Source organism: Streptomyces sp. 7R007, from assembly GCF_054850255.1.
In genome coordinates, this window is the sequence record NZ_JBTWMV010000003.1 from 280032 (window position 1) to 337026 (window position 56995).

General features: G+C 72.7%; 46 protein-coding genes (2 of these 46 only partly in view). 17 read left to right on the forward strand and 29 right to left on the reverse strand.

Annotated features, from left to right (window positions below; all coding sequences use genetic code 11):
• Positions 1-202: the start of an oxidoreductase gene (locus ACYF6T_RS06320; RefSeq protein WP_461694074.1), read on the reverse strand. The gene continues 647 nt to the left of window position 1, outside the view; 202 of the gene's 849 nt are visible here — the first part of the coding sequence; the start codon lies at positions 200-202; the stop codon falls past the left edge of the window.
• A 172-nt stretch (positions 203-374) separates the two neighbouring features.
• Between ACYF6T_RS06320 and ACYF6T_RS06325 the strand changes: the two genes are divergently transcribed.
• Positions 375-917, forward strand: coding sequence for an MOSC domain-containing protein (locus tag ACYF6T_RS06325; protein ID WP_461694076.1), 543 nt, complete (start codon positions 375-377; stop codon positions 915-917).
• 41 nt (positions 918-958) lie between these two features.
• Here ACYF6T_RS06325 and ACYF6T_RS06330 read toward each other — a convergent pair whose 3' ends face one another.
• Positions 959-1312 (reverse strand): hypothetical protein, encoded by a 354-nt coding sequence (locus tag ACYF6T_RS06330; RefSeq protein WP_461694077.1) that lies wholly within the window; start codon positions 1310-1312, stop codon positions 959-961.
• 416 nt (positions 1313-1728) lie between these two features.
• On the opposite strand from ACYF6T_RS06330, the gene ACYF6T_RS06335 reads away from it, so the two are divergent.
• A complete protein-coding gene (locus tag ACYF6T_RS06335; protein ID WP_461694079.1) occupies positions 1729-2790 on the forward strand; it encodes a C40 family peptidase in 1062 nt (353 codons plus the stop codon).
• Between the two features lie 25 nt (positions 2791-2815).
• On the opposite strand, the gene ACYF6T_RS06340 is transcribed toward ACYF6T_RS06335, so the two are convergent.
• Both ACYF6T_RS06340 and ACYF6T_RS06345 read right to left on the reverse strand, forming a co-directional pair.
• Positions 2816-3538 (reverse strand): LuxR C-terminal-related transcriptional regulator, encoded by a 723-nt coding sequence (locus ACYF6T_RS06340; protein WP_461694080.1) that lies wholly within the window; start codon positions 3536-3538, stop codon positions 2816-2818.
• Complete coding sequence (locus tag ACYF6T_RS06345; protein ID WP_461694081.1) at positions 3535-4863, reverse strand: ATP-binding protein; 1329 nt, start codon at positions 4861-4863, stop codon at positions 3535-3537. The genes ACYF6T_RS06340 and ACYF6T_RS06345 overlap by 4 nt, the downstream gene beginning before the upstream one ends.
• A gap of 141 nt (positions 4864-5004) precedes the next feature.
• Here ACYF6T_RS06345 and ACYF6T_RS06350 point away from each other — a divergent pair, with 141 nt between their 5' ends.
• Both ACYF6T_RS06350 and ACYF6T_RS06355 read left to right on the forward strand, forming a co-directional pair.
• On the forward strand, positions 5005-6414 hold the full coding sequence (locus ACYF6T_RS06350; RefSeq protein ID WP_461694082.1) for a PspC domain-containing protein: 1410 nt from the start codon (positions 5005-5007) through the stop codon (positions 6412-6414).
• Positions 6401-6622, forward strand: a complete 222-nt coding sequence (locus tag ACYF6T_RS06355) for a hypothetical protein (protein ID WP_461694083.1) — start codon at positions 6401-6403, stop codon at positions 6620-6622. Before ACYF6T_RS06350 ends, ACYF6T_RS06355 begins: the two co-directional genes overlap by 14 nt.
• Before the next feature lie 19 nt (positions 6623-6641).
• Here the strand turns inward: ACYF6T_RS06355 and ACYF6T_RS06360 are convergent, their stop codons facing one another.
• Both ACYF6T_RS06360 and ACYF6T_RS06365 read right to left on the reverse strand, forming a co-directional pair.
• Positions 6642-7172, reverse strand: coding sequence for a DoxX family protein (locus ACYF6T_RS06360; RefSeq protein ID WP_461694084.1), 531 nt, complete (start codon positions 7170-7172; stop codon positions 6642-6644).
• Positions 7173-7716: 544 nt separating this feature from the next.
• Positions 7717-9066 carry a hypothetical protein gene (locus ACYF6T_RS06365; protein ID WP_461694085.1) on the reverse strand — a complete coding sequence of 450 codons (1350 nt, stop codon included), beginning with the start codon at positions 9064-9066 and terminating at the stop codon, positions 7717-7719.
• 188 nt (positions 9067-9254) lie between these two features.
• On the opposite strand from ACYF6T_RS06365, the gene ACYF6T_RS06370 reads away from it, so the two are divergent.
• On the forward strand, positions 9255-10142 hold the full coding sequence (locus tag ACYF6T_RS06370; protein ID WP_461694087.1) for a DUF4429 domain-containing protein: 888 nt from the start codon (positions 9255-9257) through the stop codon (positions 10140-10142).
• Positions 10143-10227: 85 nt separating this feature from the next.
• Here the strand turns inward: ACYF6T_RS06370 and ACYF6T_RS06375 are convergent, their stop codons facing one another.
• On the reverse strand, positions 10228-11037 hold the full coding sequence (locus tag ACYF6T_RS06375; RefSeq protein WP_461694089.1) for a class II aldolase/adducin family protein: 810 nt from the start codon (positions 11035-11037) through the stop codon (positions 10228-10230).
• Between the two features lie 81 nt (positions 11038-11118).
• Between ACYF6T_RS06375 and ACYF6T_RS06380 the strand changes: the two genes are divergently transcribed.
• Both ACYF6T_RS06380 and ACYF6T_RS06385 read left to right on the forward strand, forming a co-directional pair.
• Positions 11119-11784 carry a hypothetical protein gene (locus tag ACYF6T_RS06380; protein ID WP_461694090.1) on the forward strand — a complete coding sequence of 222 codons (666 nt, stop codon included), beginning with the start codon at positions 11119-11121 and terminating at the stop codon, positions 11782-11784.
• 59 nt (positions 11785-11843) lie between these two features.
• A complete protein-coding gene (locus ACYF6T_RS06385; RefSeq protein ID WP_461694092.1) occupies positions 11844-12329 on the forward strand; it encodes a pyridoxamine 5'-phosphate oxidase family protein in 486 nt (161 codons plus the stop codon).
• Between the two features lie 59 nt (positions 12330-12388).
• On the opposite strand, the gene guaA is transcribed toward ACYF6T_RS06385, so the two are convergent.
• A complete protein-coding gene (gene guaA / locus ACYF6T_RS06390) occupies positions 12389-13969 on the reverse strand; it encodes a glutamine-hydrolyzing GMP synthase (protein WP_461694093.1) in 1581 nt (526 codons plus the stop codon).
• A gap of 270 nt (positions 13970-14239) precedes the next feature.
• Between guaA and ACYF6T_RS06395 the strand changes: the two genes are divergently transcribed.
• Complete coding sequence (locus ACYF6T_RS06395) at positions 14240-14524, forward strand: chorismate mutase (RefSeq protein WP_461694094.1); 285 nt, start codon at positions 14240-14242, stop codon at positions 14522-14524.
• A gap of 696 nt (positions 14525-15220) precedes the next feature.
• Positions 15221-16240: an LAETG motif-containing sortase-dependent surface protein gene (locus ACYF6T_RS06400; RefSeq protein WP_461694095.1), complete on the forward strand. Its 1020-nt coding sequence runs from the start codon at positions 15221-15223 to the stop codon at positions 16238-16240.
• 100 nt (positions 16241-16340) lie between these two features.
• Here the strand turns inward: ACYF6T_RS06400 and ACYF6T_RS06405 are convergent, their stop codons facing one another.
• From ACYF6T_RS06405 to ACYF6T_RS06420, 4 genes are all read right to left on the reverse strand, one after another.
• Entirely contained in the window at positions 16341-18113 is a 1773-nt protein-coding gene (locus ACYF6T_RS06405) for a GMC family oxidoreductase N-terminal domain-containing protein (RefSeq protein ID WP_461694096.1), read from the reverse strand.
• Between the two features lie 57 nt (positions 18114-18170).
• Positions 18171-19784 carry a succinic semialdehyde dehydrogenase gene (locus ACYF6T_RS06410; RefSeq protein ID WP_461694097.1) on the reverse strand — a complete coding sequence of 538 codons (1614 nt, stop codon included), beginning with the start codon at positions 19782-19784 and terminating at the stop codon, positions 18171-18173.
• A 134-nt stretch (positions 19785-19918) separates the two neighbouring features.
• Positions 19919-22234, reverse strand: coding sequence for a serine/threonine-protein kinase (locus ACYF6T_RS06415; protein WP_461694098.1), 2316 nt, complete (start codon positions 22232-22234; stop codon positions 19919-19921).
• 48 nt (positions 22235-22282) lie between these two features.
• A complete protein-coding gene (locus tag ACYF6T_RS06420; RefSeq protein WP_461694099.1) occupies positions 22283-23188 on the reverse strand; it encodes an MBL fold metallo-hydrolase in 906 nt (301 codons plus the stop codon).
• 72 nt (positions 23189-23260) lie between these two features.
• Between ACYF6T_RS06420 and ACYF6T_RS06425 the strand changes: the two genes are divergently transcribed.
• Positions 23261-24199, forward strand: coding sequence for an AraC family transcriptional regulator (locus tag ACYF6T_RS06425; protein ID WP_461694101.1), 939 nt, complete (start codon positions 23261-23263; stop codon positions 24197-24199).
• Here ACYF6T_RS06425 and ACYF6T_RS06430 read toward each other — a convergent pair.
• The 5 genes from ACYF6T_RS06430 to ACYF6T_RS06450 all read right to left on the reverse strand — a co-directional run bounded on the left by ACYF6T_RS06430 (position 24135) and on the right by ACYF6T_RS06450 (position 34896).
• Positions 24135-25694, reverse strand: coding sequence for a serine/threonine-protein kinase (locus ACYF6T_RS06430; protein WP_461694103.1), 1560 nt, complete (start codon positions 25692-25694; stop codon positions 24135-24137). The two genes, ACYF6T_RS06425 and ACYF6T_RS06430, sit on opposite strands and share 65 nt — an antisense overlap.
• An 88-nt stretch (positions 25695-25782) precedes the next feature.
• Positions 25783-27372: a serine/threonine-protein kinase gene (locus tag ACYF6T_RS06435; protein ID WP_461694104.1), complete on the reverse strand. Its 1590-nt coding sequence runs from the start codon at positions 27370-27372 to the stop codon at positions 25783-25785.
• 64 nt (positions 27373-27436) lie between these two features.
• The gene (locus tag ACYF6T_RS06440) at positions 27437-29113 is read right to left on the reverse strand and encodes a serine/threonine-protein kinase (protein WP_461694105.1); all 1677 of its coding nucleotides are present in this window, start codon (positions 29111-29113) and stop codon (positions 27437-27439) included.
• A 162-nt stretch (positions 29114-29275) separates the two neighbouring features.
• Entirely contained in the window at positions 29276-32440 is a 3165-nt protein-coding gene (locus tag ACYF6T_RS06445; RefSeq protein WP_461694107.1) for a protein kinase, read from the reverse strand.
• 164 nt (positions 32441-32604) lie between these two features.
• Positions 32605-34896 carry a serine/threonine-protein kinase gene (locus tag ACYF6T_RS06450; protein ID WP_461694109.1) on the reverse strand — a complete coding sequence of 764 codons (2292 nt, stop codon included), beginning with the start codon at positions 34894-34896 and terminating at the stop codon, positions 32605-32607.
• A 193-nt stretch (positions 34897-35089) separates the two neighbouring features.
• Here ACYF6T_RS06450 and ACYF6T_RS06455 point away from each other — a divergent pair, with 193 nt between their 5' ends.
• Positions 35090-36133, forward strand: a complete 1044-nt coding sequence (locus ACYF6T_RS06455) for a serine hydrolase domain-containing protein (protein ID WP_461694111.1) — start codon at positions 35090-35092, stop codon at positions 36131-36133.
• 81 nt (positions 36134-36214) lie between these two features.
• On the opposite strand, the gene ACYF6T_RS06460 is transcribed toward ACYF6T_RS06455, so the two are convergent.
• The gene (locus ACYF6T_RS06460) at positions 36215-37921 is read right to left on the reverse strand and encodes a glycerol-3-phosphate dehydrogenase/oxidase (protein WP_461694112.1); all 1707 of its coding nucleotides are present in this window, start codon (positions 37919-37921) and stop codon (positions 36215-36217) included.
• Positions 37922-38214: 293 nt separating this feature from the next.
• On the opposite strand from ACYF6T_RS06460, the gene ACYF6T_RS06465 reads away from it, so the two are divergent.
• Positions 38215-39423, forward strand: coding sequence for a nucleotide sugar dehydrogenase (locus tag ACYF6T_RS06465; RefSeq protein ID WP_461694114.1), 1209 nt, complete (start codon positions 38215-38217; stop codon positions 39421-39423).
• A 540-nt stretch (positions 39424-39963) separates the two neighbouring features.
• Here the strand turns inward: ACYF6T_RS06465 and ACYF6T_RS06470 are convergent.
• The 4 genes from ACYF6T_RS06470 to ACYF6T_RS06485 all read right to left on the reverse strand — a co-directional run bounded on the left by ACYF6T_RS06470 (position 39964) and on the right by ACYF6T_RS06485 (position 44372).
• Positions 39964-41088, reverse strand: coding sequence for a GuaB3 family IMP dehydrogenase-related protein (locus ACYF6T_RS06470; RefSeq protein WP_461694116.1), 1125 nt, complete (start codon positions 41086-41088; stop codon positions 39964-39966).
• A gap of 106 nt (positions 41089-41194) precedes the next feature.
• Positions 41195-42697 (reverse strand): IMP dehydrogenase, encoded by a 1503-nt coding sequence (guaB, locus tag ACYF6T_RS06475; RefSeq protein ID WP_461694117.1) that lies wholly within the window; start codon positions 42695-42697, stop codon positions 41195-41197.
• A 154-nt stretch (positions 42698-42851) separates the two neighbouring features.
• Entirely contained in the window at positions 42852-43439 is a 588-nt protein-coding gene (locus ACYF6T_RS06480; protein ID WP_356342397.1) for a sigma-70 family RNA polymerase sigma factor, read from the reverse strand.
• Between the two features lie 321 nt (positions 43440-43760).
• Positions 43761-44372, reverse strand: coding sequence for a response regulator transcription factor (locus tag ACYF6T_RS06485; protein WP_003948568.1), 612 nt, complete (start codon positions 44370-44372; stop codon positions 43761-43763).
• A gap of 381 nt (positions 44373-44753) precedes the next feature.
• Between ACYF6T_RS06485 and ACYF6T_RS06490 the strand changes: the two genes are divergently transcribed.
• Positions 44754-45083 carry a WhiB family transcriptional regulator gene (locus tag ACYF6T_RS06490; protein ID WP_461694120.1) on the forward strand — a complete coding sequence of 110 codons (330 nt, stop codon included), beginning with the start codon at positions 44754-44756 and terminating at the stop codon, positions 45081-45083.
• Positions 45084-45149: 66 nt separating this feature from the next.
• Here ACYF6T_RS06490 and ACYF6T_RS06495 read toward each other — a convergent pair whose 3' ends face one another.
• Positions 45150-46049, reverse strand: a complete 900-nt coding sequence (locus tag ACYF6T_RS06495) for a LysR family transcriptional regulator (protein ID WP_461694122.1) — start codon at positions 46047-46049, stop codon at positions 45150-45152.
• 102 nt (positions 46050-46151) lie between these two features.
• On the opposite strand from ACYF6T_RS06495, the gene ACYF6T_RS06500 reads away from it, so the two are divergent.
• Both ACYF6T_RS06500 and ACYF6T_RS06505 read left to right on the forward strand, forming a co-directional pair.
• A complete protein-coding gene (locus ACYF6T_RS06500) occupies positions 46152-46868 on the forward strand; it encodes an MOSC domain-containing protein (protein ID WP_461694124.1) in 717 nt (238 codons plus the stop codon).
• 13 nt (positions 46869-46881) lie between these two features.
• The gene (locus ACYF6T_RS06505) at positions 46882-47655 is read left to right on the forward strand and encodes an SDR family NAD(P)-dependent oxidoreductase (RefSeq protein WP_461694125.1); all 774 of its coding nucleotides are present in this window, start codon (positions 46882-46884) and stop codon (positions 47653-47655) included.
• Here the strand turns inward: ACYF6T_RS06505 and ACYF6T_RS06510 are convergent.
• Positions 47618-51238, reverse strand: a complete 3621-nt coding sequence (locus ACYF6T_RS06510; protein WP_461694127.1) for a hypothetical protein — start codon at positions 51236-51238, stop codon at positions 47618-47620. The genes ACYF6T_RS06505 and ACYF6T_RS06510 overlap by 38 nt on opposite strands.
• 77 nt (positions 51239-51315) lie before the next feature.
• On the opposite strand from ACYF6T_RS06510, the gene ACYF6T_RS06515 reads away from it, so the two are divergent.
• A complete protein-coding gene (locus ACYF6T_RS06515) occupies positions 51316-52014 on the forward strand; it encodes an ester cyclase (protein WP_461694129.1) in 699 nt (232 codons plus the stop codon).
• A gap of 62 nt (positions 52015-52076) precedes the next feature.
• Here ACYF6T_RS06515 and groL read toward each other — a convergent pair whose 3' ends face one another.
• The 4 genes from groL to ACYF6T_RS06535 all read right to left on the reverse strand — a co-directional run bounded on the left by groL (position 52077) and on the right by ACYF6T_RS06535 (position 55457).
• Complete coding sequence (gene groL / locus ACYF6T_RS06520) at positions 52077-53702, reverse strand: chaperonin GroEL (RefSeq protein WP_461694130.1); 1626 nt, start codon at positions 53700-53702, stop codon at positions 52077-52079.
• Between the two features lie 125 nt (positions 53703-53827).
• Positions 53828-54136, reverse strand: a complete 309-nt coding sequence (groES, locus tag ACYF6T_RS06525; RefSeq protein ID WP_055493212.1) for a co-chaperone GroES — start codon at positions 54134-54136, stop codon at positions 53828-53830.
• Between the two features lie 146 nt (positions 54137-54282).
• A complete protein-coding gene (locus ACYF6T_RS06530; RefSeq protein WP_461694132.1) occupies positions 54283-54492 on the reverse strand; it encodes a hypothetical protein in 210 nt (69 codons plus the stop codon).
• 8 nt (positions 54493-54500) lie between these two features.
• Positions 54501-55457 carry a polysaccharide deacetylase family protein gene (locus ACYF6T_RS06535; protein ID WP_461694134.1) on the reverse strand — a complete coding sequence of 319 codons (957 nt, stop codon included), beginning with the start codon at positions 55455-55457 and terminating at the stop codon, positions 54501-54503.
• Between the two features lie 90 nt (positions 55458-55547).
• On the opposite strand from ACYF6T_RS06535, the gene ACYF6T_RS06540 reads away from it, so the two are divergent.
• Positions 55548-56741: a class I SAM-dependent methyltransferase gene (locus tag ACYF6T_RS06540; protein ID WP_461694136.1), complete on the forward strand. Its 1194-nt coding sequence runs from the start codon at positions 55548-55550 to the stop codon at positions 56739-56741.
• On the opposite strand, the gene ACYF6T_RS06545 is transcribed toward ACYF6T_RS06540, so the two are convergent.
• Positions 56719-56995 carry the 3' portion of a cell wall-binding repeat-containing protein gene (locus ACYF6T_RS06545; RefSeq protein WP_461694138.1) on the reverse strand. Its footprint extends 1757 nt past the window's final position, so 277 of the gene's 2034 nt are visible here — the last part of the coding sequence; its start codon lies off the right edge, out of view; its stop codon occupies positions 56719-56721. The genes ACYF6T_RS06540 and ACYF6T_RS06545 overlap by 23 nt on opposite strands.

Sequence of the window (56995 nt, forward strand, 5' to 3'; positions counted from 1 at the left end):
CCACGTCACGGACGGCGTCGTCGTCGGTCACGTCCAGGAGGCGTCCGTGAGCGTGTCCGGGGGCGAGCTCTTCGAAGGCCAGCCGGTCCTTCTCCGAGCGGACGGTGCCCACGACGGTGTGCCCGGCGGCGAGGGCGGCCTGGGCGAAGGCGCGTCCGAGGCCCGTGCTGACGCCGGTGATGAGCCAGTTCCGCTTCTCCACTGCTCCTCCTGAACGGTGTCGCGGGGAGCCAGAGTGCCCCCACGACAGAAAGTCTACACGGCGTCGATTTTTATCATCGTCCCGTTGATTTTTCGGCGCACCACGGGGGTCCAGGCCGGGCCGGTGGTTAGGATCGAGGCGGATCTTGGCTGCGAGGAGGGGGTTTCCGCACATGGGCGGGGTTGTGACGGCGGTCAGCAGCAACAGGGAGTACTCGTTCACCAAGCCGAACCGGGAGAGCATCACCCTGCTCGCCGGCCTGGGTGTCGAGGGGGACGTGCACGCCGGTGTGACGGTCAAGCACCGCTCGCGCGTCGCACAGGACCCCACCCAGCCGAACCTGCGCCAGGTGCACCTCATCCACGAGGAGCTCTTCGGCGAGGTCGGCGAGGCGGGTTTCCGGGTGGCCCCCGGCGAACTCGGAGAGAACATCACCACCCGCGGCATCGACCTGCTGGGGCTTCCGGTGGGCACGCTGCTGCGCATCGGCGCCGAGGCCGTGGTCGAGGTGACCGGCCTGCGCAACCCCTGCCGGCAGATCGACGCCTTCCAGGACGGACTGCTCAAGCAGGTCGTCGGCCGTGACGACCGCGGCGCCGTCGTGCGCAAGGCGGGAATCATGAGCATCGTGACGCAGGGCGGCCCGGTGCGCCCCGGGGACACGATCAAGGTGGAGCTGCCGGACGAGCCGCACCGGCCGCTGGACCGGGTCTGACGGACGGGCCTACCGGACCGCGGCCGGGGTCACGGGCACGGTCACGTCCACAGCACCGCGATGAAGACGTTGACCGTGGTGAGCAGGCCCACCAGGCCGAACACGCCCTTGTCCACCTTCTCCTCGTCCCGCTTCACGTAGACCAGACCGAGGATCACGACCAGCAGCGCCAGCTTGATGCCGATCTTGACGTTGTTGACGTGGTGGTCGTCGGCCTGGTTGAGACCGACCAGGACGGCGCCGGTGACCAGCATGGTCAGCGCGCCGTGCAGCATGCCGGGCACGAACCGCGCCGTGCCCTGGCCCATCGCCTTCATCTGCGTGAGGAAGCCGCCGAGGAGCGCGGCGATGCCGATGATGTGCAGGCCGACGAAGAGATGGATGAGTACGTCCATGAGGCCGGAGCTTAGACAGAGGCGTACGGGACGCCCGACACCGCCCCACCGCAGAAGTGCGGATCTTGCATATATGCGGTCCATAGCATCCGGTCTCCCGGACGCGCCCGGAAATCGCCGCTTCGGTCAGCGCGCCGACCGAAGTCGACGGACCCGGGGCCGGATCACGGTCGTATGCGGTCATCCGCCGGTCCGCTCGCGGCACTTCCGCACAAGGCGTTACCGAGCCGACACCGTGAGGTTTAGCGTCCTCCACCAGGTGACCGGCTCCCCACCGCCGCCCGGGCCAGGGGCGGCAGTCGGACACCACCGCCGAGAAGGTCCGGCGGCGGCCTGCTCCCCCTGTGCGGGCCGCCGCCGGACGCGCACACCGCCCCCGGGACGGGGCGGTCGTACGAAAGGACGTGCAAGTCCAGGTGGCAGCGCACCGCAGGCCCAGCTCCCGCTCGCTGGGCGGCACCACGGCCCGTACCGCCTTCACGATCGCCCTGGCGGGCGCGGCGACCGCGACGGCCTTCGACGGGACCGGACAGGCGACACCGGACCTGACCCCGGCACAGGTCAAGGCGCGGGTGGACAAGCTGTACGAGGAGGCGGAGGTCGCCACCGAGAAGTACGACGGCGCGAAGGAGAAGGCGGACGCGGCCGAGGAGCGGCTGCGGGGCCTGCGGGACGAGGCGGCACGCAAGACGGACAAGCTCAACTCGGCGCGGGACGCGCTGGGCTCGGTGGCGGCGGCGCAGTACCGCGCCGGGGGTCTCGACCCCTCGCTGCAGCTCGCGCTCTCCGACGATCCCGACGCCTATCTGGAGGGCGCCGAGTTCGTCGAGCGGACGGGCACCAGGCAGGCGGCTGCCGTCGCCCTCGTACGCACGCGGCTGCGCGAGATCGAGCAGCTGCGTGGCGCCGCGCGCGTGGAGCTCACGTCCCTGAAGGCGCGCCAGGCAGAGCTGCGGCGGACCAAGAAGACGATCACCGGGAAGCTGGACGAGGCGCGCCGGCTGCTGTCCCGGCTGTCGGCGGCGGAGCGCGCGCGGCTCGGCGAGGGCACGGGCCGCGCGTCCCGCTCCTCGGCCACCGGGCGCGACGGCTTGCAGGCACCGGGCACCGCCACGGCCGAGGCGCCCAACTCCCGCGCCGCGGCCGCCATCTCCTACGCCTACGCCAAGCTCGGCAGCCCCTATGTGTGGGGCGCGACCGGCCCGAACGCCTTCGACTGCTCGGGCCTCGTCCAGGCCGCCTACCGCTCAGCGGGCGTCTCCCTGCCCCGCACCACGTACGCCCAGATCGACGCCGGCCGCCGCGTCTCCCGCTCCGAACTGCGCCCGGGCGACCTGGTGTTCTTCTACTCCGGCATCAGCCACGTGGGCCTGTACATCGGCAACGGCCAGATGATCCACGCCCCGAACCCGCTGGAGCCGGTGAAGATCGCCCCCATCGACGAGATGCCGTTCGCGGGGGCGACGCGGGTGGTGTGACCGGCTTGCGCGAAACCCCCGCCCGTCACACCAGCCGGCGCGCCGTGGCCCAGCGCGTCAGCTCGTGCCGGTTGGACAGCTGCAACTTCCGCAGCACCGCCGAGACATGGGACTCGACCGTCTTCACCGAGATGAACAGCTGCTTGGCGATCTCCTTGTAGGCGTACCCCCGGGCGATCAGGCGCAGCACCTCGCGCTCGCGCTGGGTGAGGCGGTCGAGGTCCTCGTCGACCGGCGGGGCGTCGGTGGAGGCGAAGGCGTCGAGGACGAAGCCGGCCAGCCGCGGCGAGAAGACCGCGTCGCCCTCCTGCACACGGAAGATGGAGTCCACGAGATCCGTACCGGTGATCGTCTTGGTGACGTAGCCGCGCGCGCCGCCGCGGATCACGCCGATCACGTCCTCCGCGGCGTCCGACACGGACAGGGCGAGGAAGCGGACCGGCTGCTCGGTGTCGGCCATCAACGCGGCGCAGCGGCGCAGGACTTCGACGCCGCCGCCGCCCGGCAGGTGCACGTCGAGGAGGACGACCTCGGGGCGGGTCGCGGTGATGACCGTGACCGCCTGGTCGACGTCGGCGGCCTCGCCGACGACCTCGACGCCGGTCTCCTCGGTGCGGCCGATCTCGGCCTGTACGCCCGTACGGAACATGCGGTGGTCGTCGACGAGGACCACGCGCACATGGCGCCTGCCCGTGCCGCCGCCGACCGGCTCCGCGGGCTCCCTGTTCGCCTCGGTGGGGTCGCTCATGACGTCTTCTCCGCCCTCTCCATCTCCAGCTCGACCTCCGTGCCGCCGCCCGGCACCGCGCGCAGCCGCGCCGTGCCGCCGTTGCGCTCCATGCGGCCGATGATCGATTCTCTGACGCCCATCCGGTCGGCGGGTATCGAGTCGAGGTCGAAGCCGGGCCCACGGTCCCGCACCGACACGAAGACCTTCTTCCCCTCGACTTCGGCGTAGACCTGCACCGCGCCGCCCTCGCCACCGTACTTGGCGGCGTTCACCATCGCCTCGCGCGCGGCCTGCATCTGTGCGCCGATCCGCTCGTCGAGCGGGCAGTCGCCGACGATCACGACCTCTATGGGGACGCCGTGCTTGTCCTCCACCTCCGCCGCGTTGCGCCGGACCGCGTCGGCGAGGTTGGCCGGCTCGTCGGCCTCGTCCTTGCCGGTGCCCTCGGGTTTGTAGAGCCAGGTGCGCAGGTCGCGCTCCTGGGCGCGGGCGAGACGGCGCACCTCGTTCGCGTTCTCCGCGTTGCGCTGGATCAGGGTCAGGGTGTGCAGTACCGAGTCGTGGACGTGGGCGGCGACCTCGGCCCGCTCCTGGGCGCGGATGCGCATCAGGCGCTCCTCGGACAGGTCCTGGGTCATGCGGACGAGGTAGGGCCCCGCCAGGAGCGTTATCCCGACCAGCACCGCGAGGGCCGCCTGCAGGACGGAACCCAGGTGGGCGGCGGAGCCCTGCAGGACGAAGATGCCGGTGACGCCGGCGGTGACGAGGAGGACGCCGCCCGCGGCCCGCAGCAGACTGAGCGTGCGCCGGCGCCGGCCGACCTCCATCCAGCGCGCCCGGCGGGCGTTGTCCGCCTGGCGCCAGACCAGGGCGACGCCCGCGCCGACGAGGACGGCGGGCCACAGGTACGCCTTGGCGCCGCCGCTCAGATTGACGTTGCTCACGAACACCATGGCCACCACGACCATGAGGAGCAGCGCGACGATCTGGCCCTTGTCCGGCCGGCGGGCGACCAGCCTGCGTCGCCCGTCCGGCGAGGTCTCGGTGCTGACGAGGGAAGGCGGCCGCTGGCCGCCCACCCCGCCCACGCCGAGCGGGACGAAGAACCAGAAGGCGGCGTACAGCAACGCGCCCAGCCCGTCCGCCATGAACAGCCCGACGAAGACGAGCCGCACCCAGATCACGGGCAGCCCGAGGTGCCCGGCGAGCCCCCGCGCCACACCACCGAGCCAGCGTCCGTCACCGCTGCGGTAGAGCTTGCGCGGCGGCCGCGGTTCGGCGAGGGGCGCTGCTGCGGCTTCCGGCATGCCAACGATGGTCACACGACGGGCGGTCCCGGGCATCAGGGTCGGCCCCCGAGACTCCCCTGATCTTCATCATCACGCCGTCGAACACTCCCCGGGCCCCGCCTCGGGGCCGATATCAGGGTCCGCCCAGGGTCGTTCCGACTGCCGCCGAGCGCTCGCGCCCGTCACCATGGACCCATGACCGATCACGAGCACGCCGCGACGGGTCCGGGACCCGGCCCCGGCCCACGCCCCGCAGCGGGCGCCGGGCCGCAGGATGCCGCGCCCGCCGCGGATGCCGTACCGCCCACGACCACCGACGCCGACACCTCCCCCTCCCCCGTCAAGTTCCGCCGCGACCGGCGCTACAAGATGCTCGGGGGCGTGTGCGCGGGCCTGGGCAGGCAGTGCGACATGGACCCGGTGATCTTCCGGATCACCCTCGTCGTCCTCTCCGCGACCGGCGGCCTGGGCCTGATCTTCTACGGCTTCGCCTGGCTCTTCGTCCCGTACGACGACGAGGAGGAGAACGAGGTCCGCAAGCTCCTGACCGGCCGGGTCGACGGCCAGGCCCTGACGGCCGTGCTGTTCGCCCTGGTCGGCTGCGGTGTGTTCCTCTCCATGCTGAAGAACGGCGGAGTGCTGGCCTTCGCCGTCGTGCTCTCCCTGCTCCTCGCGGGCGCCGGTTACTGGTCGCGCCAGCGCGGCACCCCCGACCCCGACCCGCTGGCCGCCCAGGCCGTCGCCGACGCCCCGCCGGAGGCCCAGGCGCCCCCGGTTCCCGCCGCCTACCCCTCCTGGTGGCGCGACCCGATCGTCAAGGACGGCACGCACGTCGGCGGCACCGGCTACCTCTGGGGCCCCCGGGACTCCCGCGACCGTGACATAGCGGCCGCGGTCAACATCAGCCTGGGCACCTCCTGGAGCGACCGCGCCGGCTCACGCACCCCGCGCCCTCCGGCGCCCCGGCCGCGCGGCCCCCGCTGGATCGGCGGCTGGCTCTTCCTGCTCGCCCTGCTCGCGGGCGGCCTCGGCACGGGCCTGACGTGGCACGACCACACGCTCGCCACCAGCCTGCAGACCGGCCTGGCCTGCGCGCTCGTCGTCCTCGGCCTGGGCATCGCGGTCAGCGCCTTCCTCGGCCGCACCGGCGCCGGCTCGGTCTTCCTGGCGATCGTCACGGCGGCCCTGCTCGCCGGGTCGGCCGCCCTGCCCAAGGACATCAGCACGCACTGGTCCCGCACGACCTGGACCCCGACGGCGGCCGCCGACGTACGCCCGCACTACCAGCTCGGCAGCGGCGTCGGCACCCTCGACCTGACCAAGGCGCGCCCGGACAAGGGAGAGACGGTGAGCACGCGGGCGGAGGTCGGAGCCGGCCGCCTGGAGGTGATCGTCCCCAACGACGTGACCGTGCGGCTGAACATCGAGGTGGGGGTGGGCGACATCCAGTTGCCGGGTGACGACAAGAAGGACGTGGACGTGGAGCCCGGCAAGCAGAAGGACCTGACCCTGCCACCGGTCACGGGCGGCAAGAACACCGGCACGCTCGACCTCGACCTCGAAGTCGGCCTGGGACAGGCGGAGGTGACCCGTGCTACGTCATGAGTTCCAGCCCGGCAAGCTGGTCGCCGGCGCGTTCCTCACCCTGGCCGGAGTGATGTACGCCGGCGACGCGGGCGGCCTCTGGGAGACCCCGTGGTTCGCGGTGATCCCGGTCGTCACGCTGGGCCTGTTCCTGGCCGGCCTGACCGGCCTGACGGCCCGGGCGATACGCCGACGCAGAAGGACACACAGCGAGAGCGCACAAACCTGAAGCCGCCCGCCCCTGCTCGCTACCTGTAACCCCCGGCCCGCTGCCTGCGCCGCGCACGCAGTGCCGCGTCCAGCGAGAGCATCGGCGCCCCGGCGAGGACGAGCGGAATCCACGCCATCAGATACGCGAGGTCGTTGCCGTAGTAGTAGGGATCGGAGGCCCAGCTCACCGTCAGCCACAGACTCAGCGAGATCAGCGCACCGCCCAGAGCCGCCAGCCGCGCGAGCAGACCGACCAGCGTCCCGATCCCGACGGCCAACTCGCCGAAGGCGATGGCGTACCCGAACCCCGCGGGGTTCTTCAGAGCCAGGTCGACCATCGCCGGAATGGCGGCGGAGCCCCGCACGGAGTGCATCAGGTCCCCCACCGACCCGGAACCGGAACTCTTGAAGAAGGCGCTGTCAGTGAGCTTGTCCAGACCGGCGTAGATGAAGGTCACCCCCAGAAAAACCCGCAGGGGAAGGAGGGCGTACCGCACACCCGCATCCCGCCAGTCGGGCCCGCCGTCGACATAGGGAGCATGCGTATCCGTACGAGTTCCGTGAGCCATCACTGCCACCTCTCGCCCGCGATGCCGGACCCTTTCAAGACGATACGTACGTAAGGGGCGACCCACTCAATCCCCAACCGAAGACGGCCCGCACCCGCACACGGCGGCAAAGCACCACGCCGCAGACGGCCCGCACCCGCGCACGGCGGCAAAGCACCACGCACCGCAGACGGCCCGCACCCGCACACGACGTCAAAGCACCACGCACCGCAGACGGCCCGCACCCGCACACGACGTCAAAGCACCACGCACCGCAGACGGCCCGCACCCGCGCACGGCGGCAAGGGACCACGCACCGGAGACGGCCCGCAGCCGCCCGCGGCGGTGAGGGACCACGCACCGGAGACGGCCCGCAGCCGCCCGCGGCGGTGAGGGGACGGGGTGGGGGGTGTCCGCCCGCAGCGGCCGGCGTCCATCACCGCTCACCCCCCGACCGACAGCACCGCCGGACCGAGGACGGACACCCCCCACCCCGGCCCCGACCCCACCCCACACCGCAGGCGCTACGCGCACCCCCACCCAACCCGCACAGGCGCCGCAGGCATCAGTCCGTCACGTCGATCGCATACCGATTGGTCTCCACCCCCGCCGCGGTGACGACCTGCACCTCCACCCGCCCAGGCTCCACATCCGCCGGCACCGGAACCGTCAGCACCGCGTCCGTCGGATTGCTGAAGCCCCCGGTCACCGGCACCAGCGGCACATGGACATGCACGGCACCGATCCGGACCACCATCCGGGAGAGCCGGTCCGCGGTACCGGCGCCGGCCGGGACGAACCCCGCGCCGCGGATCTCGATGTCGTCGCCGGTACGAATGGGCGCGTCGAGGTCACCGGCCTCCCGGGACCGCACCACGGAAAGGATCACCGGCCGCCCACCCTCCGCGTACTTCGCGGCGACATACGTCGCGGCCGACACCAGCACCACCACACCGAGCCCCCACGGCAGATCCGGCAGCTGATCCGGCCGCCGGGCCAGCCGCACCATCCCGAACAGCACGGCGACCGCGCTGATCACGACATACTGGATGTCGGCGAAGGCACCCCGCCCCGAGTCGTCCGTCAGCAGATCCGCCGCCCTCGGCCGGTCCGCCCGCACCTTCTGCAGCCGCTGCCCGAGAATCCGCAGCCCCACGACCCGCCGCACCAGCACCGCGATCGCGCAGACCACGGCGAGGACGGTCACCACGCCCGCGCCCCGGGCCAGCTCCAGGCCGGAGATCAGGGCGTCGCGCTCGGCGTGGCCGGACGCCGACGCCAGCCGGCCGACCAGGACGAGCACGGCGTACACGACGAACAGCACCCACACCGCCGCCACCGTGCGCGAGGTGGACAGACGGTTGTCCTCACCGATGACCGGGGCGAGCGCCCCGCCCCGGGCCCGGTGGAGCCACGACGCGGCCGTCAGCGCGGCGGCCACCACCAGGGCCGCCAGCAGACCGGCCGTGCGGGCGGCCGTCCAGCCCGCGCCGATGGCCGTGAGGGCCTGCACCAGGAGCAGCAGGACCACCAGGGCCCAGACCGCGCCGGCGGTCCAGCGCCACAGGCCGGACAGCCAGGCCTCGCCCTCCGCCCGGCGGCGCTCGGCGACGACTCCCGCGGACTGGGTGAGCTCCTCGGAGATCCACTGGCGCGAGGCCGACGCGGAGTGGGCGACGGCGGCGGGCAGCCCCTGCCCCGCCGCGAACTCGTCCCGCTTGAGCAGAAACGCGGCCACCGCCTGCCGATGCCCCTCGCGCGCCCCGTGCGGACAGTCCCCGCACGTGCAGCCACCTCCGTGGCCACCACCCCCGAAATCCTCAGGCGCACCCCCGCGCACATCCCCACGGGCACCCCCACGGGCACCTCCGCGCGCACCCCCGTCCGCGCCGCCTCTCGCCTCCTGCACCGCCACCGCCCGACGCCCGCCTTCCCCAGGTCCCCGACACCCGGCGGCCGCCTCTCGGCAACGGTCCGCCGTCCTGCAACTGCCGTGTGATGAGAGCGAATTGTGCCCTACCCGACACCGGCCGCGTCCGCCAGGTCTGGTCATGGCGGGTGAAGCGGGCACCGCCGTGTTGACCGGGCTGCGAGAATTTCCCTATGGCCGAGATCATCCAGCGGGACGGGACCTGGGCCTTCGACGGGACCACGGTCAGGATCACGCCGGGCCTCCACCGCTCCGTGCCGCTCTTCCGGCAGACGTACGGGGAGATCGCCGTGCCCCTGGAGGCCGTGGCGGGCGTCGTCTTCGAGCCCGAACGCAAGCGCGGGCGGCTGCGGATGCGGCTGCGCGAGGGCGCCGATCCGCTGCTCCAGGCGACCGGGGGCAGACTGCCCGAGCCGGCCGATCCCTACCGGCTGCTGGTGGACGTCGACCGGGCGGGGGTCGCCGAGTACGTGGCCGAGGAGATCCGGCACGCGCTGCTGCTGGACCAGATACCGAAGGAGCCGACGAAGGCGTACCTGCTGCCGGGGCCGCCGGTGCCGGTGTCGGTCCGCTCCTCCGACGGAACCGTGTCCTTCGACGGTACGCAGGTGCGGATCGACTGGGCCGACACGTCCGACCGGGTCAAGCGGGCGACGGGGCCGCGGATCATCAACGTCGGCGATCTCGTGCAGGTGGAATGGCTGCCCAACTCCGGTTACGAGGACGGTTTCCTGCGGTTCGTGACGCGCGAGACGGTGTTCTCGAAGCTGCCGCCGGAGAAGGACCCGTACGCCCTGGACCTGTGGGGCAGCGCGCGCCGCGACCTGCTCACCGCGCTGGTCGCGACCGCGGTGACCGCGCGGCTGCCGCACCCGTCCACCCGCACGGGCGGGGAACTCGCCGACCGGCCGCAGCTCACGGCGGCGGCCGTGCCCCCGCCGGCCGACCACCACGACGTACTGCTGCGCAGGCTGCGGGAGTTGGGCGAGCTGCACCGGGACGGGGTGCTGACGGACGAGGAGTTCGCGATGACGAAGGCGGCCGTACTGCGGGGTTTCTGAGACCACCGCCGGACCACGCACCGCCCGACCACTCACCGCCCACCCACTCACCCACTCACCCCCTCACCCCCTCACCCCCTCACCGTCAGCTGAGCAGATCCGGCTCGCTGCGGCTGATGTCCTGCCACAGGGGCTGGTAGTTGATCCACGCCACCAGGTCCCCGCCCAGCTGCTCCCGCGTCGCCGCCGCGAGTTTGTGGTCGATGAGGACCGGCCGGCCGGCCGCTCTGGCGGTGAGCTGGACCTGGCAGGAGCGTTCCATGGAGACGAACCACCAGGCCGCCGCGTCCACCGAGTCCCCGACGGTCAGCAGACCGTGGTTGCGCAGCACGAGCGCCTTGCGCGACCCGAGCGCGGCGGCGATCCGGCGCCCCTCCTCGGCGTCGACGGCGACGCCGGTGTAGGCGTCGTACAGGGCGTGGTCCTCGTAGAACGCACAGCTCTCCTGTGTGATCGGGTCGAGCAGGTCGCCGAGCGCGGACAGGGCGCGGCCGTGCACGGAGTGGCAGTGGGCGACGGCGACGACGTCGGGCCGGGCGGCGTGCACCTGGGAGTGCACGGTGAACGCGGCCTGGTTGACGTGGTAGCGACCCTCGATGACCTGCCCGTCCGAGTTGGCCAGCACCAGGTCGCTCACCGTGACGTGCCGGAACGGCATCCCGAACGGGTTGACCCAGAAGCAGTTGCTGTACTCGGGGTCACGCGCGGTGATGTGCCCCGAGACCCCGTCCTCGAATCCGAGCCGCCCGAAGAGCCGCAGCGCGCCCGCGAGCCGCTCCTTGCGGTGCCGGCGTTCGTCGTCGACCGATTCGTGCATGGGCGGCATCGCGAACTGAAGCCGGTCGGTCGGGAGGGCGGGGGGCGGCGTCGGACCGGCCCCTGGGGTCCCGTGCATGTTCGTCCTCCAGCACTGGGTGGGTGTACGGGGCGGAAGTTACCGTCGGTCAGCTCAGGAGAACAGAGATGTTCTGTAAAGATGAAAGATGACGAGTTGAAGACCGAACCGGAGTCCTCTTTGAGCCAGGCCGAACGACACCTCAGCAGCCTCATGCGGCAGCTCACCACCCGCGATCACGCCGAGTTGGTGCACCCCTTCACCGAGATCAAGACCGTCGCCGCGCTCGTGTACGTGGCCGAGTGCTTCGGTTTCCGCTACTCGGGGGTCCGCCTGGTCGGCCGCCACAAGATCCAGCACGTGCAGCTTGTCCGCGACCCCGAGCCCTGGGCCCAGCAGCGCGCCGCCGCCAACTTCGCCGCGTTCCCGCAGGTCGGCGCGGGCGGTCCGGTGCCCGGCATGTACCTGAACTCGCTCACGCCGGTGCCCGAGGCGCAGGCGGACGTCGACCTGATCGCGTCGGTCCTCAAGTACGACTTCCTCGTCGAGGCCGGCAACCGCAAGCAGCTGCTGACCTACGGCTGGGGCGGCTGCGCCGTGTTCCTGCTGCTGGCGCTGGTCACGCAGGTGTACGCCGTCACGCTGCCGCTCGCCGTACTGATCCCCGCGCTGATGTACGGCGCCCTCCGCGTCAACGCCGTCCGCCGCGCCAAGCTGGGCGCCCGGCTGACGGCCGCGGGGTGCGCGCAGGTGCAGGACGACCGGGGACGGCCGCGCTACGTACGCCCGGTTCCGCACACCGCCTGAGGACGCGTCCGGCGGGAATACCGACAGAGGATGTCGGGTATCGGCGCCACACTCGCCGTATGACCGCGAACCCCGCAGCGAACTGGGCTGCCTTCACCACCGCAGAACCCGATCTGGCCAGGACCGCCGAGGACCGTTTCGGCGCGTTCACGCACCACGTCCTGGCCACGCTCCGCAAGGACGGATCGCCCCGGACCACGGGCATGGAGGTCCGTTTCCTCGGCGGTGAGCTGTGGTTCGGCATGATGCCGGACTCGCTCAAGGCCCTGGACCTGCGCCGGGACCCGAGGTTCGCGCTCCAGGCGAACCCCGGGGAGGGGCAGAGCATGGGCGGCGGGGACGTCCGGATCGGCGGGCGGGCGGTCGAGGTCACCGACCCCGCGGCGAAGGCCGTGTATGCCGAAGAGGTGGAACCGCCGGAGCCGTTCCACCTCTTCCGCACCGAGCTGACGGAGGTCGTGCGGACCTACGTCGAGGACGACAAGTACCTCGTCGTCCAGGTCTGGAAGCCCGGTGAGCCGGTGCGCACGATCAAGCGCACCTAGCACCTGACCCAGCACCTGGCACCTGGCACCTGGCACCTGGCACCTGGTGCCCCCAGGTGCTACTCCCACTCGATGGTGCCCGGCGGCTTGGACGTCACGTCCAGCACGACCCGGTTGACGTCCCGCACCTCGTTCGTGATCCGCGTCGAGATCTTCGCGAGCACGTCGTACGGCAGCCTCGACCAGTCGGCCGTCATCGCGTCCTCGCTCGACACCGGGCGCAGGACGATCGGGTGGCCGTAGGTGCGGCCGTCGCCCTGGACGCCGACCGAGCGGACGTCGGCGAGCAGGACCACCGGGCACTGCCAGATGTCGCGGTCGAGGCCGGCCGCGGTCAGCTCCTCGCGGGCGATGGCGTCGGCGTCGCGCAGCAGGTCGAGGCGCTCCTTGGTCACCTCGCCGACGATGCGGATGCCGAGGCCGGGGCCCGGGAAGGGCTGGCGCTGGACGATCTCCTCCGGCAGGCCCAGCTCCTGGCCGACCATCCGGACCTCGTCCTTGAACAGCTTGCGCAGCGGCTCGATGAGCTTGAACTCGAGGTCTTCGGGCAGGCCGCCGACGTTGTGGTGGGACTTGATGTTGGCGGTGCCGGTGCCGCCGCCGGACTCCACGACGTCCGGGTAGAGGGTGCCCTGCACCAGGAACTCCACCGCCGGGCCCTCGTCCGCGATGATCTCGGCCTGGGCCTGCTCGAAGACGCGGATGAACTCGCGGCCGATGATCTTCCGCTTCTGCTCGGGGTCGGAGACCCCGGCGAGCGCCTTCAGGAACCGCTCCTCCGCGTCGACGACGACCAGCTTGACGCCGGTCGCGGCCACGAAGTCCTTCTCGACCTGCTCGGTCTCGCCCTTGCGCATCAGGCCGTGGTCGACGTACACGCAGGTCAGCTGGTCGCCGATGGCCCGGGCGACGAGGGCCGCGGCCACCGCGGAGTCGACGCCGCCGGACAGACCGCAGATGGCGCGCTTGTCGCCGACCTGCTCGCGGATCGCCGCGACCTGCTCGTCGATGACGTTCCCGGTGGTCCAGGTCGGCTTCAGGCCCGCGCCCCGGTACAGGAAGTGCTCCAGGACCTGCTGGCCGTGCGTGGAGTGCATGACCTCGGGGTGGTACTGGACGCCGTAGAGCTTCTTGTCGTCGTTCTCGAAGGCGGCGACCGGGACGACGTCCGTGGAGGCCGTGACGGTGAAGCCCTCGGGGGCGGCGGAGCAGGCGTCGCCGTGCGACATCCACACGTGCTGCTCGGCGGGGGTGCCCTCGAAGAGGGTGGAGGACGCCTTCGAGACGTGCAGGTCGGTGCGGCCGTACTCGCGGGCGCCGGTGTTGTCCACCGTGCCGCCGAGGGACTGCGCCATGAGCTGGAAGCCGTAGCACATGCCGAAGACGGGGACGCCGGCCTCGAAGAGGGCGCGGTCCAGGCGCGGGGCGCCCTCCTCGTACACGGACGAGGGGCCGCCGGAGAGGATGATCGCCGCGGGGTTCCTGGCGAGCATCTCCTCGACCGGCATGGTGCTCGGCACGATCTCGCTGTAGACCCGGGCCTCGCGGACGCGACGGGCGATGAGCTGGGCGTACTGCGCGCCGAAGTCGACGACCAGGACGGTGTCGGGGGCGGCGGCAGCGGAAGTCGCTGATGACACGGGGTGCCTTCCGGCGGTCGGGCGGGGGTCTGTGGTTCCGATTCTAACGGGGTCGCCCGGACGTCATGGCGCCGTGGCATACTGACCCCATGCTCACGCAGACGACCTTCCTCTTTACCTATGGCAACCGGCCCGTCGGCTGCCATGGTCGTGCTGCTTGAGTAACTGACAAGCGACTTCCCAGGCGCCCCGGGCCGACAAGGTCCGGGGCGCCTGGTGTTTTCCGGATCCTGTCGTTCCGGGACACCCTCCCTCACCGAGGAGCCCGACATGACCACCAGCCCGGAAACGACCAGCCCGGAAACCACCAGCCCCGAAGCGATCATCGCGGGCGCCCGGGAGCGCATCGACACGCTCGACGACCGGATCATCGGTCTGATCCAGGAACGCGTGGCCGTCTCCGCCGTCGTCCAGCAGACCCGCATCGCCGCCGGCGGCCGGCGCGTGCACCTGTCCCGCGAGATGGAAATCCTCAACCGCTACAGCGACGCCCTGGGCAAGCCCGGCACCTCCCTCGCGATGACGCTGCTCGAACTGTCCAGGGGTCGCATCTGAGTTCGGTACGCCTCTCACCCGTACGGCGCGTGACCGTCCCGCGCACGGCCTCGTTGGTGGGGTGTCCGCGCCAGCCAGGCACGGGCCCGAAAGAACCACGCGTGGCTCACTGGAGCGATGAGGCGCACGGACCGCCGTGCGTCGTGGGACCTCGCTCCAGGTACGTGACCGGACGGCAGGGGACAGCAGCCCGGTCACTCAAGAGAACGGTCGGCTCCGGGGACGCCCGGGGCCGACCGGCGGAAAATGCAAAAATGCACAACCCTGGGTCAAACGGTTGCGGAGGCCGCGTCCATCCAGCACGATGCCTAGAAAGCCCAAGTCCCGCCGCAGACACCCGCATTGCAGTGCACTGTGGTACCGCCAGAGGTCAAGACCTGCCGTGCGCCCCACGTGCGCCGGGGCGGCGACCCAGGGCACACAGGACAAGCGGCGCAACCCCCCGGCGCCGCTCCCAGGCACCGGCGCTGCCCTGACGCCGGTGCTGACGGAGAAGGGCCCCGCGGCCAGTTCCCGCGGGGCCCTTCGCTCACCTCCGCACCGAAACGAAACCCCGATGTGACGCAGGCCACATAAGAATTTCGTCAACGTCGGTACAACCATTCACAGCTGCCACTCATCAAACGTGCAGAACCAAGGGCCACAACCCGCGCCCCACACGCGGAGCCCTCCACACCGGACTCCCTTGAGGTCTGCATGAAGCTTCGCCGTGCCCTGGCAGCGGCGGCCGCGACCGCGGCCATAGCCCCGATCGCCCTGCTGTCCGCCCCCGCCGCGTTCGCGGACGAGACGCCCAGCACGCCCGCCAGCGAGAGCGCGTCCGAGACGCCGTCCGAGACCCCCAGCGACACGGTCTCCGCGACGCCGTCCGACACCGGGCTGCCGTCCGACTCCGCGCCCGCGCCGAGCGACCCGACGTCCGCGAGCGCTTCCGCTTCCGCCTCCGCGAGCGAGTCCACGGCGCCCGAGCCGTCCGACTCCGCCGAGCCGAGCGAGGACCCCTCCGACCCGGACGTTCCCTTCTGCGAGGACGTCGACGGCGACTACAGCGGCGCGAAGGTGTCCGCGGACATCAAGGGCCTGCCCGGCAAGATCGTCGCGGGCGACGGCTTCCACTCGTTCAAGCTGGTCGTCACCAACGAGTCGAAGACGACCGTCGACGGCGTCGCCTTCTACGCCGAGGTGGAGAACTACGAGCTCGACGAGTCCAAGTACCTGAGCCCGTACGTCGACCTGGAGTTCAAGAACCCCGAGACCGGTTCCTGGGACCGCATCGGCGACGCGGACTGGGCGGGCGACTACTTCTTCTACGTCGACCACCTGAAGGCCGGCAAGAGCCAGACCGTCGACCTGCGCGTCAGCATCGGCGCCAAGGCCCCGGCCGGCGACGCCTACTCCTTCGGCTCCGGCGCCTACCTCGACAACGTCAAGGGCCAGGACTGCATCGCCGAGGGCTGGGCACAGTACGACTTCGAGGTGCTGAAGGCCGGTTCCCCCAACCCGGACCCGGGCTCCGCCACCCCCAGCGACAACGGGAGCAAGGACTCGGTGAAGAAGCCGCAGGGCGACGTCTCCGACCTGCCCACCGGCAACCTCGCCGACACCGGCTCCAGCTCCGCGCTGCCCGCCATCGGCCTGATGAGCGGCGTCGCGGTCGTCGTCGGCGCGGGCGTGGTCGTGGCCGCGCGGCGGCGGAAGGCCGGCGCCGGCGCGTAACCGAGGCGCACTGCGAGAACAGGGAAGGACCCGCACTCGGAGGGGGGTGCGGGTCCTTTCCTGTGCGCCTTGCCTCTGTGCGCCTTACCGCTCGTACCCCTTACTTCTTCGGCACCGCCGGCATTCCCAGGAACGGCAGGCGCAGCGCGGCGAACGCCTCCGCCGGGACCACCGGCGCCTTCGGCTCGACCGGCTTCAGACGCTCGTACGCCGCTCCCTGCGCCGGACGCGGGTCCGGCTCGCCCTTGTTGGGCCAGAACGACATCGCGCGCTCGGCCTGCGCGGTGATCGTGAGCGAGGGGTTCACGCCGAGGTTGGCGGACACGGCCGCGCCGTCGACGACCGAGATGCCGGGGTGGCCGTAGAGACGGTGGTACGGGTCGATCACACCGCTCTCCCGGCTCGCGCCGATCGGGCAGCCGCCGAGGAAGTGCGCGGTGAGCGGGGTGCCCATGAGTTCGCCCACGTTGGATCCCGCGAAGCCGTTGATCTCGGCGGCGATGGCGGAGGCGGCCTCCGAGGCGGCCTTGATCTGCTTGGGGTTGGGGGCGCCGTGGCCCTGGCGGGCGGTGAGCAGGCCCTTGCCGACGCCGTCCGGTTTCAGGTACGTCGTCAGGGAGTTGTCCAGCGACTGCATCACCAGGCCGATGATGGTCCGCTCCGACCAGCGCCGGTTGGAGAGGGAGCGCAGGATCAGCAGCGGATGCCGGGCCGCGTTGCGCAGCCAGGCCAGCGCCCTCGACGAGCCCTCCGCGTACGGCACTTGGAGGATCGACAGGCTGCCCATCGAGTTGGAGCCCTTGCCGTAGCGGACCGGCTCGATGTGGGTGTTCTCGTCCGGGTGGATGGACGAGGTGATGGCGACCCCCCGGGTGAAGTCGGCCCGCGGCTCGCCGGTCGCCTTGCGGTAGCGCCGGTTGTCGGTCTGCGCGCCGACCAGCGCTTCGGAGTTGGTCCGGGTCAGCTCCCCCAGCCGGTCGGAGATGTACGGCAGTTGGCCGCCCGCCTTCATGCGGTGCAGCAGGGTCTGGGTGCCGTAGGTGCCGGCGGCGATGACGACCTTGCGGGCCTTGAAGGTACGGCCCTTGGCGCGGCGGTCGTCGGTCGGCAGGGTGGCGACGGCGTACCCGCCCTGGGAGTCGTCCGTGACCGAGACGACCGTCGTCAGGGGATGGACGACCGCGCCCGCCTGCTCGGCGAGGTAGAGGTAGTTCTCGTTGAGGGTGTTCTTCGCGCCGTGCCGGCAGCCGGTCATGCACTCGCCGCACTCGGTGCAGGCCTTGCGGGAGGGGCCGACGCCGCCGAAGTAGGGGTCGGCCACCTGCTCGCCGGGGTCGGCCTTCGCCGTGCCGTCGGCGTCCTCGCCGTCGCCGAAGAAGACACCGACCGGCGCCATGTGGAAGGTGTCGCCCACGCCCATCCGCTGGGCGGCCGCCTTCAGATGGACGTCGGAGGGGGTCATGGTGGGGTTGAGCCGGACGCCGAGCATGCGGCGGGCCTGGTCGTAGTACGGCTGCAACTCCTCCTGCCAGTCGGTGATGTCACGCCACTGGGGGTCGTCGAAGAACGCCTTCGGGGGGACGTAGAGGGTGTTGGCGTAGTTCAGCGAGCCGCCGCCGACGCCCGCGCCCGCCAGCACCATGACGTTGCCGAGCAGGTGGATGCGCTGGATGCCGTACATGCCGAGTTTCGGCGCCCAGAGGTAGTTCTTCAGGTCCCAGGAGTTCCTGGGGAGGGTCTCGCGGGTGAAGCGGCGGCCGGCCTCCAGGACGCCTACGCGGTAGCCCTTCTCGGTGAGCCGGAGGGCGGTGACGCTGCCGCCGAAGCCCGATCCCACCACGATGACGTCGTAGTCATAGGTGTCCTGTGACACGTGCTCTCCTCGTCGAGAACCGAAGTGTTCCTGGCCGGCGTTCCTGCCGACGTGTTCCTACTTGAAGCGCAGCGCCTTCATCAGGCGCAGGCTGCGGCTCATGAACGCCGCGTACTTCTCGTCGTCCATCCCCAGCGACGGCGCCATCGGCAGCAGCCGCTGCTGGGCCACCGTCTGGGCCTCCGTGTACTTGAGGATGCCCTCGGAGCCGTGGCGGCGGCCGAGGCCCGAGTCCTTCATGCCGCCCATCGGCGACTGGACGCTGCCGTAGGCGGGGGCGTAGCCCTCGTTGACGTTCACGGTGCCGGTGCGCAGCCGCGCGGCGACCTCGCGGCCGCGGGCGCCGTTCTTCGTCCACACCGAGGAGTTGAGGCCGTACGGCGTGGAGTTGGCGAGCTCGATCGCCTCGTCGTCGGTCTTGAAGCGGTAGATCGAGACGACGGGACCGAAGGTCTCCTCCGTGCACACCGCCATCGGCTCGGTGACGCCGTCGAGGATGGTCGGCTCGAAGAAGTACGGGCCGATGTCCGGGCGGGCGACCCCGCCGGCGACGACCTTCGCGCCCTTGGCGACGGCCTCCTCGACATGCCGGGTGACCGTCTCCAGCTGCCGCTCCCCCACCAACGAGCCCATGTCGGCGCCGTAGGCGAGGGACTTGCCGAGCCGCATGGCCTTGGTGCGGGCGGCGAAGCGCTCCAGGAAGGCGTCGGCGATGGACTCGTGGACGTACAACCGCTCGATGGAGATGCACAGTTGGCCGGCGGAGGAGAAGCAGGCGCGCACCGCGCCGGCGGCGGCCTTCTCGACGTCCGCGTCGTCCAGGACCAGCATGGCGTTCTTGCCGCCGAGTTCGAGGGTGACGCCGACCAGCCGTGCGGCGGCGCCCTGGGCGACCTCGCGGCCGGTGCGGGTGGAGCCGGTGAAGGAGACGTAGTCGGCGTGCCGGACCACCTCGGGGCCGACGACCGGGCCGTCGCCGAGGACGACCTGGAAGACGTCGGCGGGCAGACCGGCCTCGACGAGCAGGTCGCGGGCCCACAGCGCGGTCAGGCAGGTCTCGGTGTCGGGCTTCATGACCAGCGCGTTGCCCGCGACGAGGGCCGGCAGCGCGTCGCCGACGGAGAGTTCGAGGGGGTAGTTCCAGGGGGCTATCTGGCCGACGACCCCGCGCGGGTGGCGCAGTTCGGTGACCCGGGTCAGCGTGGGCATGGCGCCCGCGTGCCGCTTGGGCTTCAGGTAGGAGGCCGCCTTGCGGCCGTAGTGGCGGGCCGCGACGGCGACGGCCTGGACCTCCTCGTGCGCGTGCAGCCGGGCCTTGCCGGTCTCCAGCTGAATCAGGTCGAGGACCTCGGCCTGGCGCTGGAGCAGCAGGTCGTGGAAGCCGAGCAGGACGGCGGCGCGCTGCCGTACGGGGGTCCGCTCCCAGACCGACTGGGCCCGGCGGGCGGCGTCGAAGGCCTTCGCCACGTCCTCGGGCGTCGACTCGGGCAGGTCGGCCAGCTTCTCGCCGGTGAACGGCGTGTGGTTGGCGGTGCGCCCGGAACCGGTCACGCCCTTGGTGAGCTGGGCGACCAGCTCGGGGGTGACCACGTCCGCGGCGGTGCGGGCGCCCTCGGGAGCGGGGGCGAGGGGATTCGTGCCGGTCTTCGCCGGGGCTTGCGCGTCGGTCATGAGGCGCAGGGTATGCCGCGGCGGGAGCTTTGGGTACCCGTCGGTAACGCGGCTTCACCGAGTGCACACACACCGCCAGTGGGTACTGGCAAGGTTTGCGCTGATCAGGGCGTTGGAGGCCGCCGCGCGGACGATCAGGAGCCGCTCGGCGTCTCTTCGATGACCAGCCTGGCCCACGCCTCCTTGAACAGGGCCGTGCCCTTCTCCTCGTCCGCCGTGCCCTTGGGCATCTCGACGCGCAGCGCGTACATGCGGTCGTCGTCGGTGCGGATGAAGAGGCGCAGGACCCGGGTGCGGGAGTCGTCGGAGCCGTAGGTGGTGTCGGCGATGGCGGCCTCGTCGCCGTGGAAGCTGGTGACGGTGACCTGGCCGGCGGACTTCCCCTTCGCCCCCTGTGCCGCGACGGACTGCTGGGCGCTGGCCATGGCGGTGCCGGGTGCCTTGTCCCACTGGGACAGCTGCACCGAGAAGGGGTCGTTCGTGTAGAGGGCGGTGCGGGGCTGTACGTCGATGGTGTCGACGTGCCGGTACGAGCGGGGCACGTACAGGGTGGCGTGCAGGTCCGGCTCCCGGTGCGCGACCCAGGCGCCGGCCGAGGGGCTCGCGCCGGCGGCGGGGGCCGACCGGTAGGTGGCGGGCTGTTCGGTGGTGTCCGGCGCGCCGAGGTAGGAGGCCCCGAGCCAGCCACAGCCGACGAGAAGCCCACCGAGAGCGACGACGGCGACGGGACGCCGCAGGAGGGGCCGCTTGGGGCGGCGGGTCCTGGGGGTGCGGGCGGAGACGGTCTGGGGGGCGGGGATGGAGACGGGGCCGGGGCCGGGATCGGGGTCGGGATCGGGGTCGGTGATGGGGCCGGAGACGGACCCGGAGACGGGGTCGACGTCGGGGCCGGAGACGGGCCCGGAGGCGGAACCGGAGACGGGCCAGGAGACGGGGTCGGGATCAGGGTCGGTGATGGGGCCGGAGGCGGGGTCGAGGTCGGGGTCGGTGATGGGGCCGGAGACGGACCCGGAGACGGGGTCGAGGTCGGGGTCCGTGATGGGGTCGGAGACGGACCCGGAGACGGGCTCGGAGGCGGAATCGGTCGCCGACCGCCCTACGGGCCTCTCCGCGGCGCCAGCTACCGTCCCAGCGCCGGCTACCCTCCCAGCGCCCGCTCTCGTCTCGCCGCCCACTCGATTCGCAACGCCCGTTCCAGTCTCAGCGCCCCCTCGGTTCTCGGCACCAGCTCCTGCCTCAGCGCTCACCCGACTCGCGACGCCCGCTCCACCCTCGGCGCTCACCCAATCCTCGGCGCACGCCCGACTCGCGACGCCCGCTCCACCCTCGGCGCTCACCCCACTCTCGACGCCCGCTCCATCCTCGGCGCACGCTCCACCGCCGGCGCCCGCTCCCGTCTCGGCCTCCGGCTTCCTCCCGGCCCCTGGCTTCCTCCCGGCCCCTGGCTTCCTCCCGGCCCCTGGCTTTCTCTCGGCCTCCGGCTTCCCTCCGGCCCCCTGCTGCTGGGCGCCCCCCGGCCGCGCCCCCAGGCGCACCGTCCCCGCGTCGTCGGCGTACTCCCGCAGCCGTGCCGGGCTCTGTGCCTCCGTCTTCCCGGCGTCCGGTAGCGGCCGGCCCTCGGCCACCGCCTCCAGTACCGCCGCGCACTCCTGCGGGTCGGGGCGCTGTCGGGGGTCCTTGGCCAGCAGCCGGGTGACGAGCGGGCCGAACGGGCCGGCCTGTTTGGGCTCGGGCGGGTCCGAGGCGATGACCGCGGCGAGCGTGGACTCCAGGGTCGTACGCCGGAAGGGGGACCAGCCCTCCACGGACGCGTACAGCAGCACACCCAGGGACCACAGGTCGGAGGCCGGTCCGGCGCCCCGCCCGGACATCCGTTCCGGTGCGACGAACTCCAGCGAGCCGACGAACTCCCCGCTGACGGTGAGGGATTCCTCGCCCTGCACGTGGGCGATGCCGAAGTCGGTGAGGACGACCCGGCCGTGCGGGCCGAGCAGGACGTTGGCGGGCTTGACGTCCCGGTGCACGATCCCGACGGCGTGCGCGGCGCGCAGCGCGCCCAGCACGGCGAGGCCGATCCGGGCGGCTTCGGGCGCCTCGACGGGGCCGCGGGCGAGCCGGTCGTGCAGGGACTCGCCGCGCACGAACTCCATGACGATCCAGGGCAGTCCGTCCTCCTCCTCGACGACGACGTCGTGGATGGAGACGGCGGCGGGATGGTCGACGCGGGCGGCGGCCCGGGCCTCACGGTAGAGCCGGTGGGCGGCGCGGCGATGCGCCTCGTCCTCGGGGTCGCCGGGCAACCGGGGCTGTTTGACGGCGACCTCGCGGTCCACGACCTCGTCGTGGGCCCGCCAGACCGTCCCCATGCCACCGGATCCGATCCGCTCGGCCAGTCGGTAGCGCCCGCCGATCAGACGTCCCTCGCGCGCGTGTTCGCCGCGTTCGCTCATGCCCCATGAGTACCGTGCGAGGCGCGGAGTTGTCGACGCGGGTGGGTGCTACGGCCGCCACGGCGCGAAGGTGAACGCCTCGCCCTGCCGTCGTACTTCCGCGACACCCGTCCCTGCGAGGTGCGCGGGGATCACCAACTCCCGCAGCTCGGCGGCCCGTTCGAGCACGCGCCGGCGGCTCGCGGCGGCCTGTGCGGGCTCCCGGCAGAAGCGGCTGTTGCACTCGGGATGCGTGATCTGGACCGGGGTGTGCACCAAGTCACCGATGAAGACGGCCCGTTCGCCGCGGGAGGCGACGCGCAGGACCGACGAACCCGGCGTGTGGCCGGGGGCGGGCTCCAGCGTGAGGTGGGCGTCGACGCGGTGCTCGCCGTCCCACAGCACCACCTGCCCCGCCTTGTGCACGGGCGCGATGCTGTCCTCGTACATCAGCCGGTCGTCGGGCCGCACACCGCCCGCGTACCCGCCGTCGGGGCCGAAGTGGTGGTCGTCGGCGGCCGGGACGAGGTAGGTGGCGTGGGGGAAGGCGGGCACCCAGTCCCCGTCCTGGTCCCGCGTGTTCCAGCCGACGTGGTCCCCGTGGATGTGGGTGTTGACGACGATGTCGACGTCCTCGGGGCGCACACCCGCCCGCTCCAGCAGCGTGGGCAGCCCGGTCCCCTGCTGCCGGTGGAAGAACGGGTTGCCCGGCCGCTCCCGCCCGTTCCCCACCCCCGTGTCCACCAGCACGGTCCGCCCGCCGCTGCGCAGCACCCAGGTCTGCACGGCGACCACGGCCCGGTCGCCGGCGGGCTCCCAGTAGTCGGGCGCCAGCACGTCCCGCTCGGCCCGCCACACCTCGGGCCCCGCCTCCGGGACGAGCTCCCGGGTCGCCGCGTACGGCCCCTGCCACTCGACGACCCGCAGGACCTCTACGTCACCGATCTCGAAACGCTGTGTGGTGTCATCAGCCATGCCCACCACGCTAGGAGCGCGCGCCTGAGCTTTCCAATGCCTCTCTGCCTCAGCTTGATACGCTTGCGTCTCATGGACGTGGTGAGCGATGCGATCTCCGCCGTGCGCATCGGGCAGCCCTCGTCGAACCGGCTGCGGGTGGACGGCGGCTGGTGCGCGCGCCTCGCCCCGTACGAGGGGGCGGGGTTCCACGTGGTGCTGGCGGGCAGCTGCTGGCTGCGGCCGGACGGGGACGGTGAGCCGGTGACGCTGGGCGCCGGGGACGTCGTCCTGCTGCCGCACGGGGCCGGTCACGTGCTCGCGGACCGACCGGGCGACACGGCGCGGGCGGTGCCCTTCGAGGAGCTGCGCCGGCTGCCGCGGGAGGGGGACGGGCGCGAGGTGGAGCTGCTGTGCGGCAAGTACCGGCTCGACAGCAGCCGGGTGCACCCGCTGCTGGCCGAGCTGCCGCAGGTGGTGCACCTGCCCAACCGGGTCGGCACGCACCCCGAACTCCGGTCTGCGGTCGACCTGTTGGCCCGCGAACTGGACGAGCGGCGCCCGGGGTCCTGCCTCGCCCTGCCCAGCCTGCTCGACCTGCTGCTGATCTACATGGTGCGGGCGTGGATGACGGAGGCGCGGGCGGGTGTCTGGCCGGCGGTCCTGAGCGACCCGGTGACGACGGCGGCGCTGCGCGCCCTGCACTCCGACCCGGCGGCCCCCTGGACCAACGACCGGCTGGCCGCGGCGGCGGGCGTCTCCCGGGCGACGCTGGCCCGCCGCTTCACGGCGCTGGTGGGGCGGCCCCCGATGGCGTACCTGACGTGGTGGCGGCTGACGATGGCGGCGGCCCGGCTGCGGGACACGGACGCGCCGCTGGCCACGGTGGCGCGGGAGACGGGGTACGGGACGCCGTACGCGCTGTCGCACGCGTTCCGGCGGGAGTTCGGGATGACGCCGGGCCGGTTCAGAGCCGGTGAACCCGCCAGTTCGCCAGCGCGTCCCGGGCGATCTCCCGCCCCTGTCCGGTGAAGTAGCCCTTGCCCGGGTAGTCGATCCAGATCCAGTACATGTCGCCGTTGTCCGCGCGGTAGTAGAGGGCCTGGGCCTCGCGGGCGCGCGGGTTCTGGGTGTCCGTGGTCCGGTAGGTGACGGTGTTCTTCTCGGCCTTGCGGCCCCGGTACGTGGTCTCCTGCGGCTCGCCCCGGGGCGGCGGGTCGGACGCCATGTCCCAGCCGTACTCGCCGTCCTTGAGCATCGCCCAGTCGGCGAACGCCTTCTCCGACGCGGACGCCGGGATCTCGTCGTCCTTGTCGGCGGCCTTGACGTCACGGTTGACGTAGATGCGCACGGCCCCGCTCGGGTCGCTGAACTGGGCGTCCGTGCCGTCCGAGTCGGGCAGCGGGTCCCGTGTGAAGGAGGCGGGCACCCCCACCGTCATCCCGACCTCCGCGCCGAGGTCCCGCGTCTTCCAGCCGTCCGGCAGCGTCCCCGCGAAGGGGTCCGCCAGCAGCAGGTACGCCGCCACCGCCGCCGCGACGACGCCCGCGCCGATGCCGAGCCACGCCCTGCGGCCGAGCCGGACACCCCGGCGTACCACCTGCGCGGCCTGCGTGGGCGCCGGTGCGGGCGGGTGGGCGGCGGCCGTCAGCAGGGCCCGGACCCGGGCGGCGTCCGGCCGGTGCGCGGGGTCCTTATGGAGCAGGCCGTTGATGGCCTCGGCGAGCGGGCCGGAGGCCGCGGCGGGCGGCGCGGGGACGGCGTTCAGGACGGACTGGAGCGTGGCGGGGGTGTTGCTGCGGCGGAACGGCGAGACGCCCTCCGTGGCCGCGTACAGGACCACGCCCAGGGACCACAGGTCGGACGCCGGGCCCGGCCGCTGGCCCAGCACCCGCTCGGGGGCGATGTACTCGGGCGAGCCGACGAAGCCGCCGGTGTCGGTGATGTTGGTCTCGCCCTCGATCCGGGCGATGCCGAAGTCGGTGAGCACGACCCGGTCGTGGCGGCCCAGCAGCACGTTGTCCGGCTTGACGTCGCGGTGCAGGATGCCCGCCGCGTGCGCGGCCTCCAGCGCGCCGAGCACCTCCAGGCCGATCCTGGCCGCCTCGCGCGCGTCCAGCGTGCCCTCCTGCAGGGCGCTGCCCAGCGAACGGCCCCGCACCAGCTCCATGACGATCCACGGCCGGCCGTCGACCACCGCCACGTCGTGGACGTTGACCACCGCCGGGTGGTCGAGGCGGGCCGCGGCACGTGCCTCGCGGCGCATCCGCTCGAACACGTTGGCGCGTTCGCGCTCGGGAAGCGTGTCCGGGATGCGGGGCTCCTTGACGGCGACCTCGCGGTCCACGGTCTCGTCCTTGGCCCGCCAGACCGTGCCCATGCCACCGTGCCCCAGCCTGGACAGCAGCCGGTAGCGACCCGCGACGAGCCGGCCCGCACCGTTGTCCTGCTGCGGCGATCCGGGAGGTTGCAGAACAAAACTCGTCGTCTCGTCGGACTCGTGGCCGACTCCCCCGTTGCTGCTCATGCGTCATCCATATCGCGCCGGCCGCGCACGCATCCAGCGTTGGCGGGTTCCGGTCACAGACCCGTGACGTAGCCGACGGGCCGTACCGCTATGTCCGTACGAAGGTGTCGACCGCGACGTCGAAGTACTCCCGTGCCTCCCGCACCTTCCCGACCGGCGCGGACACCCACACGTCGTACAGCCGCCCCGCCTCCGCCCAGCACAGGTCGTACGTGTGCCGGGGGCCCTCGGCCGCGGTGAAGCCGTTCCAGGTGAACTCCCAGAGGGCGGCGGGGTGTCCGTGCCGCGAGGTGGAGGTGACCCGGCCGTCGTGGTAACCGGGGTTGCTGGAGGGGCCGCCCGCCGCCGCGCGGCGCATCACCGCGAGCGGACCGCCCTGCGCGGGACCGGAGACCTTGATGCCGAGGCGGAAGGTCTCGCCCGGCGACATGTAGAAGATCCGCTCCCCCTGCGGCTTGCGGGTGAAGCCGTCCGGCACGGCGAGGGAGAAGCCGGCGGGGTCGTCGGCGACGCGGTAGCCGGAGGGGGCGCTGACGGTGCCGGTCGGGGCCGGGGAGGCGGTGGCCGAGGGGGTGGCGGTGCGGGTGGGCACGCCGGAGGTGGCGGACGCGCTCACCGACGTCCGGGGTCCCGAACTCGTCGGCGTACGGCCCCCGTCGCCGCCCCGGTGCATGAGCAGCGCCGCCGCCGACACCCCCGCGCCCGCCATCGCCGCGACGAGCAGCGCGGCCACCAGCACGCCCCGGGTGGAGCGCCGGGTCTCCACGGTGGGCGCCGGCGGCGGGGCGGGCGGCCGGGGAACGTCCTGCTGCGTCGGCGTGTACACGGGGGTGGGCGTACGGCCCGTGGCACGGAAGTCGCGCAGCATCTCCTCCGCCCGCGCCGCGTCCAGCCGCCGGTCCGGGTCGCGCTCCAGCAGGCCCTGTACGACGGGCAGCAGCGGCCCGGCCTGGGCGGGCGGGCGGATGTCGTCGAAGACGACGGCGTGCAGGATGCCGCCCAACGAGTCGCGCCGGAAGGGGGATTCACCGCTCAGCGCGGTGCACAACAGCGCGCCCAGCGACCACAGGTCGGACTCCGGGCCGGTGCGGCCGCCGGACATCCGCTCGGGCGCGGTGTACTCGGGGGAGCCGACGAAGGACCCCGTCTCGGTGAGCGTGGTGGCGCCGGCGACCTGCGCGATGCCGAAGTCGGTGAGCACGACCCGGTCCGAGCCCGCCTCCAGCAGGACGTTGGCCGGCTTGATGTCCCGGTGCAGCACGCCGGCCGCGTGGGCGGTGCGCAGCGCGCCGAGCAGGGCGATGCCGATGCGCGCGGCCTCGTCGGGGCCGACCGGGCCGCGCGCGGCGATGCGGTCGGCGAGGGAGCCGCCGTCGATCAACTCCATGACGATGTACGGGCGTTCGTCCTGCTCGACGACGTCGTGGACGACGATGATGTGCGGGTGGCGCAGCTGGGCCACCGCGCGGGCCTCGCGCAGGGTGCGGTCGCGCTGGCGCCGGACCTCCTCGGCGGGCAGCGTCTCGTCGTGGTCGAGGGGGAGTTCCTTGACCGCCACCTGCCGGCCGAGCAGTTCGTCGGTCGCCCGCCACACCACGCCCATGCCGCCCCGCCCCAGCCGCGTCTGCAGCCGGTACCGGCCCGCGATGACGCGGACGCCTGCCCCCTCGGTCCCCATGCGCCCCATCATGCCGTACCGGAGAGAGGCGCTCCGGGACGCCGACCGGCCAACTCACCGGCGGCTACGGGGACGTCTTCTCCTGCCAGCCCTGCAGCAAGGCCGTGAACTGCTTGCTGGTGCGCGCCCAGTCCTTCGCCGGCGAGGAGATGTAGAGCGCGTACTCGGTGCCCTCGCGGGACATGTACGTCTCCTCGACGGCGCGCCGCGGCCCGGGGAACTTGGTGTCCTTGGGCTGCGCGACCCAGGTGTACTCCCACACGGAGCCGTCGCGGTCGCGGTAGAGGTTCTTCTCCAGCCGGACGCGGTGGTAGTCGACCAGCCGCTGGAGCTGCTTCTCCAGGTCGAGCTGGTGGTCGTAGGCGTTGTTGAAGTCGGGCGAGGTGTCGATCGCGATCCGGACGAAGTGCTTGCCGTCGTCCGGCGTGTAGTCGACCTGCCGGAGATCGCCGTCGACGCCGACGACCTGCCGCTTCCAGCCCTTGGGCAGGTAGACGCTGAAGCCCCAGGGGTCGTTGTAGTACTTCCAGTCGGAGACGGGGGTGCCGGTCGGGCTCGGGGAGGTGGTGGACCCGGCCGTGCCGCCCTGCCCCTGCTCCTGCCGCCCCTGGTCCCACTTCTGCAGTGCCACGGCCGTGCCGCCGCCGACGAGCACGGCGAGGGCGATCGCCAGGACGACGGTGCGCAGGCGACGCCGCTTGGGCGCGGGCGCGGCGGCGACGGTGCCGGTCGCCGGGCCCATGCCGCCTTGGCCCACGCCGTACTGGCCCGTGCCCTGCGGGCCCATGCCGGTCGGGCCGATGACCGTCGGGCCGGTGAGCGGCGGGAGCGGTGCGGAGGCCGACGGGTAGGCGCCGGTGGGGGGCTCAGGCGAGCGCCCCCGGGGCACGTGCCCGGTCGGCACGTACGCCTGCGCCGCGTTCGGCCGCCGCCCCTCCGCCGCCTCGGCGAGCATCTGCTCGGCCTCGGCGGCACCGGGCCGCAGGGCCGGCTCCTTCTGCAGCAGCGAGGTGATCACGGGCCCGAGCGCACCGGCGTACCGCGACTCGGCGGCCTCCTCCTCGACGACCGCCTGCATGGTGGACAGCGGTGAGGTGCGGCGGAACGGCGAGCGGCCCTCCACCGCCGTGTACAGCGTCGCGCCGAGCGCCCACAGGTCGGAGGCGGGGCCGGGGTCGTGGCCGCGCACGCGCTCCGGGGCGAGGTAGTCGACCGAGCCGACGACCTCGCCGGTGCGCGTGATCGTCGTGTCGCCCTCGATCTGGGCGATGCCGAAGTCGGTGAGCAGCACGCGCCCGTCGTGCCCGAGGAGCACGTTGCCCGGCTTCACGTCACGGTGCAGGACGCCGGCGGAGTGCGCGGCGCGCAGCGCCCGCAGCACCCACAGGCCGATCCGCGCGGCCTCGGCGGGCTCGACGCGCCCCCGCTCCTTGACCGCGTCGGCGAGCGAGTAGCCCTCGACGAGCTCCATGACGATCCAGGGCCGGCCGTCGTGCTCCAGCACGTCGTGCACGGTGACGACCGCTGAGTGGTTGATCCGGGCGGCCGCGCGCGCCTCGGCGCGGGTGCGCGCGAGGAGCCGGTCCCGGTCGCCCTCGGACACGTAGAGCGCGGCGGTCAGCTCCTTGATCGCGACGGCGCGGTGCAGCACCTCGTCGTGCGCCCGCCACACCCGGCCCATGCCGCCGCTGCCGATCGAGTCGGCGAGCCGGTAGCGGCCCGCGACAAGCTGGCCCTGCATCTGATTCACGTTGCCCCGCAATGGTCTTGACAGGGTCAGACTAAGGACCGGCAGGCGTCCAGGGAACCTGGGGGGCGCGACGGAGACAGCACTGTGACGGTTGTCGCTTCCGCTCCGCGGAGTGAACCGTTCGGGCCCTTCACTCCCCGCTCACGGACGAGATCAACCAGTCACCCGGTACGTCTGCGACGCCTGCTCGTACAGCCGCGTCACCTCGTCCCGCTGGGACTCCGGCCCGCGCACCTGGACGACGTGGTAGCGGCCGTCGATCAGGATGGCGAGGTTGCGCACGAACAGGTCGCGCCCCTGGTCGTCGGTCCAGGTGAACTGGCCCTCGGCCATCACCCGTTGCCCCACGGTGATGGTGCGCAGCCCGGCCGCGGTGGCCCAGCTGGAGGAACGGTACGGCTGCAACTCGTGCTCCTCGTCGCGCTGGTACGCCATCGGATCGCTGCCGTAGGTGACGGCGCCGTCCCGGCCGGGTACGACGACGAGCTCGAAGTCGCCGTGCGAGTAGACGACTTGGTTCCACGCGTTCCTGGGCGCCCGGGACCAGCCCTTGGCGACGGCGACCTCGAACCCTTCCGGGTCCTTGCGCAGCGTGAAGCCAGCGGCGACGTCCGGGCCGGCGGTCTGCGTCCCGGTCGCGCCGGCGGACGCCGACGGGCCGGACCGCCGCGGGGTGGGCGAGGTCTGCTCGGGCCGGGGCTCGCTGCTCGCGTTCTGGTCCGACCGGGCGGGCGCGGGGCTGACGTCACCGGCGGCGCCCGTGCGCTGCCCGCCGGCCGCGCCGTCCTCGCCGGCCTTGGGCATGAAGAGCATGGCGTACGCGATCGCGCCGGCCAGCAGGAGCAGGACCAGCAGGAGCAGCAGCCGTCCGAGGCGGCGGGGCGAGTGCTCCCTCTCCTGTTTGGCCCGCTTGTGCCGGCCGTGCGTGGTGGCGGGCAGTCCGGCGCGCCGCCTGCGCACCAGTTCGCCGCGGCGCCGGACGATCGGCAGCCGGTTGGGGTCGGTGGGCGGGGCGGCGATCACGTGCGTACCGGCGTCGGGTTCGGGGGCCGACCGGACGAGCGAGCGCAGCCAGCCCCGGAGTTCCTCGAACTCCAGCCGCTCGGTAGGGTCCTGGCGCAGCAGCGACTCGACAACCGGCCGCAGCGGCCCGCACTCCTCGGCGAAGGCGGGCGGCTCGGAGCACACCAGCTGCACGAGCTCGGCGGTCGACTCCTCCGGATACGGCGCGTGCCCCTGCACGGCCCGGAACAGCAACGCCCCGAGCGCCCACAGGTCCGTCGCCGGCCCGATCGGCGCCGCCAGCTGCCAGTTCTCGTGCACCGGGCCGGCCTGCTCCGGCGCCCACCGCTCGGTCACGGGCCCCACCACGGCCATCCGCGCCTGCCGGGCCCGCTCCGCCGCGAGCGCGGTGGCGGGGCCGCGGGGGGTGGGGGTGGCGGCCACGAGGTCGTTCCAGTGGGTGGCCCGGGGGGCGGGAGCCCCGGGGAACGCGCCGTCGTCGGGGCCCGGTGCGCCGGTCGGCGGGGCGGTGCTGAGGCCGGGGTGCTGGACGCCGGGCGGGGTGGACCGGGGGGCCTGGGGCTGGCCCTGGGCGCCGGAGTCATCGGGGGCGGCGGGAAGGGCGGTGTGGCGGCCGTCCCGCAGCGCCGCTGCGTCGGCGGGCGTCCGGGGCGTGTCGCCGGTACGACGAGGAGTCGCCCCGTGCCAGGCCGAGCCGCCCACGCCATAGGGATCGGCTATCTGACCGGACGGCACCCCGGGCCCACCCTCGACACCCTCACCGGGACCATACGGCTGCGCCACACCGTTGGACTGCCCCACCGAGCCGTCTTCGGACGGGGGACGGGTGGCGGGGAGGGAGGGGCCGTTGGGATAGGGAGCGAGATCGTCGCCGGGATAGACAGCGGGGTCGTCGCCGGGTGCGGGGCGGGCACCGGGGAGGGAAGCGCCGTTGGGATAGGGGGTGGGGTCGTCGCCGGGGGTCGGGCGGGCGCCGGGCAGGGCCCCGCCGTTGGGGTGGGGGGTGAGGTTGTCACCGGGATGGGAGGCGGGGCTGTCGCCGGAGGCTGGGCGGGCGCCGGGCAGCGTCCCGCCGTTGGGATACGCGGCGGGGTCGTCGCCGGGTGCGGGGCGGGTGGCGGGGAGGGAAGCGCCGTTGGGGGGCGTCGTCGAGTCGGGTTCGGGTGCCGGGCGGGCGCTCGGTAGGGCCGCGCGGCTGCTCTGCTGGGCCTCCTGGACGCGGGCCGCCGCACGGGCCCCCGCGCGATACGCGGCGATCGCCCCGGCGCGCGCCGCGCGGATGTCCCCGCCGGTCTCCAGGGCGCCCCGCCCGAAGGTGCCGGACGCCCCGGTGGCCGTACCGTCTCCCACGGCCGGCAGCCCACCCGCGGCCCGCGCCTCGATCGCCGCCCGCCGCGCGGCCTCGGGGTCACCGGCATACGCGGCCCCCGAGCCGGCCGGCCCCACGGCAGCCCCCGGACCGAACGAGCCGGCGGGACCCCGCAGGGCCCCCGTCACCCCGGAACCCGGGCCCGCGCCCCGGCCGGCGGCCCCGGCCGCACCGCCCGGAAATCCTGAAGCGCCCGAAGCCCCTGAAGACAACCCGGCGACGGCACCTCCCGAGAACCCGGCAGCACCCGCCGAACCTCCCGCCGGCGTTCCCGTGCCCCTGTCCTCCCCCTCCGTCTCCGTCTCCGACGGGGGCACCGGGTCGTACCCGCACAGCGCCTCCTCCGCCGCGCCCACCGCGAGGCCCGTCAGCATGACGCGGCCGTCGTCGCAGACGAGCACCGTACGGGCGGTGATGTTGCGGTGCACCCAGCCGTGCGCGTGCAGCACCCGCAGGGCCATGAGGACGTCGGAGGCGACCTCGGCCGCCCGGTAGGGAGTCAGCGGCTTCTCGGCGAGCAGCGCGGCCAGCGGCCGGGCCGCCACCAACTCGCTGACGATCCACAGCGAACCGCCCTCGGCGAACACGTCGAAGACCTGGTCCAGCCGGGGATGGTCGGGTATCCGCGCGGCGGCCTGCGCGGCCTCGACCGCCCGCCGCACCGCGGGATCCGTGGGCCGCCGCGTGCCGCCGCCGCCCCTCCCGGAGGACCGGCGCGATCCGTCACGCGCAGTGAACCCGTCGGGCAGCCCCTCCGCGTCGAGCACCTCCGCCTCGACGACCTCCGGCAACGGCACCTGCCGGACGAGGACTTCCTGCCCGCTGTAGGTGTCGAAGGCCCGGGTCTCGGTGAGTTCGTACTCGTCGGAGGGCGGCAACGGCAGGCGGTAGCGGTCGGCGAGCACCCGACCCGCATAGTCGTCCACGTTGCCTCCCTCGGCCGCCCGGTTGGTCAATTCCGTTCGCCTTGCGCCCCGTTCCGGACACACAGCTGGATGCGTACGGTCCGCAAGCCTTCACGATACGTGCCGGAGGCAACCTGCAAAGAGCGGATGCCGTATCTGCCGCCTCAAACTCGGGACCAGTGCCTTTACGACTTGGGTTCGAACGTCTTCGCGAGCGTCTGCCACGTGTCCTTACGCAGCTCCGTACCCCAATCGTCCGCCTTCGCCGTGTACATCAGCGCATACCCGAGATGGTCGTTGACGACGAACCCCCGGTCTGTCGTCCGGTACTTCGTCCCGCCCTCCACGTAGGTGAACTCCCAGTCGGCCGCGTTCCAGCCGCGGTAGTCCACCTTCTCTATGCGGATCTTCTGGTACTGCGAGCGCGTCATGTAGCGCTCCTGGTTCTTCCAGTCGGCCACCGGGTCGCTCTTCGGCGTGGACGTCCACGCGATCAGCAGCTTCTGCCCGTCGGGCCCGGTGAAACGGTCGCCCGCGGCCCCGGTCGACTGGTACTTCCACCCCTTGGGCAGCCCGATCGAGTACCCCTGCTTCCCCTGGTACGTCGACACACCGGCGCCGGCACCGGACGAACCCGTCTCGGCACCGCTCCCCCCGGTCGCGCTGGGGCTGTTGCTCGGTGTGTTCTGCGACGAGGAGCCGGCCGTCGAGGCGGAGGCCGACGCGTCCGTGCCCGTGCCGCCGCTCTTGTCCTCCTTGGTGTCCGCACTGGCGCTCGCGCTCGCGACGGTCTTGCCCCCGCCGCCCGTGGACCCCTTCGAACCGGTGTCGTCGTCCCCGCCGAGGGTGAGGGCCAGCACGGTCCCGAGCACCACGGCCAGCACCACGACCACCGCGATGATCACGAACGTCCGCTTCGGCACCACATCGGTCAGCGGCGCCCGCGGCACCGGCGGCCGCGGCGGCAGATCGGGCGGCGTCATCACGGGCCACCCCGAACTCCGCCCACCGGTCGGCCCGTTGGCCCCCTGGCCGCCCCGACTCCCGGCACCCACAGCCCCACTCGAAGCCGCCGGAGCCACCGGAGCCGCAGAACGCGCCGAAGCGGTGGAAGCCCCGCCCGCCGAAGCCGAAGCCCCCGATGCGTCCGACACACCCGATGCGTCCGACGCACCCGGGGTCCTCAAGCCACCAGAAGCACCCGCCGCACCCCTCGTACCCGCCGCGCCCGAGCCGGCCGCCGCCGAAGCCCCCGCCGACGAACCGGAAGAACCCGACAGACCCGAAGAGCCCGGGGAACCCGACGTCCCCGAACCCCCCGGCGACTGCGCCGGAACCGCCGGCGCGGACGACCCCGCCGTCCCGCCCGGCGCCGAAACCCCCGTTCCCGTACCGTTCCCCGACTTGCGCGCCACGGCCGCCGTGCCCGCCGCGCTCGCCACCTTGCGCACGGACCGCAGCGCCCCGCGCAGCTTCTCCGCCGCCTCCTCGCCCAGCCTGCCGGCGGAGCCGCCCGAACTCCCCCGGCCCGTACGCCCGTCGGGCTGCGCCGGCAGCGGCACCACCTTCGTCGCGTCGGCCGGCGCCTGCGGCTCGGCCGCCTTCGGCTCCGGCGCGTGGATCACCGCGTTGAGCATGGCCCGCGCGCCCGCGTCGTCGAGCCGCTTCTCCGGGTCCTTGGTGAGCAGCCCGTAGATGACGTCCTTGAGCGGCCCCGCGTTCTTCGGCTCCTCCAGCGGCTCCGTCATCACGGCGGTCAGGGTCGCGATCGCGGAACCCTTGTCGTACGGCGGAACCCCCTCGACCGCCGCGTACAGCAGCCCGCCCAGCGACCACAGGTCGGCCGCGGGACCCGGCTTGTGCCCGCGCGCCCGCTCCGGGGAGATGTAGGAGGGCGCGCCGACGAGCATGCCGGTCGAGGTGATGGACGGGTCGCCCTCCACCTGGGCGATGCCGAAGTCGGTGAGCACGACCCGGTCGGTGTCCGACTCCAGCAGCACGTTCGACGGCTTCACGTCCCGGTGCAGGATGCCCTCGCGGTGCGCCGACCGCAGCACGTCCAGGATCGCGAGCCCCACCTCGGCGGCCCGCTTGGGCTCCAGCAGGCCGTCCTCCCGGATGACCTCGGCCAGCGACTTGCCCTCGACGAGCTCCATCACGATCCACGGCCGATCGTCCTCGTCGACCACGTCGAAGACCGTCACCGCGCTGTTGTTGCGGATCCGCGCGATCGCCTTCGCCTCGCGCAGCGTGCGCGTGATCAGCCGGCGTTTCTCGTCCTCGTCGATGTTCGACGGGAACCGCAGCTCCTTGACGGCGACCGTCCGGCCGAGGGTCTCGTCCTCGGCCCGCCACACCGTGCCCATGCCGCCACGGCCGAGTACGTCTCCCAGCCGGTACCGCCCGGCGAGAAGACGCTCGCTCTTGTCCTGACGAGTCTCCTGACGAGATGTACCCGCCCGCTCCGCCTCCGACATGCGTCCCCTCATGCAACCCGCCCTGACAGAGCCTCCATTGTCCCTCACCCGACAAGTGCCCCACGCCCAGGGTGCCTCTGGGGCCACCGGGACACCGGCCCGCACGGAACGGCTCGTTCCGTACACCCCGGCCCCGGTGCGGCGGCCCGTACGCATTCCTGGATGATGGGCCCCTACGAGGAGGACCCCCGCGATGCCACCGTTTCGGACACTACTGGCCGTACCTGTGTCCCTCGCGCTGCTCGCCCTGGCCCCCGCCGCCTCCTCGGCGCCCGCCACGCCGACCACCGACACGGTCCTCCCGCTGCTGGTCACCCGGGGCCGCGCGCCCGCCGCCGCCCTGCTCGCCCGGGAGGAGTCCGGCACCCGCTACGCCCAGGCCGGCCGGGGCATCGCCCGCGCCGACCACTTCCGCGCCGGCAGCATCACCAAGACCTTCATCGCGACGGTCGTCCTGCAACTGGCCGCCGCACACCGGCTGTCCCTGTCCGACACGGTGGAGCGGCATCTGCCGGGCCTGGTGCGCGGGGCCGGCAACGACGGTCGCGCGCTGACCCTGCGCGCCCTGCTCACCCACACCAGCGGCCTCTACGACTTCACCCGGGACACCGGGGGCCTGGTCCCCCTCACTCCTCGTCAGGCCGTACGCGTCGCACTCACCCACCCTCCGGCCGACCGCGGCCGCTTCTCCTACTCCAACACCAACTACGTCCTGCTCGGCCTGGTGATCCGTCAGGTCACCGGCGACTCCTACGCCACCGAGGCCGAGCGTCGCATCATCGCTCCGCTGGGCCTGACCGGCACCTCCTTTCCTGGTTCCCGCACCGCCCTGCCCGACCCGCACGGCCGTGCCTACACCGCCGCCGGGGACGACGTCACCGAGCTCGACCCGCGGGTGGCGGGGGCCGCGGGTGAGCTGGTGACCACGCTCGCCGACCTGGACCGCTTCTACGCGGCGCTGCTCGGCGGGCGGCTGCTGCCCTCGCGCTGGCTGCGCGAGATGCTCGGCACCCGCACCGCGCACGGCTCGTACGGCATGGGCCTGTTTCCCGTGAGGCTGCCGTGCGGTGTCACGGTGTGGGGGCACAACGGACGCATCAGCGGCAGCTACGTGCGCAGCGCGGCCACCGTCGACGGCCGGCGTGTCCTCACCTTCCGCGTGAACACGACGGCGATCGCAGACCCCGGCCTCGAACCCCGGTTGCTCACCGCCGAGTTCTGCCCTCGCACTGGTTAGAACGACCGAGCCCCGAACGAAGATCCCGCCCATCGGTCACTCGTTCGAGTGATAGCCGCCCGCGGCAGCGGAACGCACCCCCTACAACGGCACGATGTCCGGCGCGCCCAGCCGTGCCGCGTCCGCCGTCAGGTCGTCCGGCTGACGCTGGGACTCGCGCTCGGCCTCCACCCGCTTCTCGTAGTGCTCGACCTCGCGCTCGATGTGGTCCTTGTCCCAGCCCAGCACCGGCGCCATCAGCTCCGCGACCTCGCGTGCGCTGCGCGTGCCCCGGTCGAAGGTCTCGATGGAGATGCGGGTGCGCCGGGTCAGCACGTCGTCCAGGTGCCGCGCGCCCTCGTGCGAGGCGGCGTACACGATCTCGGCACGCAGGTAGTCGTCCGCGGCCTGGAGGGGTTCACCAAGACCCGGGTCGGCGGCGATGAGGTCGAGGACCTCCTCCGCCAGCGTCCCGAAACGGTTCAGCAGGTGCTCGACCCGCACCACGTGCAGCCCGGTCCGCTGGGCGATGCGCGCCCGCGCGTTCCACAGCGCCCGGTAGCCCTCCGCGCCCAGCAGCGGCACGTCCTCCGTGACGCACTCGGCGACGCGCAGGTCGAGCCCGTGCACCGCCTCGTCCACCGCGTCCTTGGCCATCACCCGGTACGTCGTGTACTTGCCGCCCGCCACGACCACCAGCCCCGGCACCGGATGGGCCACGGTGTGCTCGCGCGACAGCTTGCTGGTGGCGTCCGACTCGCCGGCCAGCAGCGGGCGCAGACCGGCGTAGACGCCCTGCACGTCGTCCCGGGTCAGCGGGACCGCGAGCACCGAGTTCACGTGCTCCAGCAGGTAGTCGATGTCCGCGCTGGACGCGGCCGGGTGCGCCTTGTCGAGGTCCCAGTCGGTGTCGGTGGTGCCGATGATCCAGTGCCGGCCCCAGGGGATGACGAAGAGGACGGACTTCTCGGTGCGCAGGATGAGGCCGGTCGTGGAGTGGATGCGGTCCTTGGGGACGACCAGGTGGATGCCCTTGGACGCCCGCACGTGGAACTGGCCGCGCTCGCCCACCATGGCCTGCGTGTCGTCCGTCCACACGCCCGTGGCGTTGACGACCTGCTTGGCGCGGACCTCGTACTCGCCGCCCGCCTCGACGTCCTGCACGCGCGCGCCGACGACCCGCTCGCCCTCGCGCAGGAAACCCGTCACGCGCGCACGGTTGGCGACCTTGGCGCCGTACGACGACGCGGTGCGCACCAGGGTGGCCACGAACCGGGCGTCGTCCATCTGGGCGTCGTAGTACTGCAGGGCGCCGACCAGTGCCTCCTTCTTCAGCGCCGGGGCCACGCGCAGGGCGTGACGGCGGCTCAGGTGGCGGTGCATCGGCAGGCCCCGGCCGTGTCCGCGGGCCATGGACATCGCGTCGTAGAGCGCGACGCCCGAGCCGGCGTACAGACGCTCCCAGCCCTGGTGTTGCAGCGGGTACAGGAACGGCACCGGTTTGACCAGGTGCGGGGCGAGCCGCTCCAGGAGCAGTCCGCGTTCCTTCAGGGCCTCGCGCACCAGGGCGAAGTCGAGCATCTCCAGGTAGCGCAGGCCACCGTGGATCAGCTTGCTGGACCTGCTGGAGGTGCCCGACGCCCAGTCCCGCGCCTCGACCAGCCCGGTGGCCAGTCCGCGGGTCACGGCGTCCAGGGCCGTGCCCGCGCCGACCACGCCGCCGCCCACGACCAGCACGTCCAGTTCGCGTTCGGCCATTCCCGCCAGTGCCTCGGCACGCTGCGCCGGCCCCAGAGTCGCTGTCCTCACCGCTGCCTCCTGTCGCCGGGAAGCCTCTCCCGCGCTATCGGTCGCGTCGGCCGCACCCGGTGGGCGAAGCCCGGTTCACACCCCCCATGCCCAAATTCTGACCGGCTTGCCCGACTTCAGCCACCACGCACCCCGAGCCTGTGGACAACATTCACCGGCTCACGAGAAAACACAGACGACCAATCCCGCATATCGGTCATATTTACTCCTAGTCTGACATTGCGCTCGCCCATCCTGTCCACAGGGCTTGCGCACCTGTCCCGCTTCGGTTACTGGGAAGGACGGCCCACGCCATGCCCGCAGATCTCGCCGTCATCGGACTCGGCCCCTACGGCCTGCCGCTGGCCCAGGCAGCCGTCGCGGCCGGCATCCCCACGCTCGGCTACCGCACGGGCCCGGAACCGGGCTCCCTCAGCCCCGCCGAACTGCGCCGGATGCTCTCGGGGGGCTTCCGGCACGCCGCCACCCCGGCCGAGCTCGGCCGCGTCCGTACGGCGGTCATCTGCGCGCCGACCCCGCGCGGCGCGGACGGCGGGCTCGACCTCACCCAGGTCGAGGCGGCGGCCCGCGTGCTGGCCGCGCGGCTGCGCCCGCACACCACGGTCATCCTCGAATCCCCGGTGCCGCCGGGCACCACCGAGGACTTCCTGCGCCCCCTGCTCGAAGAGGGCTCCCGGCTGCGCGCGGGCCGCGACTTCCACCTCGCCTACTCCCCCAGCCGCGTCGATCCCGGCAACCGCGACTTCACCCCCGCCAACACCCCCAAGGTGATCGGCGGCCTGACCCCGGCCTGCACGGAGTCGGCGGCGGCGTTCTACGGGCGCCTGACCGACAAGGTGGTACGCGCGCGTGGACCACGCGAAGCCGAGACCGTGCAGCTACTGGAGACGAACTTCCGGCACGTCAACATCGCGCTCGTCAACGAGATGGCGGTGCTGTGCCACGAGCTCGGCGTCGACCTGTGGGACGTGGTCCGCTGCGCCGAGACCAAGCCGTTCGGCTTCCACGCCTTCCGCCCCGGACCCGGCGTCGGCGGTCACGGCGTCCCCCAGGACCTGTCCGGCCCGGCCGGCCGCACCCTGCGCATGGTCGAACTGGCCCAGCAGGTCAACAGCCAGATGCCCCGTTACGTCGTCCAGCGCGCGGCCACGCTCCTGAACGAGCACGGCAAGTCGGCGCGGGGCGCGCGCGTGCTGCTGCTGGGCGTGACGTACAAGCCGGATCTCGCCGACCAACAGGGCACGCCCGCGCGGGAGATCGCGACCCGTCTGATGGAACTGGGCGCCTCCGTCAGCTACCACGACCCGCACGTCCCGTCCTGGAACGTCCTCGACCGCCCGGTCCCCCGCGCCGACTCCCTCTACGAGGCCGCGGCCGACGCCGACCTGACCATCCTGCTCCAGCAGCACCGGACGTACGACCTCCAGGGCCTGTCGGTGAAGGCACAGCTCCTGCTGGACACGCGGGGCGCCACACCCACGGGGGCGGCGCATCGGTTGTGAAGGGGGGCGCGTGGGTGGACGGGCTCCGGGGGCTGGTGGCAGGCGGGGCGCGGCGCGGGTACCTTACGGAGACAGGCGGAGCCCGCCGCAGAGGGCACTGCGGCAGGCTCCTGGATGGTGCACGGAGTGTCCGCCCCTAGGTTGTGTGGGGGCGGCCGCTCACCATCCGAAAATCCGCAAGATCCACCTCCTCCGGCACTTCACCGTCCACAGACGGATCCGATCCCAGCGAGTGGGCCTGCGGTGACGTCCCATGGGCGCCCCCTTCCACGAGGCCGCCCAGTGCCCGGTGGACGGTCCGTCGGACATCGGGCCGGGCCCCGAGGAGCGGGGTCCGGAACCAAGTCCTTGGAAGGGGGCGCTCCAGCAACCTCGGGCGCCGACACGGACGCTGTCGCCCTCCGATCGGCTGACCAGCCCGTATCCGTCCCGAACGCAACCACGCGCCCCCGCACCACACCGCGCGCCCCGCGCGGGCACCGGGCACGCGGAAGGGCCGGTCACCTCGCCAGGTGACCGGCCCCCTTCGCGCCGTACGGGCTACCGCTTGTGCTGCGAGTCCGCCACCGTCACCTCGACCCGCTGGAACTCCTTCAGCTCGCTGTAGCCCGTGGTGGCCATCGCGCGGCGCAGGGCGCCGAAGAGGTTCATGGAGCCGTCGGGGGTGTGCGAGGGGCCGGTGAGGACCTCCTCGATGGTGCCGACCGTGCCGAGGTCGACCTTCTTGCCGCGCGGCAGCTCCTCGTTCACCGCCTCCATGCCCCAGTGGTGGCCCCTGCCGGGCGCGTCCGTCGCGCGCGCGAGCGGCGAGCCCATCATCACCGCGTCGGCGCCGCAGGCGATCGCCTTGGGCAGGTCGCCGGACCAGCCCACGCCGCCGTCGGCGATCACGTGCACGTACCGGCCGCCGGACTCGTCCATGTAGTCCCGGCGGGCCGCGGCCACGTCGGCCACCGCCGTCGCCATCGGCACCTGGATGCCCAGGACGTTCCGCGTCGTGTGCGCCGCGCCGCCGCCGAAGCCGACCAGCACGCCCGCCGCGCCCGTGCGCATCAGGTGCAGGGCCGCCGTGTAGGTGGCGCAGCCGCCGACGATCACCGGGACGTCGAGCTCGTAGATGAACTGCTTCAGGTTCAGCGGCTCGTGCGAGCCGGAGACGTGCTCCGCCGAGACCGTCGTACCGCGGATGACGAAGATGTCCACGCCCGCATCCACGACCGCCTTGGAGAACTGCGCCGTGCGCTGCGGGGAGAGCGCCGCCGCCGTGACCACGCCGGAGTCGCGCACCTCCTTGATGCGCGCGCCGATCAGCTCCTCCTTGATGGGGGCCGCGTAGATCTCCTGGAGGCGGCGGGTGGCCGACTCGGCGGGCAGCTCGGTGATCTCGTCGAGCAGCGGCTGCGGGTCCTCGTAGCGGGTCCACAGTCCTTCGAGGTTGAGCACACCGAGGCCGCCGAGCTCGCCGATGCGGATCGCGGTGGCCGGGGAGACGACCGAGTCCATGGGGGCGGCCAGGAACGGCAGCTCGAAGCGGTAGGCGTCGATCTGCCAGGCGATCGAGACCTCCTTCGGGTCGCGCGTACGACGGCTGGGGACGACGGCGATGTCGTCGAAGGCGTACGCCCGGCGGCCGCGCTTGCCGCGCCCGATCTCGATCTCAGTCACGTCTGTGGCCTTTCCCTGATGCGTTGCAGCGTGTACCAGTATCGCCGACGGGTACGGCAAGGGCGGCCCCGGATGCTCCCGGGGCCGCCCTGTGCGCGCCTGCCGCCTACTTGCTGCTGTAGTTCGGCGCCTCGACCGTCATCTGGATGTCGTGCGGGTGGCTCTCCTTCAGGCCCGCCGAGGTGATGCGCACGAAGCGGCCCTTGGACTCCATCTCCTCGATGGTGGCCGCGCCCACGTACCCCATGGTCTGGCGCAGGCCGCCGACGAGCTGGTGCAGCACGTTGGCCAGCGGGCCGCGGTAGGGCACCTGGCCCTCGACGCCCTCGGGCACGAGCTTGTCGTCGGAGGAGACCTCGGCCTGGAAGTAGCGGTCCTTCGAGTACGACTTCGCCTGGCCGCGCGACTGCATGGCGCCGAGCGAGCCCATGCCGCGGTACGACTTGAACTGCTTGCCGTTGATGAACAGCAGCTCGCCCGGGGACTCCTCGCAGCCCGCGAGGAGCGAGCCCAGCATCACCGTGTCGGCGCCGGCGGCGAGGGCCTTGCCGATGTCGCCGGAGTACTGCAGGCCGCCGTCGCCGATGAGCGGGATGCCGGCCGGGCGGGCGGCGAGGGAGGCCTCGTAGATGGCGGTGACCTGCGGGACGCCGATGCCGGCGACGACACGGGTCGTGCAGATGGAGCCGGGGCCGACGCCGACCTTGATGCCGTCGACACCGGCGTCGATCAGGGCCTGGGCGCCGTCGCGGGTGGCGACGTTGCCGCCGATGACGTCGACGCTCACGGCCGACTTGATCTTCGACATCCAGCTGAGCGCGTTGCTGTTGTGGCCGTGCGAGGTGTCGACGACCAGGAAGTCCACACCGGCCTCGGCGAGCGCCTGGGCACGCTCCAGGGCCTCGGGGCTGGCGCCTACTGCGGCGCCGACGAGCAGGCGGCCCTCGGCGTCCTTGGCGGCGTTCGGGTACTTCTCGGCCTTGACGAAGTCCTTGACGGTGATCAGGCCCTTGAGGACGCCGTTGTCGTCGACCAGCGGGAGCTTCTCGATCTTGTGCTTGCGCAGCAGCTCCATGGCGTCCACGCCGGAGATGCCGACCTTGCCGGTGACCAGCGGCATCGGCGTCATGACCTCGCGCACCTGGCGGCTGCGGTCGGACTCGAAGGCCATGTCACGGTTGGTGACGATGCCGAGCAGCTTGCCGGCGGGGTCGGTGACGGGGACGCCGCTGATGCGGAACTTGGCGCACAGCGCGTCCGCCTCGGCGAGCGTGGCCTCCGGGTGCACGGTGATGGGGTCGGTGACCATGCCGGACTCGGACCGCTTGACCAGGTCGACCTGGTTGACCTGGTCCTCGATCGAGAGGTTGCGGTGCAGCACGCCGACGCCGCCGAGCCGGGCCATGGCGATGGCCATGCGGGACTCGGTCACCTTGTCCATCGCCGCCGACAGCAGCGGGATGTTGACCCGGACGTTGCGGGAGATGCGGGACGAGGTGTCGACCGCGTTGGGGAGGACCTCGGAGGCTCCCGGCAGCAGCAGCACGTCGTCGTAGGTCAGCCCGAGTGTCGCGAATTTACCGGGCACTCCGTCGACGTTTGCAGTCATGACACCTTCCCCAAATGGCCTTGATCGGTGCGGATGTCCATGCTAACGGGAAGCAGGGCCGTCGAATTCCACGGTTCCGCGTGACCCCGGGCTTCGTATGTTCGTACGGAAACCCCGAGCGGCCTGTTCAAGGAAGGCGCCGGCCGGGCGGGGCCTACTGCTCCGCCAGCGCCCGGAGCCGGCTCAGGGCCCGGTGCTGCGCCACCCGGACCGCGCCGGGTGACATTCCCAACATCTGTCCGGTCTCCTCGGCCGTCAGCCCCACCGCGATCCGCAGCAGGAGCAGCTCCCGCTGGTTCTCCGGCAGGTTGGCCAGGAGCTTCTTGGCCCATTCGGCGTCACTGCTGAGCAGCGCGCGCTCCTCCGGGCCCAGCGAGTCGTCGGGCCGCTCCGGCATCTCGTCGGACGGCACCGCGGTCGAGCCGGGGTGCCGCATCGCCGCCCGCTGGAGGTCGGCGACCTTGTGCGCGGCGATGGCGAAGACGAACGCCTCGAAGGGGCGGCCGGTGTCCCGGTAGCGCGGCAGGGCGAGCAGGACGGCGACGCAGACCTCCTGCGCCAGGTCCTCCACGAAGTGGCGCGCGTCGCCCGGCAGGCGGGACAGACGGGTGCGGCAGTAGCGCAGCGCCAGCGGGTGGACATGGGCGAGCAGGTCGTGCGTGGCCTGCTCGTCCCCGTCCACGGCGCGATGGACGAGTGCTCCGATCGCCCCTGCGGCGCCTGCCGCCTCGTCGTCGCGCATCGGTCCATGGTGCCTTGCGGCCGTACGGTCCGTGGCACCGCGTCCGATGTTGTGCACCGAAGCGTTATGAGCGGGTGCGGCGGAACTCATCCCCTGCGCCCTCCCCTTCCGCTCGACCGACTCGTCCCCGAGAGACTCCACATCTTCAAGGATGCGGCATCCGCGCCGAAACGAGCAGCGGGCACTCAGAGTGCCACGTGACCAGGGCCGCCGTCCGCGCCCCTCCGGGGGCGCGGGGCGACACGTTGTGCGGCTCCGTCGCGGGGGCGCGACCAGCCACGGACAACCCGCACCGAGCCGGCGGCCGAGACGACCGGGCGCTCAGCGCACCAGGCCCCACCGGAACCCGAGCGCCACCGCGTGCGCCCGGTCCGAGGCGCCCAGTTTCTTGAACAGCCGCCGGGCGTGCGTCTTCACGGTGTCCTCGGACAGGAACAGCTCCCGCCCGATCTCCGCGTTGGACCGGCCGTGGCTCATCCCTTCGAGCACCTGGATCTCACGCGCCGTGAGCGTCGGCGCCGCCCCCATCTCGGCGGACCGCAGCCGCCGCGGGGCCAGCCGCCAGGTCGGGTCGGCGAGCGCCTGCGTGACGGTCGCGCGCAACTCCGCGCGCGAGGCGTCCTTGTGCAGGTAGCCCCGGGCGCCCGCGGCGACCGCGAGGGCGACGCCGTCGAGGTCCTCGGCGACGGTGAGCATGATGATGCGCGCGCCGGGATCGGCGGACAGCAGCCGGCGCACGGTCTCGACGCCGCCCAGTCCGGGCATGCGCACGTCCATCAGGATCAGGTCCGAGCGGTCGGCGCCCCAGCGGCGGAGGACTTCCTCGCCGTTGGCCGCGGTCGTCACGCGCTCGACGCCGGGCACGGTCGCGACCGCGCGCCGGAGCGCCTCTCGGGCAAGCGGGGAGTCGTCGCAGACGAGGACGGATGTCATGGCCGCCCTCCGCAGCTGATGCACGTCACCTTGAGCCTCCAGGCTGGTACGAAATCGTCACCTGTGCGGTCGACCGTCTCGGACGCAAGCCCGAGCACTTGTTGTTTCAACCGCCTCCGCACTCTCAACGACGGTCACTCGAAAGAGTTACGGGGCCGTGTGCCATCTTCGGCACTCTACGTGAGGGGGCGGACACGGTGCAGACATGCGCGGCGGACCCTCAACGTTTCATCACAACCCATGCCCCATTTAGACCCTTTTCTTCCCATCTACTGGTGTCTGAGGCTAAATTCGCAATGAGTCATATTTTCATCTCCTTAGATCGGGGATGTACGGTCGTGGGCACCGTATCCGCCCAGAACGGCTACAAGGGGTCACGTAATGGCAGATTTCTCCCGCCTTCCCGGACCGAACGCGGACCTGTGGGACTGGCAGCTGCTGGCTGCCTGCCGCGGGGTGGACAGCTCGCTCTTCTTCCATCCGGAGGGCGAACGCGGCGCGGCCCGGAGCGCTCGTGAGAACTCGGCCAAGGAGGTCTGCATGAGGTGCCCCGTGCGCGCGCAGTGCGCGGCGCACGCGCTGGCGGTGAGAGAGCCGTACGGCGTCTGGGGCGGCCTGACCGAGGATGAGCGCGAAGAGCTCATGGGGCGGGCGCGCACCCGCCTGGTCACGGCGTCGGCGATGAGCGGAGACGGCGCCTCGAACACTTGAAGGAACGTTTCTTCACTCCTGGGACATGGGCACGCGCACGCGTGCCCATGCTTTTCCCGCGGCCGGCTACCGCCGTGCGGCGCGCGCCAGTTGCTCCAGCGTCGCCGCCACCGCCGGCACCTGGGCCAGGTCGGGCAGCGTGAGCGCGACGATCTCCCGGTGCACGGCCGGCTCCAGCGTCAGCACGCGCGCGTGGCGGGGCCGTACGGACTCGATGGCGAGCTGCGGCAGGACGGCCACGCCCAGACCGGCGCCCACCAGGCCGACGACGGCCGGGTAGTCGTCGGTCGCGAAGTCGATCCGCGGGGTGAACCCGGCAGCCTCGCAGACCTCCACCAACTGCCCTCTACAGCGCGGACATCCGGCGATCCACGGCTCGTCCGCGAGCTCCCCGATGGCCACGGACCCGGCGCCGGCGAGCCGGTGCCGCTCGGGCACCAGCCCGACCAGCCGGTCGCCCAGCAGCGGCCGTACGACGAGGTCGTCCCACTCCCCCTCGGCGCCCGCCGCCCCCTCGTACCGGAAGGCGAGCGCCACGTCGCACTCGCCCTCGCGCAGCATCTCGACGGACGCGGGCGGCTCGGCCTCCTCCAGGAAGACGCGGGTGCCGGGGTGGGCGGCGCGCAAGGCGGCGAGGGCAGTGGGCACGAGCGTCGAGCTGCCGCTGGGGAAGGAGACCAGCCGCACCCGGCCGGCCCGCAGGCCCGCGATGGCGGCGACCTCCTCCTCGGCGGCGGTGAGCCCGGCGAGGATGCCGCCCGCGTGCCGCACCAGCGCCTCGCCCGCCTGGGTGAGCCGCATCTCGCGCCCGCTGCGGACGAGCAGCGGCGTGCCCACGGACGCCTCCAGGGCCTTCATCTGCTGGCTGACGGCGGGCTGGGTGCAGCCGAGTTCCCGCCCGGCCGCCGAGAAGGAGCCGGTGGCGGCGACGGCGCGCAGAACGCGGAGGTGACGGGCTTCGAGCACGCGTCGAGGATACGTCGCGGACGCGTCGGCGATAAGAGATCCTTTGGTACGGCGCCGGAAAATGCGTGGCCGCTTTGGTGGTCGGTCGCCTACCGTGCGGCCATGAGGCTTCTGTCCGTCAATCTCGGCCGTCCGGCGTCCGTGCCCTACACGGACCAGCCGCAGGGGGTGACCGGGATCGACAAGCGGCCGGTGGACGGGCCGGTGCGGGTGGCCGCGCCCGGGCCCAAGGGGGTCGGCGCCGGCGGTCTGGCCGGGGACGCGGTGTGCGAGACGCGCCACCACGGCGGGGACGACCAGGCGGTGTACGCGGTGGCGCGCGAGGACCTCGACGCCTGGGAGCGCGAGCTGGGACGCCCGCTGCGCAACGGCGTGTTCGGGGAGAACCTCACCACCGAGGGTCTGGACGTCTCCGGCGCGCTGATCGGCGAGCGCTGGCGCGTCGGGCCGGACGTGGTGCTGGAGGTGACCTGCGGGCGCATCCCCTGCGCCACCTTCCAGGGCCACATGGGTGAGGGGAAGTGGGTGAAGCGGTTCACGCGGAAGGGTGCGCCGGGGGCGTATCTGCGGGTGATCGCGCCGGGGGAGATACGCGCCGGCGACCGCGTGGAGATCGTGCACCGGCCCGCTCACGAGGTGACGGTGGCCCTGCAGTTCCGTGCCGTGACGACCGAACGGACGCTGCTGCCACGGCTGTTGGCGGCAGCGGACGCGTTGCATCCGGAGGCGCTGCGGCAGGCGCGGGCGTATGGGGAGAGGCACGCCTCCCGGGGCGCCGGCAGCGCGCGCCCGGAGAGCGGACGCCCTTCCTCCGGGTAACTACGCTTGGGCCATGACAACGGCTCTGATTACGGGATCGACCGCGGGCATCGGCGCCGCGTTCGCACGGCGGCTGGCGGCGGACGGGCACAACCTGGTTCTGGTGGCACGGGACACCAAGCGGCTGCGCGAGCAGGCGACCGAACTGCACGACCGGCACGGCATCGAGGCGGAGGTGCTGACGGCGGACCTGGCGACGGACGACGGCATCGAGACGGTGGCCGCCCGCCTGTCCGACCGCAAGAACCCCGTCGACCTGCTGATCAACAACGCCGGCTTCGGCAACAAGGGCCGCTATCTCGACGTCCCCATGGCCGACGAGCTGAAGATGCTCAAGGTGCACTGCGAGGCGGTGCTGCGGCTGACGTCGGCGGCGACGGAGGCGATGCGGGAGCGGGGGCGCGGCGGGGTCGTCAACGTCGCGTCGGTCGCCGCGTTCGTGCCGCGTGGCACCTACGGGGCGTCCAAGGCGTGGGTCGTGCAGTTCACGCAGGGCGCGGCGAAGGACCTGGCGGGCAGCGGCGTGCGCCTGATGGTCCTGTGCCCCGGCTTCGTCCGCACGGAGTTCCACCAGCGCGCCGGCATGGGCACGGACAACATCCCCAACTGGATGTGGCTCGACGCGGACAAGCTGGTCGCCACGGCCCTGCACGACCTGGCCCGCGGCAAGACCCTGTCGGTCCCCGACCCCCGCTACAAGGCCCTGATGGGACTGGTGAAGGTGACGCCGCGGGGGTTGCTCGGGGGGATCAGCTCGCGGACGGGGCGGAAGTACGGGCCGCAGTAGGGCGGTCCATGCCGATGGGGCTGCGCCAGGTCGCGGTCGCCGTGGGGTCCGGGGTGACCGGGCCGCTCAGCGCCGCGACGACGACGGGCACGGTACGGGGCTCCAGACGCAGCAGGGCGGGAAGGGCCTGCGTCCAGGACACGTGCCGCAGCGCCTGGACGACCAGTGCGCGGGCCGTCGGTTCGTCGGCGAAGCGGGCGATCTCGGCGAGGGCCGCGCCCGCGGTGCTCTCGTCCGGGAGGATCCGGCGCGCGAGCCGTTCGGCCCTGCCGTACTCGCCCGCCTCGGCGAGCGCCTTGACCACCTCGGCCCGCGCGCCGGCCCGGGTCGCGGTGTCCTCGATCGCGTCGGCGACGCCCTCGGCCGCCTCGGGCCGGCCGACCAGGGCCAGGAGGCGTACGTAGCCGGGCACTTCGTCCAGGGGGATGCGGGCGTCCTCGTCGAAAAGGGCCGCGTCGAGCCGGTCCCGTGCGGCGTCCACCTGTCCGAGGGCGACCAGGGCCTCCACCACGGAGGCCGCCGCGTGCCAGGTCTCGGGGCCGTCGGTGTCGTCCGCCGCCTCGGCCGCCGCTCGGAGCAGCGTCCTCGCGGCGTCGTGCCGTTCCGTGTACGCGGCCACCTGAGCGAGCCGTGCCAGGGTCGCCGTCCGTTCCCGGGGGCCTTCCGTCTCCCGCACGGCCGCGAGGGCCGACGGGACGTCCCCCTTGAGCACCAGTCCGCGGGCGACCGCCGCCCGGACGGCGTCGACGCCGAGTCCGTCCGTGCAGCCGTCCAGCAGTGCCGCGGCCCGCTCGGTCTGCCCGGTGTCGGCGAGCGCCTCCGCCAGGGGGAACAGCACCGCCAGGTGACCGGGGGCCTCGTCGAGCATCGCCTCCAGGCGGTCGAACTCCCCTGCCCCGGCCAGCACTTCGCACCCGGCCATGAGGCACAGGTCCGCGGCGAAGTCGTTGTCGTGCCAGACGAGGACCTCCAGGCGGGCGAGCGTGGCCGGCTCGGAGGCCACGACGGCGGCCGCCTCACCGCCGTAGCCGGCCCGGTCGAGTGCCTTCAGCGCGTCCGCCAGTCTGAGCAGGTCGCCCAGCTCGGACACCGGGCCGCGGGCCTCCGCCTCCAGTTCGCGCAGGAGTTCCTCGGCGGCCCGCGCCTGTCCGCGCAGCGCCAGGGTCAGGGCCACCCGGGCCATCGAGCCGTCCATGAAGGGGTAGTCCGCGATGCCGCGGGCCAGGGCGACCGCGGTGTCCACCCGGTCCAGGCGCGCCCCCGCCTCGGCCAGGGCGACCATGACGCGGGCCCGCGCCGGTCCGTGCAGCAGGTCGTCGGCCCGGTCGGCGGCGTGCAGGAGGTCCCCCTGCGCCGCGGCCACCTCGGCGATCCGCGCCTGCGCCCACTCCGCCGCGTGCTCCCCGTCGGCCGTCAGCAGCAGCCGTTCGGCCTCCCGCAGCCGGCCCCGGCAGGCGAGCTGCGCGGCCAGGTCGGCCAGCGCCTCGTCGCCGGGTCCGGGCTCCACGATGCGGTCGAGCCAGGCCCGCGCCCGCTCGAACTCGCCACGCTCCGCCTCGGCGCGGACCAGCTTCGCGTACGCCCGGTCGCGAGCGACGACGCGCCCCACCGCCTCGGGAAGCCGGCCGGCGAGAGCGGTGGCGCGGCCCACTTCGCCCGCGTCCACGAGCGCCTCGACGACCGCCCACGGCGACTGCGGCCCGGCCGCCGCCAGGTCCGCCTCGACCGCCTCGACCGCCTCGTCGAGGAGACGCCCCGCGTTCTCCGGTCCGCTGGCGGAGGCCAGCGCGACCAGCGCCCATGCCCTGGAGCCGCCTGCCCGGAACGCGGACTCGGCCTCCTGGACGGCTCCGCGCCGGAGCCGGGCCGCGGCCAGTTCACCGAAGGCCACGGCCCGGTCCTCGGGCGCGGTGACGCGGTCGGCGGCCTGCCACGCCGGCTCGTACCGCTCCTCGGCGAGGTGGCGGCGCACGAGCGGCAGCAGGACGTCGTGCGCGTACGGCGGTGAGAGCGACTCCAGCAGCCGGGTGGCGCGAGCGCACTGGCCCGCCTCGATCAGGGCGAGGCACAGCCGCTGGGTCGTCCGCTCGCGGTCGTCCGCCTTGCCGATGAGCCCCGCGGACACCTGGGCGTCCGTCAGCAGGACCAGCGCGCGCTCCGTCTCCCCGGCCGCCGCGAGCCGGCCCGCGACCGCCATCAGCGCCTCGGCCCGGTCCTCGGGGTCGGCCTTGCTGTACGCGAGGGCCTGGGCGCGGTTGACCTGGCCCAGGACCGCCCAGGCCGCCGCCACGGCGTGGGCGATGCGGGCGCTGCGGCCGGCGAGTTCGTCGCGGTGCATGGCCAGGCGCAGCGCGGTCGTGAGGTCGGCCTGCCCGCCGCGTTCGACGAGGGCCTCCTGCGCCGCCCGGATCTCGTCCAGTGCCGCCGCGTCCCCGCCGGTGACGTCGAGCATCCGTTCATGCCGTGGGGCGTCCAGGGCGCAGGCCACCATCCGGTCCAGGTCGCCCGTCGCCCGCAGCAGGGGGAAGTACCCCCGCAGCAGGTACTCCGGGGTGCTCCCGGGCCAGCCGCGGTCCCGCCACTCGTCCGCCCAGGCGTGCAACCGCCCCCGGTGACGGGCCAGTTCGGCCGGGCCGAGGAGGTCCTCCGCCTGGGCCTGCAGTTCCTCGTGGGCCAGCAGGTAGACGTCGCCGCGGACGGCGAAGACCTGCCCGGCCCGGGCGCACAGCACCTCGCGCACCCTGGTGCCGCCGGTCAGCGCGGTCAGGTCGGGGACGGCCAGGCCGCCGCCCGCGGCGGTGACGAGCGCGAGCAGGTCGTGTTCGAGTCCGCCGGCCTCGGTCAGCCGCTTGAGCTGGCGGTCGGCGTCGGTGCGGATCACCTGGGCGGCCGGCGACCGCCGCAGCAGTACGGCCTCGGCGTGCCGGAGCGGATGGTCGGGCGGGACGTCCGCCGGGAGCGGGGGGTGCAGGCGGCTCGCGACCACGACCCGCATGCCGTGCTCAAGGCGGCCGGGCAGCAGGCTCGCGATGCTGTGCGAGTCCGAGCGGGTGGTCACCCCGCGGTCCTCGTCCAGGCCGTCGACGATCAGGACCAGCCGCCTGCCGCGCCCGGCGCAGGCCCGTGCCGCCTCCCGGTACATGCGCCGCAGATGCGCTTCGCGGGTCGCCTCCGTCAGGTAGGCGGGAAGGCCCTCGCCGATCAGCTCGGCGAGCTGTTCCAGTACGACGTCGACGTAAGCGACGACGTCGTTCTGCGCGGCCAGCCGGGCCGTCACGAAGAAGGGCACGAGGCACACGTCCGGCGGTGGGTTCAGGGCGAACCAGGACAGCAGCGCGGTCTTGCCCGCCCAGGCCCCGGCCCGCCACCAGGCGTACGCGGGGCCGGAGTCGGCGGTGCAGAAGGCGGCGAGGGCGTCCAGCTCGTCCTCGCGGTCGTCGAGCCGGGCCGGCGCGATCAGCCGGACGTGCTCCCAGTAGGCCGAGCGCACCGCCGGTGCCGCCGTGATCCGGTTGTTGTCGCCCGTGACGGCCAGAGCGATGTCACCGCCCGCCGAGACGGACCGCTGCCCCCGCTCCCGCATGGCCTCATCATGCCAAAAGGCCGACAATGAACGGGGGTGTTCGACCGGACCCAGGGGGGCCGGAGGCGACGGATGCCATGACTTTCGTACAGCTCATCGACTGCAGGACCAGCCGCTTCGACGACATGAACCGGCTGATGGACACATGGGTCGAGCAGACCAAGGGGAAGCGGACGGCGACGCACGCGGTGGTCGGGAAGGACCACTCCGACGCGTCGCACTTCATCGAGATCGTGGAGTTCCCGTCGTACGAGGAGGCGATGCGCAACTCGCAGCTTCCGGAGACCGACAAGATCTTCCAGGAGATGGTCGCCCTGTGCGACGGGATGCCGACGTTCACGGATCTCGACGTCGTGCGGGACGACCAGTTGAACGCGGCGACCGTGCGGACGCTGCTCACGCGGATGGCCGCGGAGGGGGACACGCCGGACTTCGACGATCTGGTCGCCGACGACTACCGCGACCACGACCCGGCCAAGGACGAGGTCGAGATCGGGCGGGAGGGGTTCCTGCGGGACCTGGAGATGTGGCGCGGCTCGTTCGACTTCGCGTTCACCGTGGACGATCTGATCACCCAGGAGGACCGGGTCTGTGCGCGGTTCACCTGGCGCGGCACGCAGAAGGCCGAGTTCATGGGCGTCCCGTCGTCCGGGGACACGGTCACCATGACCGGGATGATCATCTTCCGGTTCGATGCGGACGGGCGGGTCTGCGAGGCCTGGTGGGAGTACGACCGGGCCGGGCTGATGGAGCAGCTGGGGGTGCTCGGCGAGTAGCGGCCGCGGGGTACGCGAAGGCCCGGCACCCCGAGGGGCGCCGGGCCTCGTGTCGGCCTGGGTCAGTGGGCGTGGCCGTGGCCGTGGCCCGCGGCGGCCGGCTCTTCCTCTTCCTTCTTCTCGACGACCAGGGTCTCGGTCGTGAGCAGGAGGGAGGCGATGGAGGCGGCGTTCTCCAGCGCGGAGCGGGTGACCTTGACCGGGTCGATGACGCCGGCCTTGATCAGGTCGCCGTACTCGCCGGTCGCGGCGTTGAAGCCCTGGCCCTTGTCGAGCTCGGCGACCTTGGAGGTGATGACGTAGCCCTCCAGGCCGGCGTTCTCGGCGATCCAGCGCAGCGGCTCGACGACCGCGCGGCGCACGACGGTGACACCGGTGGCCTCGTCGCCGGTCTTGTCGAGGTTGCCCTCCAGGACCTTGGCGGCGTGGACCAGAGCCGAGCCACCACCGGAGACGATGCCCTCCTCGACCGCGGCGCGGGTCGCGGAGATGGCGTCCTCCAGACGGTGCTTCTTCTCCTTCAGCTCCACCTCGGTGGCGGCGCCGACCTTGATCACGCACACGCCGCCGGCCAGCTTGGCGAGGCGCTCCTGGAGCTTCTCGCGGTCCCAGTCGGAGTCGGTGGTCTCGATCTCGGCCTTGATCTGGGCGACGCGACCCTGGACGTCCTCGGAGTTGCCGGCGCCGTCCACGATCGTGGTGTCGTCCTTGGTGACCGTCACGCGGCGGGCGGTGCCCAGCACGTCCAGGCCGACCTGGTCGAGCTTGAGGCCGACCTCCTCGGAGACGACGGTGGCGCCGGTGAGGATCGCCATGTCCTGGAGCATCGCCTTGCGGCGGTCGCCGAAGCCGGGGGCCTTGACCGCGACCGCGTTGAAGGTGCCGCGGATCTTGTTGACGACCAGCGTGGACAGGGCCTCGCCCTCGACGTCCTCGGCGATGATCAGCAGCGGCTTGGAGGAGTTGGCCTGGATGACCTTCTCCAGCAGCGGCAGCAGGTCGGCGATGGAGGAGATCTTGCCCTGGTTGATCAGGATGTAGGGCTCGTCGAGGACGGCCTCCATGCGCTCCTGGTCCGTCACGAAGTACGGCGACAGGTAGCCCTTGTCGAAGGCCATGCCCTCGGTGAAGTCCAGCTCCAGGCCGAAGGTGTTGGACTCCTCGACGGTGATGACACCGTCCTTGCCGACCTTGTCCATCGCCTCGGCGATCAGCTCGCCGACCTGCTGGTCCTGGGCGGACAGCGCGGCCACGGCGGCGATGTCGGACTTCTCGTCGATCGGGCGGGCGGAGGAGAGCAGGTCCTCGGAGACCGCGGCGACGGCGGCGTCGATGCCCTTCTTCAGGGCGGCCGGGGAGGCACCCGCGGCGACGTTCTTCAGGCCCTCGCGCACCAGCGCCTGGGCGAGCACGGTGGCGGTGGTGGTGCCGTCACCCGCGATGTCGTTGGTCTTGGTCGCCACCTCCTTCACCAGCTGCGCGCCGAGGTTCTCGTACGGGTCCTCGACCTCGACCTCACGGGCGATGGTGACACCGTCGTTGGTGATGGTGGGGGCGCCGAACTTCTTGTCGATGACGACGTTGCGGCCCTTGGGGCCGATCGTCACCTTCACCGTGTCGGCCAGCTTGTTGACGCCACGCTCAAGGGCGCGACGGGCGTCCTCGTCGAACTTCAGGATCTTCGCCATGACAGCGGGAGCCCTCTCGGAAATCTGTGGGTTCTCAGAAACGGCACTGCGCCCCGGGCGCCCGGCTTCTTAAGTGGTCGCGGGGGCCAGGGGCGCAGCTGGAAGCAAGGTGCTGGAGGTGGGGCTTACTTCTCGATGATCGCGAGGACGTCGCGAGCCGAGAGGACGAGGTACTCCTCGCCGTTGTACTTCACCTCGGTGCCGCCGTACTTGCTGTACAGCACGATGTCGCCGGTCTTGACGTCGAGCGGCAGGCGCTCGCCGTTCTCGAAGCGGCCCGGGCCCACGGCCAGGACGACGCCCTCCTGGGGCTTCTCCTTGGCGGTGTCCGGGATGACCAGGCCAGAGGCCGTGGTCTGCTCGGCGTCCAGCGGCTGGACCACGATGCGGTCCTCGAGCGGCTTGATGGCAACCTTGGAGCTGGCGGTCGTCACGATCCGACCTCCCCCTTCGGAGATCTCACGGGGTTAACTGTCTGAGGTGGCGACCAGGTCGATCCGTCGTCGCGGGTGCCGGACCTGCCCGTCGCTGTGTTGGCACTCTCCGGTGTCGAGTGCCAGAGCCGAGACTATGACCACCGTTAGCACTCGGTCAAGCGGAGTGCCAATGCCGACGGGCGCGTCGGTCCCGCGCCGTGCACCGCGCCCCGGGCGTCCCCGTGCCGAACGTGCCGCAGGACCCGCTGGGCCGCCTTCCTGCCCAGCCGTTCGATCGGGTCGACGGACTGGGTGCAGCCGGTGAGGAGCACGGCGGCCGCCAGCAGCCCGGCCGCCGGGGCGCGCCGTCTCACGCGCCGCCTCACAGGTAGTCCTCCAGCCGGGCCACCGCGTACCCCTCGGCCGTCACCCTGTCGAGGAACCGGCGCATGTCGTCGACCATCGTGCCCTTCCACTCGTCCCGGCCCCGGAAGTGGGTGAGGACGATGTCGCCGGGGTGCAGGTCCCGGTCGTCCTCGCGGTACTCCCAGTGGTCGACGAAGACCTCCTCGTCCCAGATCGGCGCGTAGCGGATGCCGCACGCCTTGGCGGCGCGCAGGGTGTCCTGGTTGTAGTCGCCGTAGGGCGGGCGGAAGACGGTGGGGCGCTTGCCGTAGCGCTTCTCGATCACGTCCTGCATGCCGCAGATCTCGCGCTTCTGCTGCCGGTAGGACAGGCCCGGGAGGTAGGGGTGGTGGAGGGTGTGGTTGTTCAGGACGACCCCGGCGGACTGCATCCTCGCGAAGTAGGCGTAGTCGTCCTTGATCAGGAAGTCGCTGAGGAAGGCCGTGTACGGGATGCGCAGGTCGCTCATCATCCGCAGGAACGCGCGGTCCTTCTCGGCGCCGTCGTCGATGGTGAGAAAGACGACCTTCTGCCGGGTGGGGACGGTGGTGAAGACCGGCGGGAGGTCCAGCTCCTCCTGGCCGTCCACCTCGAAGCCCTTGCGCGCGGTGATCCGCGGCTTCACGGCGGGCGGCGCGGGGGCGGTCAGGGGCACCTGCTTCAGGCCCCAGTGCCGGGCGGCGGCGGCCCGTGCGGTGAGGGCGGTGTGCAGGCGGGTGGCGTAGGAGTCGAGGGCGCGGGCTGCGGGCGCCTTCAGGGCCTGCTGGCCGGGGGCGGGGCGCACCGGGTCGTCCGCGCCCCGCGCGCAGCCGGAGGCGATGGCGGCGACGGCGAGCACGGCGATTCCGCCACGGACTCGCAGTGCCCGGGATGCTCCGGTCCGGCCATTCCCCCGCGATGACCTGTTTTTGTCATTTTGTACTACTGCTCGCATGGTGCCGGATCTTCGCAGTACGCCGCCCGGGATCCGCCCCGACACCGCGGCGGCGGGCGCACCGTCCACCGACTGGCCCACAATGACCCGGTGAACGACCTCGCCCCCCTCCTCACCCCCGAAGGCCGCGCCCTCCTCGACGAGGTGCGCGCCACCGCCCCGGCCGACGAGCTCGCCGTCGCCACCCGGCTGCGCCGCGAGCACCCCGCCGAGCTGGTGTCGGCGGCCCTGGGGCAGGCGCGGCTGCGGCAGCGGGCGGCGGCGAAGTTCGGCGCCGAGGACGCCGGGCGGATGTACTTCACGCCCAACGGGGTGGAGCAGTCGACGCGGGCGAGCGTCGCCGCGTACCGGGCGCGGCGCCTGCGCGCCCTCGGCGTCCGCTCGGTCGCGGACCTGTGCTGCGGGATCGGCGGAGACGCCATCGCGTTCGCCCGGGCCGGCATCCGGGTGCTGGCGGTGGACCGGGACCCGCTGACCGCGGCGGCGGCCCGGGCGAACGCCGAGGCGCTGGGGCTGGCCGACCTGATCGAGGTGCGGGAGGCGGACGTCACCGACGTCGACGCCTCCTCCTGCGACGCCGTGTTCGTCGACCCGGCCCGGCGCGGCGGCCGCGGCCGCGTCTTCGACCCCGAGGCCTACTCCCCGCCCCTGTCCTGGGCCGTCGAGACCGCCCGCACGGCCTCCCGCGCCGCCGCGCTGAAGGTCGCGCCCGGCATCCCGCACGAGGCCGTGCCCGCCGACGCCGGAGCCGAGTGGATCTCGGACGGCGGGGACGTGAAGGAGGCGGTGCTGTGGTTCGGGACGGAACCGGGGACGGTGCGCGCCACCCTGCTGCCGGGGCCGCGCACCCTGCTCGGCAGGGGCCTCCCCGATCCGCACGTCCGCCCCGTCGGACGGTACCTGTACGAGCCCGACGGCGCCGTCATCCGGGCCCACCTGGTCGCCGAGGTGGCCGAGGAGCTGGACGGCGGGCTGATCGACCCCACCATCGCCTACGTCACCTGCGACGCCCCGCGCCCGACGCCGTACGCCACCGCCTACGAGATCACCGACCAACTCCCCTTCAACCTCAAGAAGTTGAAGGCGCTGCTGCGTGAACGCGCGGTCGGCACGCTGACCGTGAAGAAGCGCGGGTCGGCCGTGGAGCCGGAGGAACTGCGCCGCAAGGCGCTGCCGAAGCCGCACGGGCCCAACGCGGTGACCGTGTTCCTGACCCGCGTCGCGGGGGCGCCGGCGATGCTGGTCGGCGCCCCCGCCGCCGCTACTGGCGGTGGGCCGTCCTGAGCGGGCCCAGGCGCGGTTCGCCCGCCACGGGGCCGGACCTGGTGGCCGGGGAGCCGGGTCCGGCGGGCTCGGCGGCGCCGTCCGTGCGCGCGGACAGGGCGCTCGGGGCGGTGGCGGCGACGCCGTCGTAGTACGGCAGGTACACGAACTGGCTGCCGTTCGCGCTGATCGCCGCGCCGGCCGTGTTCAGCGCGCCCGCGGTGACCGAGCCGGTCGGGCCGAAGGCGACGGCGGCCTGCGTGCCCGCGGACTCG

Bases quoted from the DNA above. Each gene is read 5' to 3' on its own strand.
- groL (WP_461694130.1), bottom strand. From the start codon at position 53,702: ATGGCGAAGATCCTGAAGTTCGACGAGGACGCCCGTCGCGCCCTTGAG.
- ACYF6T_RS06360 (WP_461694084.1), bottom strand. From the start codon at position 7,172: ATGGCTCACGGAACTCGTACGGATACGCATGCTCCCTATGTCGACGGC.
- ACYF6T_RS06430 (WP_461694103.1), bottom strand. From the start codon at position 25,694: ATGAGCAGCAACGGGGGAGTCGGCCACGAGTCCGACGAGACGACGAGT.
- ACYF6T_RS06455 (WP_461694111.1), top strand. From the start codon at position 35,090: ATGCCACCGTTTCGGACACTACTGGCCGTACCTGTGTCCCTCGCGCTG.
- ACYF6T_RS06370 (WP_461694087.1), top strand. From the start codon at position 9,255: ATGGCCGAGATCATCCAGCGGGACGGGACCTGGGCCTTCGACGGGACC.
- ACYF6T_RS06350 (WP_461694082.1), top strand. From the start codon at position 5,005: ATGACCGATCACGAGCACGCCGCGACGGGTCCGGGACCCGGCCCCGGC.
- ACYF6T_RS06450 (WP_461694109.1), bottom strand. From the start codon at position 34,896: ATGTCGGAGGCGGAGCGGGCGGGTACATCTCGTCAGGAGACTCGTCAG.
- ACYF6T_RS06420 (WP_461694099.1), bottom strand. From the start codon at position 23,188: ATGGCTGATGACACCACACAGCGTTTCGAGATCGGTGACGTAGAGGTC.
- ACYF6T_RS06440 (WP_461694105.1), bottom strand. From the start codon at position 29,113: ATGCAGGGCCAGCTTGTCGCGGGCCGCTACCGGCTCGCCGACTCGATC.
- ACYF6T_RS06465 (WP_461694114.1), top strand. From the start codon at position 38,215: ATGCCCGCAGATCTCGCCGTCATCGGACTCGGCCCCTACGGCCTGCCG.
- ACYF6T_RS06400 (WP_461694095.1), top strand. From the start codon at position 15,221: ATGAAGCTTCGCCGTGCCCTGGCAGCGGCGGCCGCGACCGCGGCCATA.
- ACYF6T_RS06330 (WP_461694077.1), bottom strand. From the start codon at position 1,312: ATGGACGTACTCATCCATCTCTTCGTCGGCCTGCACATCATCGGCATC.
- ACYF6T_RS06345 (WP_461694081.1), bottom strand. From the start codon at position 4,863: ATGCCCGGGACCGCCCGTCGTGTGACCATCGTTGGCATGCCGGAAGCC.
- ACYF6T_RS06325 (WP_461694076.1), top strand. From the start codon at position 375: ATGGGCGGGGTTGTGACGGCGGTCAGCAGCAACAGGGAGTACTCGTTC.
- ACYF6T_RS06425 (WP_461694101.1), top strand. From the start codon at position 23,261: ATGGACGTGGTGAGCGATGCGATCTCCGCCGTGCGCATCGGGCAGCCC.
- ACYF6T_RS06505 (WP_461694125.1), top strand. From the start codon at position 46,882: ATGACAACGGCTCTGATTACGGGATCGACCGCGGGCATCGGCGCCGCG.
- ACYF6T_RS06500 (WP_461694124.1), top strand. From the start codon at position 46,152: ATGAGGCTTCTGTCCGTCAATCTCGGCCGTCCGGCGTCCGTGCCCTAC.
- ACYF6T_RS06480 (WP_356342397.1), bottom strand. From the start codon at position 43,439: ATGCGCGACGACGAGGCGGCAGGCGCCGCAGGGGCGATCGGAGCACTC.
- ACYF6T_RS06515 (WP_461694129.1), top strand. From the start codon at position 51,316: ATGACTTTCGTACAGCTCATCGACTGCAGGACCAGCCGCTTCGACGAC.
- ACYF6T_RS06375 (WP_461694089.1), bottom strand. From the start codon at position 11,037: ATGCACGGGACCCCAGGGGCCGGTCCGACGCCGCCCCCCGCCCTCCCG.
- guaB (WP_461694117.1), bottom strand. From the start codon at position 42,697: ATGACTGCAAACGTCGACGGAGTGCCCGGTAAATTCGCGACACTCGGG.
- ACYF6T_RS06415 (WP_461694098.1), bottom strand. From the start codon at position 22,234: ATGAGCGAACGCGGCGAACACGCGCGCGAGGGACGTCTGATCGGCGGG.
- ACYF6T_RS06385 (WP_461694092.1), top strand. From the start codon at position 11,844: ATGACCGCGAACCCCGCAGCGAACTGGGCTGCCTTCACCACCGCAGAA.
- ACYF6T_RS06410 (WP_461694097.1), bottom strand. From the start codon at position 19,784: ATGACCGACGCGCAAGCCCCGGCGAAGACCGGCACGAATCCCCTCGCC.
- ACYF6T_RS06485 (WP_003948568.1), bottom strand. From the start codon at position 44,372: ATGACATCCGTCCTCGTCTGCGACGACTCCCCGCTTGCCCGAGAGGCG.
- ACYF6T_RS06340 (WP_461694080.1), bottom strand. From the start codon at position 3,538: ATGAGCGACCCCACCGAGGCGAACAGGGAGCCCGCGGAGCCGGTCGGC.
- ACYF6T_RS06510 (WP_461694127.1), bottom strand. From the start codon at position 51,238: ATGCGGGAGCGGGGGCAGCGGTCCGTCTCGGCGGGCGGTGACATCGCT.
- ACYF6T_RS06490 (WP_461694120.1), top strand. From the start codon at position 44,754: ATGGCAGATTTCTCCCGCCTTCCCGGACCGAACGCGGACCTGTGGGAC.
- ACYF6T_RS06435 (WP_461694104.1), bottom strand. From the start codon at position 27,372: ATGGGGACCGAGGGGGCAGGCGTCCGCGTCATCGCGGGCCGGTACCGG.
- ACYF6T_RS06535 (WP_461694134.1), bottom strand. From the start codon at position 55,457: ATGCGAGCAGTAGTACAAAATGACAAAAACAGGTCATCGCGGGGGAAT.
- ACYF6T_RS06395 (WP_461694094.1), top strand. From the start codon at position 14,240: ATGACCACCAGCCCGGAAACGACCAGCCCGGAAACCACCAGCCCCGAA.
- ACYF6T_RS06380 (WP_461694090.1), top strand. From the start codon at position 11,119: ATGAAAGATGACGAGTTGAAGACCGAACCGGAGTCCTCTTTGAGCCAG.